The organism is Rhodococcoides corynebacterioides NBRC 14404, from assembly GCF_001894765.1.
Classification (GTDB): Bacteria; Actinomycetota; Actinomycetes; order Mycobacteriales; family Mycobacteriaceae; genus Rhodococcoides; species Rhodococcoides corynebacterioides.
Genome location: NZ_BCWV01000003.1, coordinates 403,701 through 458,636 on the forward strand (window position 1 = coordinate 403,701; position 54,936 = coordinate 458,636).

General features: G+C 70.8%; 63 protein-coding genes and 4 tRNA genes (1 of these 67 cut by a window edge). 22 read left to right on the top strand and 45 right to left on the bottom strand.

The features are described from left to right. The first annotated feature begins 55 nt into the window (after positions 1-55). Positions 56-1,240 (top strand): acyl-CoA dehydrogenase family protein, encoded by a 1,185-nt coding sequence (locus RC2_RS07105; protein ID WP_245811011.1) that lies wholly within the window; start codon positions 56-58, stop codon positions 1,238-1,240. A gap of 93 nt (positions 1,241-1,333) precedes the next feature. On the opposite strand, the gene rplL is transcribed toward RC2_RS07105, so the two are convergent. Both rplL and rplJ read right to left on the bottom strand, forming a co-directional pair. Then, on the bottom strand, positions 1,334-1,723 hold the full coding sequence (gene rplL / locus RC2_RS07110) for a 50S ribosomal protein L7/L12 (protein WP_068099504.1): 390 nt from the start codon (positions 1,721-1,723) through the stop codon (positions 1,334-1,336). Positions 1,724-1,847: 124 nt separating this feature from the next. Then, on the bottom strand, positions 1,848-2,417 hold the full coding sequence (gene rplJ / locus RC2_RS07115) for a 50S ribosomal protein L10 (RefSeq protein ID WP_068146035.1): 570 nt from the start codon (positions 2,415-2,417) through the stop codon (positions 1,848-1,850). A 347-nt stretch (positions 2,418-2,764) separates the two neighbouring features. On the opposite strand from rplJ, the gene RC2_RS07120 reads away from it, so the two are divergent. The 3 genes from RC2_RS07120 to RC2_RS07130 are packed head-to-tail and all read left to right on the top strand — an operon-like array spanning position 2,765 to position 6,055. Then, positions 2,765-2,962 (top strand): hypothetical protein, encoded by a 198-nt coding sequence (locus tag RC2_RS07120; protein ID WP_068146033.1) that lies wholly within the window; start codon positions 2,765-2,767, stop codon positions 2,960-2,962. 49 nt (positions 2,963-3,011) lie between these two features. Continuing rightward, positions 3,012-5,084, top strand: coding sequence for a CocE/NonD family hydrolase (locus RC2_RS07125; RefSeq protein ID WP_245811012.1), 2,073 nt, complete (start codon positions 3,012-3,014; stop codon positions 5,082-5,084). An 8-nt stretch (positions 5,085-5,092) separates the two neighbouring features. Then, on the top strand, positions 5,093-6,055 hold the full coding sequence (locus RC2_RS07130) for an alpha/beta fold hydrolase (RefSeq protein ID WP_068146030.1): 963 nt from the start codon (positions 5,093-5,095) through the stop codon (positions 6,053-6,055). A 169-nt stretch (positions 6,056-6,224) separates the two neighbouring features. Here the strand turns inward: RC2_RS07130 and rplA are convergent, their stop codons facing one another. From rplA to RC2_RS07185, 11 genes are all read right to left on the bottom strand, one after another. Next, positions 6,225-6,944 (bottom strand): 50S ribosomal protein L1, encoded by a 720-nt coding sequence (gene rplA / locus RC2_RS07135; protein ID WP_068146027.1) that lies wholly within the window; start codon positions 6,942-6,944, stop codon positions 6,225-6,227. A gap of 73 nt (positions 6,945-7,017) precedes the next feature. Beyond that, positions 7,018-7,452 (bottom strand): 50S ribosomal protein L11, encoded by a 435-nt coding sequence (gene rplK, locus RC2_RS07140; protein ID WP_068146024.1) that lies wholly within the window; start codon positions 7,450-7,452, stop codon positions 7,018-7,020. Between the two features lie 75 nt (positions 7,453-7,527). Continuing rightward, on the bottom strand, positions 7,528-8,379 hold the full coding sequence (gene nusG / locus RC2_RS07145) for a transcription termination/antitermination protein NusG (RefSeq protein WP_068146022.1): 852 nt from the start codon (positions 8,377-8,379) through the stop codon (positions 7,528-7,530). Between the two features lie 58 nt (positions 8,380-8,437). Further along, a complete protein-coding gene (gene secE, locus RC2_RS07150; RefSeq protein WP_068146020.1) occupies positions 8,438-8,890 on the bottom strand; it encodes a preprotein translocase subunit SecE in 453 nt (150 codons plus the stop codon). Positions 8,891-9,002: 112 nt separating this feature from the next. Then, a tRNA-Trp gene (locus RC2_RS07155) sits at positions 9,003-9,078 on the bottom strand. Positions 9,079-9,181: 103 nt separating this feature from the next. Further along, positions 9,182-9,610: a (3R)-hydroxyacyl-ACP dehydratase subunit HadB gene (hadB, locus tag RC2_RS07160; protein ID WP_068146121.1), complete on the bottom strand. Its 429-nt coding sequence runs from the start codon at positions 9,608-9,610 to the stop codon at positions 9,182-9,184. 37 nt (positions 9,611-9,647) lie between these two features. Then, on the bottom strand, positions 9,648-10,187 hold the full coding sequence (hadA, locus tag RC2_RS07165; protein WP_068146018.1) for a (3R)-hydroxyacyl-ACP dehydratase subunit HadA: 540 nt from the start codon (positions 10,185-10,187) through the stop codon (positions 9,648-9,650). A 90-nt stretch (positions 10,188-10,277) separates the two neighbouring features. Next, a complete protein-coding gene (rpmG, locus tag RC2_RS07170; protein ID WP_068146014.1) occupies positions 10,278-10,445 on the bottom strand; it encodes a 50S ribosomal protein L33 in 168 nt (55 codons plus the stop codon). A 96-nt stretch (positions 10,446-10,541) separates the two neighbouring features. Then, positions 10,542-10,614 (bottom strand) — tRNA-Met (locus RC2_RS07175). Between the two features lie 35 nt (positions 10,615-10,649). After that, positions 10,650-10,722: transfer RNA gene (locus RC2_RS07180), tRNA-Thr, on the bottom strand. 192 nt (positions 10,723-10,914) lie between these two features. Further along, a tRNA-Tyr gene (locus RC2_RS07185) sits at positions 10,915-10,997 on the bottom strand. Positions 10,998-11,178: 181 nt separating this feature from the next. On the opposite strand from RC2_RS07185, the gene RC2_RS07190 reads away from it, so the two are divergent. Beyond that, entirely contained in the window at positions 11,179-11,670 is a 492-nt protein-coding gene (locus RC2_RS07190) for a YajQ family cyclic di-GMP-binding protein (protein WP_068146011.1), read from the top strand. A gap of 28 nt (positions 11,671-11,698) precedes the next feature. Here RC2_RS07190 and htpX read toward each other — a convergent pair whose 3' ends face one another. Both htpX and RC2_RS07200 read right to left on the bottom strand, forming a co-directional pair. Then, positions 11,699-12,565 (bottom strand): zinc metalloprotease HtpX, encoded by an 867-nt coding sequence (htpX, locus tag RC2_RS07195; RefSeq protein WP_068146008.1) that lies wholly within the window; start codon positions 12,563-12,565, stop codon positions 11,699-11,701. Between the two features lie 102 nt (positions 12,566-12,667). Next, positions 12,668-13,708 carry a polyprenyl synthetase family protein gene (locus RC2_RS07200; RefSeq protein WP_068146005.1) on the bottom strand — a complete coding sequence of 347 codons (1,041 nt, stop codon included), beginning with the start codon at positions 13,706-13,708 and terminating at the stop codon, positions 12,668-12,670. Positions 13,709-13,825: 117 nt separating this feature from the next. Between RC2_RS07200 and RC2_RS07205 the strand changes: the two genes are divergently transcribed. Continuing rightward, positions 13,826-15,064 (top strand): geranylgeranyl reductase family protein, encoded by a 1,239-nt coding sequence (locus tag RC2_RS07205; RefSeq protein ID WP_068146119.1) that lies wholly within the window; start codon positions 13,826-13,828, stop codon positions 15,062-15,064. A 12-nt stretch (positions 15,065-15,076) separates the two neighbouring features. Here RC2_RS07205 and RC2_RS07210 read toward each other — a convergent pair whose 3' ends face one another. The 3 genes from RC2_RS07210 to RC2_RS07220 all read right to left on the bottom strand — a co-directional run bounded on the left by RC2_RS07210 (position 15,077) and on the right by RC2_RS07220 (position 17,527). After that, entirely contained in the window at positions 15,077-15,775 is a 699-nt protein-coding gene (locus RC2_RS07210) for a demethylmenaquinone methyltransferase (protein ID WP_281250853.1), read from the bottom strand. A gap of 88 nt (positions 15,776-15,863) precedes the next feature. After that, positions 15,864-17,009: a glycosyltransferase family 4 protein gene (locus RC2_RS07215; protein WP_068146003.1), complete on the bottom strand. Its 1,146-nt coding sequence runs from the start codon at positions 17,007-17,009 to the stop codon at positions 15,864-15,866. Between the two features lie 98 nt (positions 17,010-17,107). After that, the gene (locus RC2_RS07220; protein WP_068146115.1) at positions 17,108-17,527 is read right to left on the bottom strand and encodes a DUF3592 domain-containing protein; all 420 of its coding nucleotides are present in this window, start codon (positions 17,525-17,527) and stop codon (positions 17,108-17,110) included. Positions 17,528-17,639: 112 nt separating this feature from the next. Here RC2_RS07220 and RC2_RS07225 point away from each other — a divergent pair, with 112 nt between their 5' ends. Further along, positions 17,640-18,140 (top strand): DUF2505 domain-containing protein, encoded by a 501-nt coding sequence (locus RC2_RS07225; protein ID WP_068146000.1) that lies wholly within the window; start codon positions 17,640-17,642, stop codon positions 18,138-18,140. On the opposite strand, the gene menD is transcribed toward RC2_RS07225, so the two are convergent. Then, positions 18,137-19,747, bottom strand: a complete 1,611-nt coding sequence (gene menD, locus RC2_RS07230) for a 2-succinyl-5-enolpyruvyl-6-hydroxy-3-cyclohexene-1-carboxylic-acid synthase (protein WP_068145997.1) — start codon at positions 19,745-19,747, stop codon at positions 18,137-18,139. The two genes, RC2_RS07225 and menD, sit on opposite strands and share 4 nt — an antisense overlap. A gap of 59 nt (positions 19,748-19,806) precedes the next feature. Here menD and RC2_RS07235 point away from each other — a divergent pair, with 59 nt between their 5' ends. Both RC2_RS07235 and RC2_RS07240 read left to right on the top strand, forming a co-directional pair. Further along, positions 19,807-20,403 carry a flavin reductase family protein gene (locus tag RC2_RS07235; protein WP_068145995.1) on the top strand — a complete coding sequence of 199 codons (597 nt, stop codon included), beginning with the start codon at positions 19,807-19,809 and terminating at the stop codon, positions 20,401-20,403. Beyond that, positions 20,400-21,452: an AbrB family transcriptional regulator gene (locus tag RC2_RS07240; RefSeq protein ID WP_068146111.1), complete on the top strand. Its 1,053-nt coding sequence runs from the start codon at positions 20,400-20,402 to the stop codon at positions 21,450-21,452. Before RC2_RS07235 ends, RC2_RS07240 begins: the two co-directional genes overlap by 4 nt. Positions 21,453-21,458: 6 nt before the next feature. Here RC2_RS07240 and RC2_RS07245 read toward each other — a convergent pair whose 3' ends face one another. The 3 genes from RC2_RS07245 to RC2_RS07255 are packed head-to-tail and all read right to left on the bottom strand — an operon-like array spanning position 21,459 to position 23,523. Continuing rightward, complete coding sequence (locus tag RC2_RS07245; protein WP_139277306.1) at positions 21,459-21,902, bottom strand: DUF6918 family protein; 444 nt, start codon at positions 21,900-21,902, stop codon at positions 21,459-21,461. 53 nt (positions 21,903-21,955) lie between these two features. Beyond that, positions 21,956-22,915, bottom strand: a complete 960-nt coding sequence (locus RC2_RS07250) for an o-succinylbenzoate synthase (protein WP_072681237.1) — start codon at positions 22,913-22,915, stop codon at positions 21,956-21,958. Then, a complete protein-coding gene (locus RC2_RS07255) occupies positions 22,915-23,523 on the bottom strand; it encodes a PaaI family thioesterase (RefSeq protein ID WP_068145990.1) in 609 nt (202 codons plus the stop codon). The genes RC2_RS07250 and RC2_RS07255 overlap by 1 nt, the downstream gene beginning before the upstream one ends. Positions 23,524-23,603: 80 nt before the next feature. Here RC2_RS07255 and RC2_RS07260 point away from each other — a divergent pair, with 80 nt between their 5' ends. The 4 genes from RC2_RS07260 (at position 23,604) to RC2_RS07275 (ending at position 27,396) form a co-directional block, all read left to right on the top strand. Beyond that, positions 23,604-24,512, top strand: a complete 909-nt coding sequence (locus RC2_RS07260; protein WP_068145988.1) for a 1,4-dihydroxy-2-naphthoyl-CoA synthase — start codon at positions 23,604-23,606, stop codon at positions 24,510-24,512. 4 nt (positions 24,513-24,516) lie between these two features. After that, positions 24,517-24,897, top strand: coding sequence for a VOC family protein (locus RC2_RS07265; RefSeq protein ID WP_068145985.1), 381 nt, complete (start codon positions 24,517-24,519; stop codon positions 24,895-24,897). After that, positions 24,887-26,098 (top strand): AMP-binding protein, encoded by a 1,212-nt coding sequence (locus RC2_RS07270; protein ID WP_068145982.1) that lies wholly within the window; start codon positions 24,887-24,889, stop codon positions 26,096-26,098. The genes RC2_RS07265 and RC2_RS07270 overlap by 11 nt, the downstream gene beginning before the upstream one ends. A 188-nt stretch (positions 26,099-26,286) precedes the next feature. After that, entirely contained in the window at positions 26,287-27,396 is a 1,110-nt protein-coding gene (locus tag RC2_RS07275) for a GAF domain-containing protein (RefSeq protein WP_068145979.1), read from the top strand. On the opposite strand, the gene RC2_RS07280 is transcribed toward RC2_RS07275, so the two are convergent. After that, positions 27,362-27,562, bottom strand: a complete 201-nt coding sequence (locus RC2_RS07280; protein WP_068145975.1) for a hypothetical protein — start codon at positions 27,560-27,562, stop codon at positions 27,362-27,364. The genes RC2_RS07275 and RC2_RS07280 overlap by 35 nt on opposite strands. A gap of 266 nt (positions 27,563-27,828) precedes the next feature. On the opposite strand from RC2_RS07280, the gene RC2_RS07285 reads away from it, so the two are divergent. The 4 genes from RC2_RS07285 to RC2_RS18635 are packed head-to-tail and all read left to right on the top strand — an operon-like array spanning position 27,829 to position 33,517. Beyond that, positions 27,829-28,704, top strand: coding sequence for a 1,4-dihydroxy-2-naphthoate polyprenyltransferase (locus RC2_RS07285; protein ID WP_068146104.1), 876 nt, complete (start codon positions 27,829-27,831; stop codon positions 28,702-28,704). Positions 28,705-28,743: 39 nt separating this feature from the next. Then, complete coding sequence (locus tag RC2_RS07290; RefSeq protein ID WP_068146102.1) at positions 28,744-29,127, top strand: phage holin family protein; 384 nt, start codon at positions 28,744-28,746, stop codon at positions 29,125-29,127. Between the two features lie 23 nt (positions 29,128-29,150). After that, positions 29,151-31,604 carry an aminopeptidase N gene (gene pepN / locus RC2_RS07295; protein WP_068145973.1) on the top strand — a complete coding sequence of 818 codons (2,454 nt, stop codon included), beginning with the start codon at positions 29,151-29,153 and terminating at the stop codon, positions 31,602-31,604. A gap of 53 nt (positions 31,605-31,657) precedes the next feature. Continuing rightward, positions 31,658-33,517 (top strand): HNH endonuclease signature motif containing protein, encoded by a 1,860-nt coding sequence (locus tag RC2_RS18635; protein ID WP_072681239.1) that lies wholly within the window; start codon positions 31,658-31,660, stop codon positions 33,515-33,517. Between the two features lie 32 nt (positions 33,518-33,549). On the opposite strand, the gene RC2_RS07305 is transcribed toward RC2_RS18635, so the two are convergent. Then, entirely contained in the window at positions 33,550-33,879 is a 330-nt protein-coding gene (locus tag RC2_RS07305; RefSeq protein ID WP_068145968.1) for a DUF4229 domain-containing protein, read from the bottom strand. Between the two features lie 168 nt (positions 33,880-34,047). Here RC2_RS07305 and RC2_RS07310 point away from each other — a divergent pair, with 168 nt between their 5' ends. Beyond that, a complete protein-coding gene (locus RC2_RS07310) occupies positions 34,048-34,257 on the top strand; it encodes a BldC family transcriptional regulator (RefSeq protein ID WP_068099475.1) in 210 nt (69 codons plus the stop codon). A 99-nt stretch (positions 34,258-34,356) separates the two neighbouring features. Continuing rightward, positions 34,357-34,560: a hypothetical protein gene (locus RC2_RS07315; RefSeq protein WP_068145965.1), complete on the top strand. Its 204-nt coding sequence runs from the start codon at positions 34,357-34,359 to the stop codon at positions 34,558-34,560. 54 nt (positions 34,561-34,614) lie between these two features. On the opposite strand, the gene RC2_RS07320 is transcribed toward RC2_RS07315, so the two are convergent. The 8 genes from RC2_RS07320 to RC2_RS07355 form a co-directional block, all read right to left on the bottom strand. Further along, positions 34,615-35,559 (bottom strand): MinD/ParA family ATP-binding protein, encoded by a 945-nt coding sequence (locus RC2_RS07320; protein ID WP_068145962.1) that lies wholly within the window; start codon positions 35,557-35,559, stop codon positions 34,615-34,617. Between the two features lie 61 nt (positions 35,560-35,620). Next, positions 35,621-36,622 carry a c-type cytochrome biogenesis protein CcsB gene (gene ccsB / locus RC2_RS07325; RefSeq protein ID WP_068145959.1) on the bottom strand — a complete coding sequence of 334 codons (1,002 nt, stop codon included), beginning with the start codon at positions 36,620-36,622 and terminating at the stop codon, positions 35,621-35,623. Positions 36,623-36,624: 2 nt separating this feature from the next. Further along, positions 36,625-38,277 (bottom strand): cytochrome c biogenesis protein ResB, encoded by a 1,653-nt coding sequence (gene resB, locus RC2_RS07330; RefSeq protein WP_068145955.1) that lies wholly within the window; start codon positions 38,275-38,277, stop codon positions 36,625-36,627. A 61-nt stretch (positions 38,278-38,338) separates the two neighbouring features. Next, positions 38,339-39,133 carry a cytochrome c biogenesis CcdA family protein gene (locus RC2_RS07335; protein WP_072681329.1) on the bottom strand — a complete coding sequence of 265 codons (795 nt, stop codon included), beginning with the start codon at positions 39,131-39,133 and terminating at the stop codon, positions 38,339-38,341. Between the two features lie 5 nt (positions 39,134-39,138). Then, positions 39,139-39,753, bottom strand: a complete 615-nt coding sequence (locus RC2_RS07340) for a TlpA family protein disulfide reductase (protein ID WP_068145952.1) — start codon at positions 39,751-39,753, stop codon at positions 39,139-39,141. Beyond that, entirely contained in the window at positions 39,750-40,367 is a 618-nt protein-coding gene (locus tag RC2_RS07345; RefSeq protein WP_245811038.1) for a histidine phosphatase family protein, read from the bottom strand. The genes RC2_RS07340 and RC2_RS07345 overlap by 4 nt, the downstream gene beginning before the upstream one ends. A gap of 77 nt (positions 40,368-40,444) precedes the next feature. Further along, a complete protein-coding gene (gene hemL / locus RC2_RS07350) occupies positions 40,445-41,788 on the bottom strand; it encodes a glutamate-1-semialdehyde 2,1-aminomutase (protein WP_371828678.1) in 1,344 nt (447 codons plus the stop codon). 47 nt (positions 41,789-41,835) lie between these two features. After that, on the bottom strand, positions 41,836-42,327 hold the full coding sequence (locus RC2_RS07355) for a GNAT family N-acetyltransferase (RefSeq protein WP_068145945.1): 492 nt from the start codon (positions 42,325-42,327) through the stop codon (positions 41,836-41,838). Between the two features lie 61 nt (positions 42,328-42,388). Here RC2_RS07355 and RC2_RS07360 point away from each other — a divergent pair, with 61 nt between their 5' ends. Further along, entirely contained in the window at positions 42,389-44,362 is a 1,974-nt protein-coding gene (locus RC2_RS07360; RefSeq protein WP_068145942.1) for an acyl-CoA dehydrogenase family protein, read from the top strand. A gap of 31 nt (positions 44,363-44,393) precedes the next feature. Here the strand turns inward: RC2_RS07360 and RC2_RS07365 are convergent, their stop codons facing one another. The 13 genes from RC2_RS07365 to RC2_RS07420 form a co-directional block, all read right to left on the bottom strand. Then, positions 44,394-44,669 (bottom strand): metal-sensitive transcriptional regulator, encoded by a 276-nt coding sequence (locus RC2_RS07365; protein ID WP_068099465.1) that lies wholly within the window; start codon positions 44,667-44,669, stop codon positions 44,394-44,396. 37 nt (positions 44,670-44,706) lie between these two features. Next, a complete protein-coding gene (locus RC2_RS07370) occupies positions 44,707-44,949 on the bottom strand; it encodes a hypothetical protein (protein ID WP_068145939.1) in 243 nt (80 codons plus the stop codon). After that, entirely contained in the window at positions 44,946-45,416 is a 471-nt protein-coding gene (gene mce1N, locus RC2_RS07375; protein WP_068145938.1) for a transport-regulating membrane protein Mce1N, read from the bottom strand. The genes RC2_RS07370 and mce1N overlap by 4 nt, the downstream gene beginning before the upstream one ends. Continuing rightward, entirely contained in the window at positions 45,413-45,904 is a 492-nt protein-coding gene (locus RC2_RS07380) for a hypothetical protein (protein WP_139277308.1), read from the bottom strand. Before RC2_RS07380 ends, mce1N begins: the two co-directional genes overlap by 4 nt. Before the next feature lie 25 nt (positions 45,905-45,929). After that, the gene (locus RC2_RS07385) at positions 45,930-46,127 is read right to left on the bottom strand and encodes a hypothetical protein (protein WP_068145935.1); all 198 of its coding nucleotides are present in this window, start codon (positions 46,125-46,127) and stop codon (positions 45,930-45,932) included. Positions 46,128-46,214: 87 nt separating this feature from the next. Further along, positions 46,215-46,349, bottom strand: a complete 135-nt coding sequence (locus RC2_RS19285) for a hypothetical protein (RefSeq protein ID WP_261767655.1) — start codon at positions 46,347-46,349, stop codon at positions 46,215-46,217. Between the two features lie 87 nt (positions 46,350-46,436). After that, entirely contained in the window at positions 46,437-47,069 is a 633-nt protein-coding gene (locus RC2_RS07390) for a DUF5336 domain-containing protein (protein ID WP_082895375.1), read from the bottom strand. Then, positions 47,066-48,046, bottom strand: coding sequence for a porphobilinogen synthase (hemB, locus tag RC2_RS07395; protein WP_068145933.1), 981 nt, complete (start codon positions 48,044-48,046; stop codon positions 47,066-47,068). Before hemB ends, RC2_RS07390 begins: the two co-directional genes overlap by 4 nt. 5 nt (positions 48,047-48,051) lie before the next feature. Continuing rightward, positions 48,052-49,617, bottom strand: coding sequence for a bifunctional uroporphyrinogen-III C-methyltransferase/uroporphyrinogen-III synthase (locus RC2_RS07400; RefSeq protein ID WP_068145930.1), 1,566 nt, complete (start codon positions 49,615-49,617; stop codon positions 48,052-48,054). A 165-nt stretch (positions 49,618-49,782) separates the two neighbouring features. Beyond that, positions 49,783-50,787 carry a hydroxymethylbilane synthase gene (gene hemC / locus RC2_RS07405; protein WP_068145928.1) on the bottom strand — a complete coding sequence of 335 codons (1,005 nt, stop codon included), beginning with the start codon at positions 50,785-50,787 and terminating at the stop codon, positions 49,783-49,785. Next, on the bottom strand, positions 50,784-52,172 hold the full coding sequence (locus RC2_RS07410; protein WP_068145925.1) for a glutamyl-tRNA reductase: 1,389 nt from the start codon (positions 52,170-52,172) through the stop codon (positions 50,784-50,786). The genes hemC and RC2_RS07410 overlap by 4 nt, the downstream gene beginning before the upstream one ends. Before the next feature lie 7 nt (positions 52,173-52,179). After that, the gene (locus tag RC2_RS07415; RefSeq protein ID WP_068145923.1) at positions 52,180-53,052 is read right to left on the bottom strand and encodes a redox-sensing transcriptional repressor Rex; all 873 of its coding nucleotides are present in this window, start codon (positions 53,050-53,052) and stop codon (positions 52,180-52,182) included. A gap of 195 nt (positions 53,053-53,247) precedes the next feature. Then, positions 53,248-53,520 (bottom strand): glutaredoxin family protein, encoded by a 273-nt coding sequence (locus RC2_RS07420; RefSeq protein ID WP_068145920.1) that lies wholly within the window; start codon positions 53,518-53,520, stop codon positions 53,248-53,250. 178 nt (positions 53,521-53,698) lie between these two features. Between RC2_RS07420 and RC2_RS07425 the strand changes: the two genes are divergently transcribed. Both RC2_RS07425 and RC2_RS07430 read left to right on the top strand, forming a co-directional pair. Next, positions 53,699-54,631: an HAD family hydrolase gene (locus tag RC2_RS07425; protein WP_082895387.1), complete on the top strand. Its 933-nt coding sequence runs from the start codon at positions 53,699-53,701 to the stop codon at positions 54,629-54,631. Positions 54,632-54,661: 30 nt separating this feature from the next. Beyond that, on the top strand, positions 54,662-54,936 hold the start of the coding sequence (locus tag RC2_RS07430; protein WP_068145917.1) for a phytoene desaturase family protein. The gene runs 1,216 nt beyond the window's last position; only the first 275 of its 1,491 coding nucleotides appear in the window; the start codon lies at positions 54,662-54,664; its stop codon lies off the right edge, out of view.

A 54,936-nucleotide genomic window follows, 5' to 3' on the forward strand; every position in this document is an offset into this window, starting at 1 on the left:
CCGGACGACGTAGCGGGAGGCCGCATTCCGGACATCTCCGACGAAAGGTCCCACAGTGTCCATCACTGCCGAGGAACGGTCCACTTCCACCACCGGACCCACTCACGAGCCCACCGCCTCCCGACTCGCGTCGCGCGAGCGCGCCACCCTGCGCCGTTATCTGCCGGCCCTGGCGGACTACCTCGAGGCGACGCCGCTCGCCGTCCTCGAGTCGCCGGGGCACGACGCGGTGGCGGTCTTCAAGGACGCCGGCGGCTGCGGTCTCATCGCCCCCGAGTCGCTCGGCGGACTGGGCGCGAGCGCCGTCGACGCCATGGACATCCATCGCGCCATCGGGGCGTCGTCGCCGTCACTGGCAGCCGCGGTGACCATGCACCACCTGTCGCTGGCCACCATCGTCGAGATCGCGAAGGCCGGGCCGGAGGAGGAACTCCCGCTCGTGGCCGGGCTCATCGAGCAGAAGGCCGTCATCGCCTCCGGTTTCGCCGAGGGGGTCGGTTCTACCCTCGTGCCGTCGGTCGACGCCTACTACGACGACGGCGACTACGTCATCAACGGCAGCAAGAAGCCCTGCAGCCTGTCGAAGTCCATGGACTTCCTCGCCGCCAGTGTCGCCACCCGCGAGAAGAAGGGGGGAAAGACGCGCAAGGCCGTCGCCCTCGTCCCGGCGACCATGCCCGGGGTGTCCGTGCGGCCGTTCTGGACGACCCCGATTCTCGCGGGCGCCGAGAGCGAGGAGGTGGTGCTCGAGGACGTTCGCATCCCGGTGGCGCTCACGATGATCGGTGCGCTCGACGATCCCGACGGGCAGCACGAGCTGACCGGGTTCCTGTGGTTCGGCATCCTGGCGTCCGCCGGCTACGTCGGGGCCGCGACGGCCCTGGTGGAGCGGCTCGTCGGCCACCCGAAGGTGAGCGACGGCGTCTACACCACCGCGGCGGCCGAACTCGAATCCGCCATGGCGGCACTCGAAGCGGTCGCCGCGGCCCTCGACCGCGGCGAGAAGGGTGCCGACATCTCGGCGCGACTGCTGTTCTGCCGCATCGCCCTCCGCGGCGCCCTGCGCCGGGCGGTCGACGCCGCCGTCACCGCACTGGGCGGCATCGCGTTCATCACCGACCCGGACATCGCGTACCTGCAGTCCGTGGTCTCGGCGTTCGCGTTCCACCCGCCGTCGATCCGGGAGACCGAGGCCTCGCTGGCCGCGTACCACCGCGGCGAGGCGTTCTCACTGGCCTGATTCCGGCCTGACCCTGGCCCGACCCCTCCGAACGCGAACAGCGGCCGCACCCCGAAAGGGATGCGGCCGCTGTCGGTTCGCGGGGAACTCAGATCACTTGAGGGAGATCTTCGCGCCGGCAGCCTCGAGCTTCTCCTTGGCGGCGTCGGCGGCAGCCTTGTCGACCTTCTCCAGGATCGCCTTCGGGGCGCTCTCGACGAGGTCCTTGGCTTCCTTCAGGCCCAGGCCGGAGACGACCTCGCGGACGACCTTGATGACCTGGATCTTCTTGTCGCCGGCCGAGTCGAGGACGACGTCGAACTCGTCCTGCTCCTCGGCAGCCTCGGCGCCACCGGCAGCCGGGGCACCGGCAGCGGCAACGGCGACCGGGGCAGCGGCGGTGACCTCGAAGGTCTCCTCGAATGCCTTCACGAACTCGCTGAGCTCGAGGAGGGTGAGCTCCTTGAACTGGTCGAGCAATTCTTCGGTGCTGAGCTTCGCCATTGGGGGCGTCCTTCCGTGATGCCCGCCGCCGTGAGCGACGGGAAGTTGCTGTCGCCGATCCGGGGACAGGGTGGTGGCGTGCGGGCGAACCCGCACAGGGGGTGCTGCAGTCCTTGCGGATCAGCTACTCGGCGGCTGCGGCTTCCGGCTCCGCGGCAGTGGCTGCCGGGGCGCCTTCCTCTGCGGCCCTCTTCTCCTGCAGCGCAGCCGCGAGACGCGCGACCTGCGAGGCGGGAGCGTTGAACAGTCCGGCAGCCTTCGACAGGTTGCCCTTCATCGCGCCGGCCAGCTTGGCCAGCAGAACCTCACGCGACTCGAGGTCCGCGATGCGGTTGACCTCGTCCACGGACAGCGCACGGCCGTCCATGTAGCCGCCCTTGATCACGAGCGCCTTGTTGTCCTTGGCGAACTGCTTGATCGCCTTGGCGGCGTCGACGGGCTCGCCCTCGATGAACGCGATCGCCGTCGGTCCGACGAACAGATCGTCGAGACCTTCGATGCCCGCATCCGCAGCGGCCCGCTTGACCAGGGTGTTCTTGGCGACGGAGTACGTGGCCCCGGCACCGAGCGCCCGACGCAGTTCGGTCAGACGAGTGACCGACAGACCACGGTATTCCGTGACCACGGCCGCCGTCGCGCCCTTGAACTGCTCGGAGATCTCCGACACCGCGGTGACCTTCTCTGCTTTCGCCATACTTCGCCTCCTCTCTTTCGCTCTCGTGTCGATCCCTCGGCGAGAGGCGAAGCCGGCCCGGAGACGAGAAACGCCCCGGACGCAGAAGCGTTCGGGGCGCACGACGGTGAGCGAACGACCTCTCTGAGGAGATCGACACGCTGCTCGGGCCTCGATCCTCCTGCGTGGGCCGCCGACTCGCGAGGGGTCGGACCTTCGATCACGCCCGGTGCGGGCGCGACGACCAACGGTCTTGGGTGGAACGGGTGAAGCATGTGGCTGCTTGCGCAGACCGGTCGAGTGTAGGCGGTGGCGCGCCGAGAAAGCAAAACGGTTACCGAGCCCCCGGTTCGGGAACAGAACCCACCATGGCCAACTATCGCGTACTCGACCCGACCGGTTCCGTCGTCGCCACCAAGGAGATCGCCGACTCGACCGACGCCCACAGCTGGTTCAAGGAGAGCAAGTCCGACGACGCCGAGCTCGGCTGGCGCCTCGAGGTCGAGCACGACGGCGAGTGGGCCTTCTTCAGCGACAGCGAGGGCACGCCCGAGGGCGGCAAGTAGACCGGCCCACCCCGATCGACACCACCGACGACCGCGCCGTTCGTGGCACATGCCCACGAACGGCGTCGTCGTGCTGTCCGCGGCGACGACGTTCGCGCGTTGCGACGACGTGCGCACCGCCCTCGAGGTTGACTCGTCCATCATGACCGCCGCCGAACGCACGACCGCCGCCGCGCACCCGCTGGTGCGTCCCGGCGCGCTCGGCCGTCCCCGGCGGGACCCGACCGGCGGCGAGGACGGTCGCGCCTGGGCCGACCTGGTCGAGTCCACCCCCGAGTTCCCCGACGTGCACATCCGCCGCGCCGTGCCGATCCCGGTGAGCGACGGAACCGTGCTCCGTGCCGTGGTGATCTCCCCCGCGGGCGACGACGGCCGTCGCGCGTCGTACCGCTTCCCCGTCGTCCTCAACGTCACGCCGTACAACTCGCTCCTGCTCGATCTGATCGACCGGCTGCTCGAGGCCCCCGTGTTGGGTCGGACCCTTCGGTCGGTCTCCGCGTCGATCGACTTCTCCGGCACCCCGCTCGAGGGCGTCACCGAGATCACGCGGGTGATCGCCGGCGGGGCCGCCGACCTCCTGACGATCAACCGCCATCTGGTGCGCAGCGGATACGTGCAGGTCATCGTCGACGCCCGTGGAACCGGCCAGTCCGCCGGCGTATGGGACACCCTGGGGCCGCGCGAGCAGCTCGACACCCTCGACGTGCTGCGCTGGGTTCGCGAGCAGGACTGGTGCGACGGGCACGTGGGCATGGCCGGCATCTCCTACTCCGCCATCAACTCCCTGCAGGCGGCGGGTGCGCAGGACGGACCCGACGCGGTGTTCGCGGTGGAGGGCTCCGAGGACATCGTCCGGGAGATCTTCGCGACGGGCGGGGCACCGTCGGTGTTCATCCCCCTCTGGCTGGCCACGGTGAACGCCCTCAAGTGGGCCCCCACCCCGCACCTCGGCACCGGGATTCCCCGCTGGCTGGTCGATCGACTGCGCAGCCCCGCCACGAACGTCGGGAACCTCGTGCGCGGCTTTCTCACCGGGTCGGACCCGCGGATCTACGACGACCCCAGCTTCGACACCATCGACCCCACCATCGAATCGATCGACGTCCCGACGTTCCTCTACGGCTGTTGGCACGACATCTTCGGTGGGGCGGCGCCGGACATGTACAACCGACTCACCCTCGAGCGCGGTCGCAAGCAGCTCCTCGTCGGGGACGGGTATCACGGCAATCCCGGCATCGGCTTCGGCGAGCCCGGCTTCCCGCCGCGTCTCGACGTGCTCGAACGCGCCTGGTTCGACCGGTGGCTGCGCGGCATCGACAACGGCATCGACCGCTACGGTCCCGTCACCCTCCGGCAGCAGGGTGGCGGGTGGGAGGCCCACGGCCGCTTCCCCGCGCCCAAGGCCGTCCCGCGTCGGCTGTATCTGACCGCCGACGCGTCGGGCACCGCCGGACACGCCCGCACCGACGGGTCGCTGACCTCCGAGCCCCCGTTCCGCTCCGCGTCGCTGCGGGTGGCACCCGGATGGCGGGCCACGATCTCCCGCGACACGACGCAGGTGCTCGCCGGCGTGCCCGCGGTGTTCGGCGGCGGCTTCACCTACGACAACCGGTTCGCCGAGCGCGACGCGCTCACGTTCACCACCCCGCCCTGCGGGGCCTCGGTGGTGCTGTCCGGGCCGGCGAACCTGCACGTCACCACGGTCGCGTTCGCGCGCGAGGCGTTCTGGGCGGTGATGGTGTGCGACGTCGACCCCGACGGGCGGTCGACGGTGCTCACCAACGGTGCGCTCCTCGCGACCCGGCGGGCGATCGACGACGACAAGAGCGTGCGGACCGACGACGGCGACTACCTCGTCGCACACCACCCGCTGACGCGCGAGTCGCTGCTGCCCGTGGTTCCCGGCGAGGTCACCGTGCTCGACATCGAACTACTCTCGACCGAGGCGGTCCTGCACCCCGGTCACCGCCTCCGGATCGATCTGTTCGCCGCCGACGCGCCGCGGTACGTCCCGATCCTGCCGGACCGCCTGCGGACCCGCTGGCGCGCCCAGGACGTCGTCGTCGATCCGGCGAACCCCAGTTTCGTCACGCTGCCGGTGCTCGGTGAGCCCGGCTGGTAGGAGGACACATGCACGAGGCACGCACGGGACAGCCCGACCGAGACGCACGGGAGGCCGACTCCGACCTCGAGATCCGGCGGGGCACCGCGCCCGTCGGTCGGGGCGTCGAGATCGCCTACGAGGACATGGGTGATGTGGACGCGCCGCCGGTCCTGCTCGTGATGGGCCTCGGGTGTCAGCTGCTGACGTGGTCGATGCCGTTCTGCCGCCGTCTGCTCGACGCCGGCCACCGCGTCATCCGGTTCGACAACCGCGACATCGGCCTGTCGACGAAGATGACCGGCGCGCGGGTGACCGGCAACGTGCTGCTGCGCCTCGTGCGCCACGAATTGGGACAGCCGAGCTCGGTGCCGTACACGATCGTCGACATGGCCGACGACACGATCGGGCTCATGGATCACCTGGGGCTCGACCGCGCGCACATCGTCGGCGCCTCGATGGGCGGCATGATCACGCAGGTCGCCGCCGGTGCGCATCCCGAGCGGTTCGAGAGCGTCACCATCATCTTCTCCAGCACCAACCAGCCGTTCCTGCGTCCGCCGGACCTGCGCGCGCTCGCGCCGCTGCTGAAGCCGCCGCCGAAGAACGCCACCCGCGAGCAGATCGTCGAGCACCAGGCGACGACGTTCCAGACGATCGGCGGCAAGCAGTACGCCACCACGTGGGAGGAGCGGATCGCCGACGCCACCGCCGCCTACGACCGCAGCTACCACCCCGCCGGCATCGTCCGGCAGTTCGCGGCCATCACCGGCACCGGCAGCCTGCTGCGGTACACCCGCCGCATCACCGCCCCGACCGCCGTGATCCACGGCACCGCCGACCCGCTGGTCCCGCCGATGTGCGGCAAGGCCGTGGCCAAGGCGATCCCCGGCGCCCGGCTCACCCTGCTCGACGGCATGGGCCACGACATCCCCAACGAGCTGCTCGACGAGGTCATCGGCGCCATCACCGACGTGATCGCGCGCGCCTGACGGCCCCGGCACCTGCCTCGGTGCACACGGGTCGCGCCGAACGCCGGGATCCCGCCGAGTCGTCGGACTTCTGCGCACTGGCGCAGGTACGGGCCGACTCCCGCGCACCCCGAACACGACGAAGGCCGGCACCCACACGGGGTGCCGGCCTTCGTCGTGTCCACGCTGATCAGGCGGTCGCGTCGTCCTCGAGGAGGTTGCGGGTCCGGTTCGGATCCACCGGGATGCCCGGTCCGGTGGTGGTCGAGACCGTGACCTTCTTGACGTACCGGCCCTTGGCCGACGACGGCTTCGCACGCAGGATCTCGTCGAGCGCCGCGCCGTAGTTCTCCACCAGCTTGGCATCGTCGAACGAGGCCTTGCCGATGACGAAGTGCAGGTTGGCCTGCTTGTCGACGCGGAAGTTGATCTTGCCGCCCTTGATGTCGTTGACGGCCTTGGTCACGTCGGTGGTGACGGTGCCCGTCTTCGGGTTCGGCATCAGGCCACGCGGTCCGAGAACGCGGGCGATGCGGCCGACCTTGGCCATCTGATCGGGGGTGGCGATCGCGGCGTCGAACTCGAGCCATCCGCCCTGGATGCGCTCGATCAGGTCCTCGGCTCCGACCTCGTCGGCTCCGGCTGCGGCGGCCTCGTCGGCCTTCGCGCCGGCCGCGAACACGATGACGCGGGCGGTCTTACCGGTGCCGTGGGGCAGGTTGACCGTGCCGCGAACCATCTGGTCCGCCTTGCGGGGGTCGACACCGAGGCGCACGGCGACCTCGACGGTGGCGTCGAACTTGCTCGACGCGGTGTCCTTGGCCAGCTTCGCCGCCGCGAGGGGCGAGTAGAGCTGGTCGGAATCGATCTTCGCTGCGGCGGCCTCGTAGGCCTTGCTGCGCTTTGCCATGGTGAATCCGTTCGTTCGTTCGGAGTGTGGTGACGAGCCTGGCCGGCTCTCCCACGGGACGTGCTGGGGGTGACTAGCCCTGGACCGTGATGCCCATCGAGCGAGCAGTGCCGGCGATGATCTTCGCGGCCTGATCGATGTCGTTGGCGTTGAGGTCTTCCTGCTTGGTCTTGGCGATCTCGCGCACCTGATCCATGGTCACCGTGGCGACCTTGGTCTTGTGCGGCTCGCCCGAACCCTTGGCGACGCCGGCTGCCTTGAGCAGCAGCTTGGCGGCAGGCGGGGTCTTCAGCTTGAAGTCGAAGGTCCGGTCCTCGTAGACCGAGATCTCCACCGGCACGACGTTGCCACGCTGCGACTCGGTCGCCGCGTTGTACGCCTTGCAGAACTCCATGATGTTGACGCCGTGCTGACCGAGGGCGGGGCCCACGGGCGGCGCCGGGTTGGCCTGGCCGGCCTGGATCTGGAGCTTGATGATCCCGGCCAGCTTCTTCTTCTTGGGGGGCATCTGTAATTCCTAGTTGTTGCGTGGTTCTCGGATGTCTTGCGGTACTGCCTGCAAGTAATGGGGGGGTGGGGCGAGCTAGATCTTCGCGACCTGCGTGAAGCCGAGCTCCACGGGCGTCTCGCGACCGAAGATCGACACCAGCACCTTGAGCTTCTGCTGCTCGGCGTTGACCTCGCTGATCGAGGCGGGCAGCGTCGCGAACGGGCCGTCCATGACGGTGACCGACTCGCCGACCTCGAAGTCGACCTCGATGATCGGCTTGGCCGAGGTCTCGCCCGCGGTGTCGCCACCGGCGGCCGGCGCTGCGGAGGCCTTCTTCTTGTCCTCCTGCGGCATGAGGAACTTGACGACCTCGTTGATCGTCAGCGGCGACGGGCGCGAGGTCGCGCCGACGAAGCCGGTGACACCGGGCGTGTTGCGCACGGCGCCCCACGACTCGTCGTTGAGCTCCATGCGCACCAGGATGTAGCCCGGCAGCACCTTGCGGTTGACCTGCTTGCGCTGGCCGTTCTTGATCTCGGTGACCTCTTCGGTGGGGACTTCCACCTGGAAGATGTAGTCGCCGACGTCGAGGTTCTGGACGCGGGTCTCGAGGTTGGCCTTCACCTTGTTCTCGTAGCCCGCGTAGGAGTGGATGACGTACCAGTCGCCGGGGGCACGGCGCAGCGCCGCCTTGAACTCGGCGACCGGGTCGACGGGCTCGGTGTCGATGTCCGCGGCGGGGGCCTCGTCATCGGCGGTCTCGTCACCGGCGGTCTCGCCGGCGGCGTTCTCGTCCTCGCCGGTGGCAGCGGCCACGTCGGCCGCGATGGCCTCGTCGGTCGCGCGGTCCTGCGCGGCCTGCTCCGCTTCGAGGCCCTGCTCGGTGGCCTCGACCTGAGCGTCGTAGGCGGCCACGTCGGTGGCGTCGTTGTGGGGCGTGCTCACGAAAGGCACTCGCTTCCTGTATTCGTTCTGTCGTGTCGGGGTGCGGCGGTGATCGGCGTCAGCCGAACAGCCACTGGACCCCTCGGATGAACGCCAGGTCCAGCCCACTGATGTAGGCCACCATGAACGTCACGAACACCAACACCACGGCGGTGTAGGTGACCATCTGCTTGCGGTTCGGCCAGATGACCTTGCGCAGCTCGGCGACGACCTCGCGGAGGAACCTCCGCAGTCGCGCGAAGATGTTCTGCTTCGGCGCCGCCTCCGCACGCTGACGGCCGGGAACCTGCGACGCGGTGGCGACGGACTTGCCCGCGGTCGTCTTCCCCGAACCGGCCGTCCCGTCGGCGGAGTCGGAATCCCGAGTGCGACGCGCGGCACGCTTGCCGGTGGGCCGCGCCGATGCCGAGGATGCCGAGGATCCCGCGGTGCCGGCGTCCGCGTCGCCGCCGGGCAGGTCGGTCGACCCGTCGGTGGCGGCGTCGTCGCGCGGCTCGCGCTGATCGCTCACGTGGTTCCTCTCGGTCGCGTCTGGGTCCGCGGCGCCCGCACGGGCGACGACGGTGGCCGACCCGCCGAATCGAGAACCCGAGTCGACTACCTCGGAGAAGACCGGCCGGTCGTGGCAGGGGCGACAGGACTTGAACCTGCAACCTACGGTTTTGGAGACCGTTGCTCTACCAATTGAGCTACGCCCCTTCGATCGCCCGTGGCGATCGCAGCCGGAGACGGACAGCGCACAGCGCCGCACGACCCCGAAGCACGAGTGTACTGCACCGTGGAACGGGGAACGAAATCGTCCCTAGCCGAGACGGACGGTGGCCGTGGCCCGCCCGAAGATCTTCTTGCCCTCGAACTTCGCCGTGATGGCGACGACGGCCGTGCGGGTCTCCTCGTCCATGGACTTGATCCGTCCGGTGAAGTCGACCTTGGCCGGTTCGGTCTCCTTGACGAGGACCGGCGAGGTGAAGCGCACGTTGTACTCGGTGATGGCACCCGGGTCACCGGACCAGTCGGTGACGAATCCCGCGCCGAGGCCCATGGTCAGCATGCCGTGTGCGACCACCTCGGGCAGGCCGGCGAGCGACCGCGCCACCGGGTCGGACCAGTGGATCGGGTTCGGGTCGCCGGACACCCCGGAGTAGTTGACCAGGTCGCCGCGCGTCAGCTCGTACGTCCGCTCCGGGAGGTCGTCGCCGACCGCCACGTCCTCGAACGCGCGGAGGCCGATCCGCGGCGCCACGGCGTCGATCGATCCGGTCGAATCGCTACTCACTGCGCATCACACCCTTCGCCATGGCCAGCGCCTCGGTGTCGGCACCGCCGCCGGTCTTCGCGACCAGCGTCGTGACGGTCGTCATGACGTCCCGATCGTCGGCGTCGGTCACGATGTTCTTGGTCACGATGATGTCGCTGCCGCCCATCTGACGGAACGACTCCAGGTACACGTCGACGGTCAGCCGGTCCCCGGCCACGATCGGACGGTGGAACTCGAGCCGCTGATCGGCCTGCATGATCTGGGAGAGGTCGTACCCGGTGATGACCTCGTCGAACATGGCCTTCTGCGCGATGATGCCGATCACGGAGATGAACGTGGCGGGCGCGACGAGATGGTCGTATCCCAGCTGCGCCGCGGCGTCCTCGGAGAGGTGCGCGGGGTGCAGGTTCTGCACGGCGCGGGAGTACTCGCGCACCTTCTCGCGACCGATCTCGTAGTGATCGGGCATGCGGTAGTGGTGCCCCACCATCGACGCGGTGTGGGCCGCCGGATCGACGACGGCAGTCGAGGCTGCGGTGGTGTCGGTCATGTCGAAGTTCCCCCCGGATGGACTGGTGGCTCCACGCACGACAGCGCTGCCCCTACCCCGGAAGGCAAGGACAGCGCCGGCAGACGAAGATCAGCGAGATTCGCGGTGCGACTGGTGGGTTCCGCAGTTGGGGCAGAACTTCTTGATCTCGAGGCGATCGGGATCGTTGCGCCGGTTCTTCTTGGTGATGTAGTTCCGGTGCTTGCACACCTCGCACGCCAAGGTGATCTTGGGCCGAACGTCGGTGGAGGAGGCCACGTCGATGCCTGCTTTCGGGTAGAGCGCGATACGGGCGCTGCGTCGGTCACGGATCGGACCTCGCTGCGCAGCGGCCGCGAAGTCCTTCGAGTCGAGTAGCGATGGCCGGACTTGAACCGGCGACACAACGATTATGAGTCGTTTGCTCTACCGACTGAGCTACACCGCCTCGGTGCCGGACGCCGGCCGGCGCACGGTCCCGCGAGCCCCCTAACGGAATCGAACCGTTGACCTTTTCCTTACCATGGAAACGCTCTACCGACTGAGCTAAGGGGGCAGGTCCGGCGCACGCTCACGCATGCGTCGAAGCCTCGACAGACAGTACACAAGGCCGGATCGACTCGCCAAATCGGCAGGTCGGGGCCGGTCCGGGCCGGTCCAGGCCGTGATCGAGCACCGATCGGGTGCTCGACCCGGCACACAGACGACTCGACCCCGACGAGCGATGCTCGCCGGGGTCGGGCCGGGGTGGCAGATGTAGGATTCGAACCTACGTAGGCATAAGCCGACGGATTTACAGTCCGCTCCCATTGGCCGCTCGGGCAATCTGCCGGGTGCGATCCGAGCACGGTGACCCGCTCTCGGTGCGACGACGAGACTACAACGACGGCACCCCCGAATGCCAAACCGCCTGCCCACCCGGCCGTCGGATACGGTCGAGCACGGTCGCGACCACACCACCGGGCACCGGTCGCGATCACACCGATCAGCGCGCGGAAGAGGGAGAGCACTCATGGCCGATTCGTCGTTCGACGTCGTCAGCAAGGTCGATCGCCAGGAAGTCGACAACGCGTTGAACCAGGCGGGCAAGGAGCTGTCCACGCGCTACGACTTCCGCGGGACCGGCGCCTCCATCGACTGGTCCGGCGAGGAGACGATCGTGCTCACCGCCGAAGCGGAGGAGCGCGTCAAGGCTGCGCTCGAGGTGTTCAAGGAGAAGCTGATCCGCCGCGACATCTCGCTCAAGGCGTTCGACGCCGGGGAGCCCGTGCAGTCCGGCAAGACCTACAAGATCACCGGCACCCTCGTGCAGGGCATCTCCACCGAGAACGCCAAGAAGATCTCCAAGAAGATCCGCGACGAGGGACCCAAGGGCGTCAAGGCGCAGGTACAGGGCGAGGAACTGCGGGTGTCGAGCAAGAAGCGCGACGATCTGCAGGCCGTCATCTCCCTGCTCAAGGGCGAGGACTTCGGCATCGCCCTGCAGTTCGTCAACTACCGGTAACGCCCGATGGCTACCGATACCCACCGACTCACCGGTACGGCCCCGCCATCCTCTCGAGCCGCGCGATCCGCTCCTCCATCGGCGGGTGCGTCGAGAAGAGCTTCCCCGCCCGGTCCCCCACGCGGAACGGGTTGGCGATCATCAGGTGCGACTGAGCGGTGAGCTTCGGCTCCGGCGGGAGCGGCGCCTGCTGCGTGCCGTACTGCAGCTTGCGTAGGGCCGACGCCAGCGCCAGCGGGTCGCCGGTGAGTTCCGCGCCCGACTGATCGGCCTGGAACTCCCGCGACCGGGAGACGGCGAGCTTGACCAGCGACGCGGCGATCGGGCCGAGCATCGACACCAGCAGCAGCGCCAGCGGGTTCGCACCCTGCCCGTTGCCGCGTCCGCCGAAGACGTTCGCGAAGAACGCGAAGTTGGCCAGACCGGACACGACGGCCGCCATGGCCCCCGCGACGGAGGAGATGAGGATGTCGCGGTTGTAGACGTGGCTCAGCTCGTGCCCGAGCACGGCCCGCAGTTCGCGCTGGTCGAGCAGGCCGAGGATGCCGCTGGTGACGCAGACCGCCGCGTTGCGCGGGTTCCGACCCGTCGCGAAGGCGTTGGGTGCATTGGTGGGGCTGATGTAGAGCCGTGGCATCGGCTGGTGAGCGGCCGTGGCCAGTTCACGGACCATCGCGTGAATCTGCGGGTATTCGACCTCGGTGATCGGCTGGGCGTGCATCGAGCGCAGCGCCAGCTTGTCGCTGTTGAAGTAGGCGTAGCCGTTCATGCCGACGGCGAGGAGCACCGCGACGATCAGCACGGTCGAGTTCTGGAACAGCGACCCGATGAACACGATGAGCGCCGACATCCCGACCATCAGGCCGAACGTCTTCATACCGTTCGCGAACTTCATCTCGAGCCGACCACCTTTCGCCGATGTCACGACGACAACGAGCGAAAGGACTCGCCGGGTTCCCGAACGGCCCGCCCGGTGCGCACCACCCGGTGCGCGCGGTCACCCGGTCCGGGCGACGGTGTATTCGACGAGATGACGCAACGCGTCGTTGGCCGGCCCGGCGGGCAGCGCGTCGAGCTCGGCATAGGCACGACGGGTGTACTCGGCGAGGGTCTCGCGGGCACGGGTCATGCCGGTCGACGACGACAGCAGGTCGAGCGCCTCGGTGACCTCGGCGTCGTCGGTGACCGGGCCGCGCAGCAGATGGCGCAGCCGGTCGCCCGCCGGCCCCTCCTCGCGCAGCGCGTACAGCACCGGCAGGGTGTGGACGCCCTCGCGCAGGTCGGTGCCGGGCGTCTTGCCCGATTCCGCCGACGCGGAGGAGATGTCGATGATGTCGTCGGCGATCTGGAACGCGGTGCCCACGGCGTCGCCGAGGCGTTCGAGCCGCTCGACGTGCTCGGAGTCTCCGCCGGAGAACGTACCGCCGAAGCGACCGCTGGTCGCGATGAGCGAGCCGGTCTTCTCCCACACCGTCCGCAGGTAGTGCTCGACGGGATCCTGGTCCTCCCGGCGTCCGATGGTCTCCCGCATCTGCCCGGTGACCAGCGCGGCGAACGTCTCCGCGATCACGCGCACGGCCTGCGGGCCGAGAGTGGACACCAGGCGCGAGGCGTGGGCGAAGAGATAGTCGCCCGCGAGGATCGCGACGCTGTTGCCCCAACGCGCGTTGGCGCTGTCGACGCCGCGGCGCATCCCGGCCTCGTCCATGACGTCGTCGTGATAGAGCGTCGCGAGATGAACCATCTCGAGGACCGTGGCAGCGGTCACGATGTCCGGACTCGACGGGTCGGGACCGAGCTGCCCGGTCAGCACCGTGAAGAGCGGGCGGAAACGCTTCCCACCGGCCTTCGCGAGATGCAGGGCGGCCTCGGTGAGGAAATCCTCGCCGTCGGACAGTTCTTCGACCAGCAGGTTCTCCACCGCAGTCATCGCCTCGCGCACCGTCGTCGCGAAGCCGGCGTCCCCCAGATCGACGCCCGCGACCACGGTGGTCTCCGCCGTACTCGCACCCGTGTCGGTCACCGTGCCCGCACCCATTCCCGTCGCCGAAGTCCTGTCCCGACCGCCGCCGACGCGGCGCCGTCCACCCCCAACCTAGCGGGTCTGGAAGATGGAACCATGACCGAGCAACCCGCCGAGCCTGTGACGTCCGCGATGACGACCCCCGACGAGCTGTCCGCGGACGTTCTGGTGGTGGGTGCGGGACCGGCCGGCAGCGCCGCCGCCGCGTGGGCCGCGCGGGCGGGACGCGACGTCGTGCTGGCCGATGCGGCGCGCTTCCCGCGGGACAAGACCTGCGGCGACGGCCTCACCCCGCGCGCCGTGGCCGAGCTCGACCGGCTCGGTCTCGGGGACTGGGTGCGCGGCCGGGCGCGCAACGTCGGACTGCGACTCACGGGGTTCGGACAGGAACACGAACTGCGGTGGCCGGGCGGGTCCCTCCCGGATGTCGGCAGCGCGGTGCCCCGCACCGAACTCGACGACCGCATTCGCCGGGTGGCGACGGACGACGGCGCCCGGATGGTCGAGGGCGCCAAGGCGGTCGGGGTCGAGCGCTCGGGCGATCGGGTGGCGGCGGTGACGTTCCGCACCGACGACGGAGACCTGCGGATCGCGTGCCGCACCCTCGTCGTCGCCGACGGCGTGCGCTCGCCGCTGGGCAAGCTGCTCGGTCGGCAGTGGCATCGCGACACGGCGTTCGGGGTGGCCGCGCGCGCGTACGTGGCCAGCGATCGGAGCGACGACGAGTGGATCACCTCGCACCTCGAACTGCGCGACGCCGACGGCGTGCTGCAGGCGGGGTACGGCTGGGTGTTCCCGTTGGGAACGGGCGAGATCAACCTGGGTGTCGGCACGTTGGCGACGGACCGTCGACCGGCCGGTGGCGCGTTGCGTCCCCTGCTGAATCTGTATGCCGCGCAACGGGAATCGGAGTGGGGACTGTCCGGCGGTCCGCAGCGGGTGCAGTCGGCGCTGCTCCCGATGGGCGGCGCGGTCTCCACCGTCGCGGGCCCCAACTGGGCTCTGATCGGCGACGCCGCCGCCTGTGTGAATCCGCTCAACGGCGAAGGCATCGACTACGGACTCGAGGGCGGGCGGCTCGTCGCCGACCTGCTCGACGAGCCGGACCTCACCGACGTGTGGCCCACCGTGCTGCGGGAGCACTACGGGCGCAGCTTCTCCGTCGCCCGGCGACTCGCCGGACTGCTGACGCTGCCCCGTTTCCTGCCCGCGACGGGCCCGATCGGGATGCGCTCGTCGGCGATCATGACCGTCGCCGTCCGGGTGATGGGAAATCTGATCACCGAGGAGGACCACGACGTGGTGGCCCGCGCGTGGCGCGCGGCGGGATCGGCGTCCCGACGACTCGACACCCGGGCGCCGTTCAGCTGACCGGCTCGCCGGTCAGGAATTCACCGCCCGGTGCAGCGTCACGATGCCGCCGGTCAGGTTCCGCCACGTGACGTCCGACCATCCGGCTTTCTCGAGCCGCCGAGCGAGCTCGGCCTGGTCCGGCCAGGCTCGGATCGACTCCGCGAGGTAGACGTACGCATCGGGGTTGCTGCTCACCGCGCGGGCGACCGCCGGGAGTGCCTTCATGAGGTACTCCATGTACAGCGTCCGGAACGCCGGGAACACGGGCGTGGAGAACTCGCACACGACCAGCCGACCACCCGGGCGGACGACGCGGCGGATCTCGCGCAACCCCGCCTCGTGGTCGGCGACGTTGCGCAGCCCGAACGAGATGGTGGCGGCGTCGAAGGCGTCGTCGGCGAACGGCAGGGCCATGGCGTCGCCGGCCACCATGGGCAGCTTCCGCGACAGTCCGGCGGTCAACATGCCCTTCGAGAAGTCGGCCGCCACGCACCACGCACCGGAGCGCCCCAGCTCGGCCGTCGAGACGCCCGTCCCGGCCGCCAGGTCCAGCACGGTCTCCCCCGGCCGCAGGTCCAGGGCCGCGCGGGTGGCGCGGCGCCACCCCCGGTCCTGCCCGAAGGACAGGACGGTGTTGGTGATGTCGTACCGCTTCGCGACCCCGTCGAACATGGACGCGACGTCCTGCGGTTTCTTGTCCAGTTGGGCTCTGGAGCCGTGTGCAGCCACGGCGTCGACACTACCGATGCTGTTGCCTGTGCGGCCCGCGCGTGGCGCGCGCTGTGCCTATGCGGCCCGCGCGCGGCGCGTGCTGTGCCTATGCGGCCCGCGCGCGGCGCGTGCCGGCGCCGCCGATGACGTCCTCGTAGTGCTCGAACAACCGCGTGCACAACGCCGGCCAGGTGCGGTGCAGCACCGAGGTCCGCGCGGACGCCGCGAAGCGAGCACGGGTGGTCGGATCGGCGAGCGCGCGGGCGGCGCTGGGCAGCAGCTCCGCGTAGCGGTCGACGGGAAGCAGGTAGCCGTTGCGGCAGTGGCTCACCAGGTCGCGCGGCCCGCCGGCATCGGGACCGATGACGGGCACCCCGCTGGCGAGCGCCTCCTGCACGGTCTGGCAGAACGTCTCGTGCTCACCGGGGTGGGCGAAGACGTCGAACGACGCGTAGGCGGCGGCGAGATCCCGGCCGCCGAGTTGGCCGAGGAAGACGGCCGTCGGCATGAGCGCCTCGAGCCGCGCCCGCTCGGGACCGTCGCCGACGACGACGACCGTGACGTCGTCCCGCGCGGCCAGTCCGGCGAGCCGCTCGACGTGCTTCTCCGGGGCGAGACGACCGACGAAGCCGACGATCTGCGACCCGTCACCGCCGGTCCAGGCGCGGCGCAGGTCGTCGCGACGGGCCGAGGGGGCGAACCGCAGGGTGTCGACCCCGCGACCCCACCGGTGCACGCGCGGGATGCCGTGCGCTGCGAGGGCGTCCATCGCCGACGTCGACGGGGCGAGCGTGCGGTCGCTCGCCTTGTGAATGCGTCGTGTCCACGCCCAGCAGGCCCGTGAGGTCAGACCCAGCCCGTAGCTCTCGGCGAAGCCGGCCACGTCGGTCTGATAGACGGCGACCGTGGGGATCTCCAGCCGCCGGGCCGCGGCGACGCCGCCCGCACCGAGGGAGAACGGCGACGCGAGATGGACGACGTCGGGAGCGAAGGTCCGCAGGGTGGTGAGCAGCGCCGGGGTCGGCACGCCCACGGGCAGCGAACTGACCTTGGGGACCATGACCGACGGCACGCGGACGACGGGCACGCCGTCGTGCTCCGTGGCCGCCGGAGCGACTCCGGCGGGGGTGTCCGGGGCGACGACGAGCGCGTCGTGGCCGGCGGCGTCGGCATGCTCGAGGACGCGCAGGATCGAGTTGGTGACACCGTTGACGTGGGGCAGGAACGATTCGGCGATCACGGCAATGCGCACGATCCCGACGGTCCCGCGCCGGGACGACGGGTCGGCAGAGCGACCGTGACGTACCGGCGAACGGAAGGCGAATCCTGCCCGGAATTAGGGCGTCCTCCTCAGACCTGCCGAGCGCGCCGCCGGAGGACCAGGATCAGCGGCCCCGCGATCGCCCAGGTGACCACGACGACCGACAGCGCCGGGATCACCGCCACGGACGCGTCCCGGCCCGCCACTCGCACCAGGTCCGGTTCGGACCGCGCGTACTCGACGTCGATGCGCTGCCCGGCCACCAGGTTCGTCGGGTAGAGCACGCCGAGACGGGGATTGTGCATCTCGCCGTCCGGGGTGACGAAGCTGACCGCGGACCGCAGCCGACCGGCCGAGAGCACCTCGGCCGTCGCGACCCCCTCGTCGGAGGAGATGGTGTGGTCGTTGCGCCACGCGGCGAGCACCAGCAGAACGGCCAGCACCGAGATCGCGGTGGCGAGGACCGTCAGGACGGTGACGGCGAGGGGGCGTCGTCGTCGGGCACCCACCGGCCCCGTCGCACCCACCGTCTCGCTCGTCACGGGCGTCAGCGTAGTGGCACGTCACCACCCCGGCGCACGGACAGGTCGGGCGGTGCGACGCCGGGTACCCTTCCGACGCATGGGGCGGAAATTCGAGTTCACCGAAGACTTCGACGTGACACTGGAGCAGGCGCACGCCGCGCTGACCGACGACGACCTGTGGGAGAAGCGGCGGCAGGACGCCGGAGATCGCGCCGAGGTGTCCGTCACCCGGCGTGACGACGGCGGCATCGAGGTGACCATGAGCGAGAACGTCGGCGCGCAGGTGCTCCCCGGTGTGGTGCAGAAGGTCGTGCGTGGCGGTCTGACGATCACCCGCAAGGACACGTGGGGTCCGCTCGAGAACGGCCGCGCGGGCGGCACGCTGGAAGGCGGCTCCACGGGCCTGCCGTCGAAGGTCCGGGGCGTGTTCGTCCTGGCCCCGCACGGCGCGGGCACCCGCCTCACGCTGAACGGCACCGCCGAGGTCAAGGTGCCGCTGGTGGGCGGCAAGATCGAGGGCCTGATCGTGGACATGATCGGCAAACTGGTGCACACCGAGTCGAAGCAGGCGCGGGAGTACCTGGCGCAGAAGAGCTAGCCGATCGCGCTCCGGATGTGGGCGTGCAGGTCACGGAGCCCGGAGCGATCGGTGGTCACCTCGAACACCCGCATGCCGTCGGCGTGCCCGGTGAGAGCCTTGGCCAGCTCGTCGGTGTCCACCCGGCGGTGCGGGATGCGATAAGCCGCGCAGAGAGCCGCGAGGTCCATCCCGTGCGGGGTGCCGAACACGCGCTCGAACACCCCCGCGTACTGCGGGTCGCCCTGTTCGAGCAGTTCGAAGATGCCGCCGCCGTCGTCGTTGGCGACGACGATCGTCAGGTCGCGCGGGCGCGGCTCACCGGGCCCGATGAGCAGGCCCGACGCGTCGTGCAGGAACGTGAGGTCGCCCATCAGCGCGATGGTGCGGCCGTCGTGGGCCAGCGCGGCGCCGACCGCGGTGGAGACGGTGCCGTCGATGCCGGCGACGCCGCGGTTGGAGATCACCCGCACGTCGTCGGCGGGGTAGCCGACGAGCGCCATGTCGCGGACCGGGTTCGAGGCGCCGAGCAGCACCAGGTCACCCGGGCGTCGGGCCGACGACACGGCTGCCGCGACGTGCAGGCCGGTCACCGAGTCGGCGCGGTCGAGGGTGGTCCGGACGGCCTCGTCGGCCGCCGCGGAGGCGTCGGCGCAGCGGCGGAGCCACGCCTGCGACGGCGCGCCGGTGACGACGGCGCGGGTGCCGGTGGCGACGACGTTGCCGGACACGTCGGGCCAGCGCGGTCCGGTGGTGAGGGCGACGACGTCGACGTCGGGATTCGCGAGCAACGCGGACACGGGGCGGTGCAGCGTGGGGCGGCCGGTGATGACCGCCTGGCGCGGCGCGAGAGCCGGCAAGGCGAGGGGGTTCACGGCCGGGCCGTGCAGCGGAGCCGTCGGCTCGGCCACGGTCGGCAGGTGCGCCAGCTCGGGGCGGTACGCGGCGCCGTGGCCGGAGATCACCACGGTGTCGGGCGTGAGGTCGAGGTCGACCGGAACGTCGAGGCTGGCGTACTGCGTGGTGGTCCAGGCGGCGCCGTCGGGGCGACCCGCCGGGGCCGGGGTGGTGTCGGAGAGATCGGGCACCAGAGGTTCGCGCAGCGGGATGTCGAAGTGCACGGGACCGGCGTTGCCGGAGCGGGTGCCGCGCGCGGCCGCGAGCACGCGACACACGGCGGAGCGCCACTGACTGTTGCGGTCCCCCTCCTCGGCCAGGCCGAGGCTGATGGTCGCCCGCACCTGGACGTCGAACAGCCCGAGCTGTTCGATGGTCTGGTTGGCGCCGGTGCCGAGCATCTCGTAGGGCCGGTTGGCGCTGAGGACCACGAGTGGCACGCGAGCGTAGTTCGCCTCGAGCACCGCGGGCCCGAGGTTGGCGACGGCGGTGCCCGACGTCATCACCACCGGCACCGGGTGACCGGCCGAGATCGCGAGCCCGATGGCCAGGAAGCCGGCCGTGCGCTCGTCGATCCGCAGGTGGAGTCGGACCCGACCGGCACGATCGGCCGCTTCGAGCGCGAACGCCAGCGGGGCGTTGCGGGACCCGGGGCACAGGACGACGTCACGGACGCCGCCACGGATCAACTCGTCGACGACGACGGTGGCCTGGGCAGTGGACGGGTTCACCGATCCAGGGTGACACACGGCAGCAGGCACACCGCCGGGAGAATGGCACCATCGTTAACGTGCGCCGAACCTTCACCCCGCAGACCGTGGACGAGACCACCTACTACAAGCTGCTGACCTCGACCGTCGTCCCCCGCCCGATCGCCTGGGTGTCGACGATCTCGGCGGACGGTGTGCCGAACCTCGCTCCGTACAGCTTCTTCACCGTGGCCAGCTCCGTTCCGCCGGTGGTGCAGTTCACCTCCATCGGCCGCAAGGACAGCCTCCGCAACATCGAGGCGACGGGCGAATTCGTGATCAACCTCGCGACGGAGGCGTTGTTCGAGGAGGTCAACGCGACGTCGGCGAACTACGAGTCCTCGATCAGCGAGTTCTCCGCCGTGGGGCTCGCGGAGGAACCGAGCGAGACGGTGCGTCCACCGCGCGTCGCGCAGTCGCCGGTGTCCATCGAGGCGACGCTGAACCGGGTGGTCGAGGTGGGCAACGCCTTCGTCGTCATGGGCGACGTCACCATGATCACGGTGCAGGCCGAGCACCTCGCCGACGACGACCTGCCCGCGTTCGACTCCCTCGCTCCGCTGAGTCGTCTGGGCCGTAACGAGTGGGGACTGCCGCCGGCGGTGCGGACCATCGATCGGCCGACGACGCCGCGATGAGGTTCTCCCCGGCGCTCGCCGGGAGGTGGGTCGCCCTCACGCTCGTCACGGTCGTGCTGACGGTTCTCGCCGAGCGGGTGGGCGTCCCCTCGGCGGCGCTGTTCGTCGGACTCGCCGTCGCGACGGTGTTCGCCCTGGCGCGGGTCGGCCCCACCAAGGTCCCGAGCCGGGCGAGCCAGGCCGCGCAGGCGGTGCTGGGCGTGGAGATCGGCACGCTGCTCGACCGGGACACCCTGGCCTCGCTCGGGTCGGACTGGGTTCCCGTGGTGCTGGTCTCGCTCGGCACCCTGCTGCTGTCCATCGGCGCCGGCGCCGCGCTCGGCCTGCACCGCGACCTGTCGGCGACGACGGGGGCGCTGGCTCTCGTGGCGGGCGGGGCGTCCGGCATGGTGGCCATCGCGCGCGACCTGGGCGGCGACGAGCGGGTGGTCGCGGTGGTGCAGTACCTGCGGGTGCTGCTGGTGACGGCGTCCCTGCCGTTCGTCGCCACGGTGGTGTTCCACGCCGACACCGGTCGCAGCGGCGGGCCCGAGACGTCGGGAGCGCCGCTGTGGGTGGACGCCGTCTTCATCCTCGGGTGCCTGGGCGTCGGCGTGCCCCTGGCGCGGCTGATCCGCCTGCCCGCGCCGGCACTGCTCGGTCCCCTGATCGTGGCCACCGTGGCCGATCTGGTCGGGTGGACCGGCGGTGCGGAGGTACCGACCCTGCTGCTCGCGGCCGTGTACATCGTGATCGGCTGGCAGGCGGGTCTGCGCTTCACCGTCGAGTCGTTCCGCTCGATCGGCCGCATCCTCCCGTGGGCCACGCTGTTGATCGTCGCCATCGCCGTCGGATGCGCGTTGCTCGGCCTCGTCCTGGTGGAGACGACGTCCGTCACCCCGTACGAGGCCTATCTCGCCACCACCCCGGGCGGCATCTACGCCGTGCTGGCGCTCGCCGCGGCCAGCGACGTGAACGTGACGTTCGTCGTCGCCGCGCAGGTGCTGAGGGTGTTCCTGATGCTGCTCATCGTGCCGCTGTTCACGCGGCGGCGACAGCGCGGCGAGTGAGGCTGCTCAGGCGTACTTCTGGACCAGCTCGCCCACGCGCGGGAGCGCCTCGGTGACGTGCTTCTTCGCCGACGGCCGCAGGGACGAGTAGACCTTCTCGATCGCCTTCCTGCTGGTGCCCGCGACGCGCTCGTCGGTGACCGACAGCAGCGCGTCGGACACGGCGTCACCGCGGCCGACGAGGTGGTCGCCGAATCGCCCGGACGATCCGGCGGCGGTGTACTCCTGCCAGAACGGGTCCAGCTTCGCGACGAAGCTCGGCCACAGCTTCGCGACGGCGTCGTCGATGATCCCGGGGCCGACCTTCTTCACGGCGCCGTACCCGCCCTTGACGGCGAGGCCGGACGCGCCCTTCTTGCCGGACACCTCCGCGTCGATCAGCGCCGCGACGTCGGCACGGACGGCGGGGGCGACGGACTCGTCGAGCAGGGTGGTCTGGAGGGAAGCCACGAGGGAACCTTTCGGGTCGATCGGGAACGGCGGTTCTGGGGACGGCGGCGACCCTACAACAGCCGGAGGCACCGTTCGGCGCGGGCGATCCACCAGCGTCGGCGGTCCTCGGGCGCGGCCAGTGCGGTGAGCGCAGCGGAGTCGGGAACGATTGTGTCGGCGCACAATCGGCCGTCGACCAGCTCCCGCGGCGGGGCCAGGTCGGCGGTGAACAGCGCGCCGGTGGCCAACCCGCACGCGGCGGTGGACTGCAGCGCAGCGGCGGCGGCGAGACCGGCGCTCATCCCCACGGCGGTGTCGAGCGCACTCGAGACGACCACCGGTACGCCGTACTCGGCCAGTCGGTCCGCGAGCGCCACGACTGCCCGCATCCCGCCCAGCGGCGGCACCTTGACCACGGCGACGTCGGCGGCGCCCGCCCGCACGACGCGCAGCGGGTCGTCGGCCCGGCGGATCGACTCGTCGGCGGCGACGGCGACGCCCGGCACCCGACGTCGCACCTCGGCCAGGTCCTCGACGCTCGCGCAGGGTTGTTCGGCGTACTCGAGGTCGCCCGTCTCGGTGAGGGCGTGCAGCGCCCGCTCGGCCTCGTCGACGGTCCAGCCACCGTTGGCGTCCACCCGCACGGTGGGGACGAGGGCGCGGACCGCCTCGACGCGTGCGACGTCGTCGGCGAGGCTCTGCCCCCGCTCGGCGACCTTCACCTTGGCGGTGCGGGCACCGGGAAAGCGGGCGAGGACGTCGGGGACGTCGGCCGCCGGTACGGCGGGCACGGTGGCGTTGACGTCGACCCACTCCCGGACGCGGTCGGGCGGACCGAGGGTGGCCGCCTCGAGACCGGCGGCGAGCCACAGGGCGGCCTCGGCGTCGTCGTACTCGGGGAAGGCGGCGAACTCGCCCCACCCGGCCGGGCCCTCGAACACCATCGCCTCCCGCACGGTGATGCCCCGGAATCGGGTGCGCATCGGCAGGGCGACGACGTGCGCGGACGCGAGGAGGTCGGCCGGGCGCATCAGGGCTGGCCGGGCAGCAGCGACACCATGAGGGAGTGGCACTCGGCGAGGACCGTCCCGTCGAGGTCGGTCAGCACCGCCTCGATGAACGCCTTGCGTCCCTCGACCTTGGTGACGTGCCCGCTCACCCGCAACTGCCGGTCGAGCGGCGTGACCGCGCGGTAGTCGATGTGCAGGAAGGCCGTGCGGCTGCGGGGGCGGCCGTAGGCGTGCTGGATCAGCCCGAAGAGATCGTCGAACAGCAGCGGCAGGGTGCCGCCGTGCGCGGCCGCGTTGCCCCCGAGGTGGTAGCGACGGAACACACCCGTGGACTGCACACCGTCGGGGCCGTATTTCTCGATGGTCCAGGGCAGGAGCAGCAGACTCCCCCGGCCCGGCAGCTCGAGCGACCGGCCGGCCGGGGAGGCGCCCTCCGGCACCACGTACGGCGCCATCGCGGCGGCGAGCTTCTCCGCCTGGTCCGCGGCGGCCGCCAGCTGCTCCTCGGGGAGGTCGGTCGAGACGGCGAGGTCCTGGATGGTGCGCAACGCCTCGAGCAGGCGCCCGAAGTCGGCGGGCGGATGCGCGGGCGTGAACCTCGGGAAGCCGCCGTGCGGCGTGTCGCTCATCGCCCGACGGTAACGCTGCACTCACCGGCCCGAGTCGTAGGGTGGGGACCGGCGCGGGCGCCGGGTCGTAGGGTTGGGGCGTGACCGAGACGCGCTCCCCGTTCCAGCCCGATCAGTGGACCGTCGTGCCCGGGTTCGAGGACCTGACCGACATCACCTACCACCGCCACGTGACCGACGGCACCGTGCGCATCGCGTTCGATCGCCCCGAGGTGCGCAACGCGTTCCGGCCCGGCACGGTGGACGAGCTGTACCGCACGCTCGATCACGCCCGCATGACCTCCGACGTCGGTGCGGTCCTGCTCACCGGCAACGGACCCAGCCCCAAGGACGGCGGGTGGGCCTTCTGCTCCGGTGGAGACCAGCGCATCCGCGGCCGCTCGGGGTACCAGTACGCGAGCGGTGAGACCGCGGAGACGGTGGACAAGGCGCGCGCCGGTCGCCTGCACATCCTCGAGGTGCAGCGGTTGATCCGCACCATGCCGAAGGTGGTCCTCTGCCTGGTCAACGGGTGGGCGGCCGGCGGCGGCCACAGCCTGCACGTGGTGTGCGACCTGACGCTCGCCAGCCGCGAGCACGCTCGCTTCAAGCAGACCGATGCGGACGTGGGCAGTTTCGACGGCGGGTACGGCAGCGCCTACCTGGCGAAGATGGTGGGACAGAAGTTCGCTCGCGAGATCTTCTTCCTCGGTGACACCTACAGCGCCGAGGACATGCACCGGATGGGCGCGGTGAACAAGGTCGTCGACCACGCCGAGCTGGAGACGGTGGCGATCGAGTGGGCCCGCACCATCAACGGCAAATCGCCTCAGGCGCAACGCATGCTGAAGTACGCGTTCAACCTGCAGGACGACGGACTGGTCGGCCAGCAACTGTTCGCCGGCGAGGCGACCCGTCTGGCCTACATGACCGACGAGGCCGTGGAGGGCCGGGACTCGTTCCTCGAGAAGCGCGACCCCGACTGGTCGCCCTACCCCTGGTACTTCTGACGCGATGGACGTCCTGGCGAGCCGCACGATCCTGCGCCCACGCGATCCCGACGTCACGACGGCGTTCTATCGAGATCGTCTGGGCCTCGGCATCTTTCGCGAGTATCCGGGCGGAACGGTGTTCTTCGCCGGGCAGGCGCTGATCGAGGTCGCGGGCCACGGCGAGCCGGACGCCGGGTCGAGCGCCACCATCCTGCTCCAGGTGCGGGACGTCCACGCCGCACGCGCCGAGCTCGTCGAGGCCGGTGTGGCGGTCGTGCGCGAACCCCGGACCGAGACCTGGGGACTGATCGAGATGTGGATCGCGGACCCGGACGGCACCCGCATCGTGTTGGTCGAGGTCCCGCCGAACCACCCGCAGCGCAAGGACTCCCGTGGCGAGTGACCTCGAGGTCCTGCGGATTCCCGCCGGCCCCGAGGCCGCCGCACTGCTCCCCCACCTGGCCCGCGTGCTCGACGGCCAGGCGCCCCCGGCGCTGCCCGTGCCCGCCGACGACCCGCGTGAGATCGAGCGCCTCACCGGCACCCTGGCGCCCGGCACCCCGATCGAGCACGACGCGGTCCTGGTCCTCGCCACCTCCGGATCCACCGGGGTGCCCAAGGGCGCGCTCCTCACCGCCGCCGCGCTGCGGGCGAGCGCCGCGGCGACGCACTCCCGACTCGGCGGCGTCGGGACCTGGCTGCTGGCCCTTCCCGCCCACCACGTCGCGGGCATGCAGGTGCTGCTCCGATCGGTGGCCGCCGGGACCGAGCCGGTGGTGCTCGACGTCCGCGACGGGTTCGATCCCACCGCCCTGCCCGCCGCGGTCGCGGCGATGAGCGGTCCGCGCCGGTACACCTCGCTGGTGCCCACCCAGCTGGTCAAGGCGTTGGCGGACCCAGACGCCACCGCCGCCCTGGCCTCCCTCGACGCAGTCCTCCTCGGCGGCGCCGCCACCCCCGCCCCGCTGCTGGCGCGGGCGACGGCGGCCGCGATCCCCGTCGTGCGCACGTACGGGATGTCCGAGACCTGCGGCGGCTGCGTCTACGACGGCGTCCCCCTCGACGGGGTGCGACTGCGCCTCGGTGATGAGGGTCGGCTGCGCCTCGGCGACGACGGTCGGCTGCGCCTCGGTGACGACGGCCGCGTGTCGCTCGGCGGACCGACACTGGCAGCGGGGTACCGCGGCATGCCCGACCATCCCGCGTTCGCCGAGCCCGGTTGGTTCCGGACCGACGACGTCGGGCGCATCGGCGAGGACGGGCGTCTCCGCATCCTCGGCCGGGTCGACGACGCCATCTCCACGGCCGGGCTGACCGTCGTTCCGCGGGTGGTGGAGGACGTCGTGACGGCGGTGCCCGGGGTGGCGGAATGCGTCGTGGTGGGTGTGCCGGACGAGCGGCTGGGCGCGCGCGTGGCAGCCCTGGTGGTCCTCGACGCCGGGGCGACGGTGACCGACGACGCCATCCGCGAGCACGTGGCGAGCGAGCTGGGCCGCGAGGCCGTGCCGCGCGTCGTCGTGCGGACGGCTGCGCTGCCGGTGCGGGGCCCCGGAAAGGTCGATCGTGCTGCGGCGTTGCGACGGGTGATCGACGAGGCGCGGTGACGGCGGCGGTCGACCGATGGTGTCGTCCGAACGGATGACAGCAGGTGGGAGCGACCCGCCACGGACGACTGCGATGTCGGTGCCGATGGGTACAGTGCGGTTTCACCCGTGTAACGGGGCGCCATTTCACCCGTGCCACGGGGCGCGATCCACCCGGGCCACGGAGCACGTTCTCGGAGGCGGTCGACATGACAGCAGCGCACGACTCGCGCGATCCCGCCGAGCATTCGACGCCGGCCACCGGGTGGATGGTGGTGGAGACCCTCGCTCGGACCGGGGACACCCGCGATGCCGCCGTCGTGGTCCGGGACGGACTGCCGAAGGACTGGACGTCCCTGCAGCGGGCTCTGCGGCCGAAGCGCGTCGCCGACGCGGCCCGCATTCTCGTGGGACGGGTCGTCGCCGACGGTCGAGAACGCACCGAGACCGTCCCCGTGCGCGACGGAGGCGTGGACCTGCGCCTGATCCCGGTGTGCGGGCCCAGCGGAGCGGTCCACGGGGTGCTGGTGCACGTCGGTCCCGCGGGCAGTGCGCCGTCGACACCGCCGCCACGGGCCGCCGCCTACGAATGGTCGGCGGTCGACCGGGTCTTCCGTTTCACGCCCGTGATGAGCATGTTCCTCCGAGAGGCCGACCGCGGGCGCCTCACCGGCACGGCCCCGGGTCTGTTCGAGGCGATCGACGACGCCGAGTCCGGGATGTATCTGTTGACCGCGCTGATCGACGCGCGGGACGGCGATCGCTGGGACGGGACCGTCGCCGCGCGGACGGAATCGGGACCGCTGCCGCTGCGCAACATCGTGCGGACCGCGCGCGTCGAGGTCGACGGCGAGATCGACGTCGTCTCCCGCGGCCTGGCCGTGGAACTACGGCCGGACCAGCTCTCGAGCCAGGGGCCGTCCGTCGAGGCGTTGGCTCTGCGCTCGCTGACCCGGTCGAACCCGACGTCCATCGCGCTGGTGGACGTGACGGCGGTCCGGGTGGTGCGGTGGCTGACCGAGCCCGTCGAGGGCGTGCAGTGGAAGGGCGAGGCGGATCGCCGGGACACCCCGCACCCCGACGACGTGCTGCGGCTGGTCGAGCAGTACCGCGTGATGGACAGCTGGGTCGACAACAGCACACTGATTCCGGACGTCCGCCTGCGACGCCGCGGCGGGGGCTGGGTGGTGGTCGATCTCCGGGCGACGCGCGTCCCCGGTCAGCGCTTCATCCTGGTGGAGTTCCAACCGACCGGCCTCTCCGACGAACCGGACCCGGTCCCGGTCACCGACCGCGGCTATCCCCGGCCCTTGCACTGAGTGCGGCGAAGCAGCGCTCGAGGTCCTCGGTGACGGCCCAGACCGACGGCAGATCACCGTCGAGCAGCAGCGCGCGCTGACGGACGGTGAGGGCGCGGATGGCCCCGTCGATCTCGGCCGGCGGCATGGTGGCGACCACATCGGCGACAGACGGCAGATTGCGCATGGTGAATCCTGATCGTGACGGCGAGAACGCGTGTCGGCGAACCGGACACCGGTCCCGCAGGGGATGACGCCACGTTCACGGCCGACGGACACAGGCCGTGAGTAACTCTCCTCCGGAGAGCGCCCGTACATCGTAAGTGTTCACGTCCCCGGCCGACAACACCGACCGCACAGTCGCATTCGGCGGCCGGTCGGCCACGGTCGCCTTCGGCCCGCCGTCCGTACCGGGACGCGCCCGGGTACCGGCCGTGAGGGATGATGCGCACCATGGCGACAGCAACGCAGTGGATCGAGGGGGCGAGGCCGCGCACGCTGCCGAACGCGATCGCGCCCGTGGTGGTGGCAGTAGGCGCTGCGGCCGCCATGGCCGACACGACCGTCACCTGGTGGAAGGCCCCGGTCGCCCTGCTGGTCGCCCTCGCTCTGATCGTCGGGGTGAACTACTCCAACGACTACTCCGACGGCATCCGCGGCACCGACGACGATCGCGTCGGCCCGTTGCGACTGGTCGGATCCGGCGCGGCCTCGCCCGGGTCGGTGCGCACGGCCGCGGTGGTCTGCTTCGCGATCGCCGCCGTCGCGGGGCTGGTGCTGGCGGTGACGACGGCATGGTGGCTCGTCGTGGTCGGCGCCGTCTGCATCGCGGGCGCGTGGTTCTACACCGGGGGTGCGAAACCGTACGGCTACAGCGGGTTCGGCGAGATCGCGGTGTTCGTGTTCTTCGGGCTCGTCGCGGTGTGCGGCACGCAGTTCGTCCTGACCGATCGGATCGACCTCACCGGCCTCGCCTGCGCGATCGCCGTGGGCTCGTTCTCCAGCGCCGTGCTGGTGGCCAACAACATTCGCGACATCCCCTCGGACACCGAGTCGGGGAAGGTCACCCTCGCCGTTCGCCTCGGTGATCCGCGCAGCCGGGGACTGCACGCCGCGCTGCTCGCGGTGCCGTTCGTGGTGAGCGTCGCGCTCGTCCTGCAGACTCCGTGGTCGCTGCTCGGACTCATCGCGTTCCCGCTCGCGTGGAAGGCCAACGCTCCGGTGCGGGCGCGGGCCCACGGGCTGGCGTTGATCCCCGCCCTCCGGGACACCGGCCTGGCCATGTTGGTGTGGTCCGTCGCGACGGCGGTCGGCCTGGTCCTCGGCTGAGCCGCCGCGGCGGTGGCCGGAGATGACACCATGGCTGCCATGGTGTTGTTGCTCCGCCTCGTCGTCACCGCATTCGCCGTCTGGCTCGCCGCCGCCTGGATCGACGGGATCGCCGTCGCGAGTTCCGGCCGCGGCCAGGGCTGGGATCTGGTGGTACTGCTCGGCATCGCCGCCGTGTTCACGCTGGTCAACGCCGTCGTCAAGCCGGTGATCCAGCTGCTGTCGCTCCCGCTGATCGTGCTGAGCCTCGGATTGTTCCTCCTGGTGATCAACGCGCTGATGCTCATGCTGACCGCGGCCGTCACCGACGTCACCGGGTACGGCCTCACCGTCGACGGGTTCGGCGCGGCCTTCTGGGGCGCGCTGCTGATCTCGATCGTGAACTGGGTGCTCGGCGGGCTGGTGCCGGACCGACGGCGCTGAGTTCGGGGTGCTTCCATGAGGGGATGAGCACCGCCAACCTCACCCGGTCCGAGACCGCACACCGCGCCCGCGTCGTCACCGTCTCGGCGTACGACGTCGCCCTCGATCTGAGCGGGGCACGCACCGAGCCGGAGTTCGGCGTCGTCGCCACGATCGAGCTCGCGGCGTCGTCACCCGAGACGTGGCTCGACTTCCTCGGCGCGGGCGTCGACCGCGTGGAGATCGACAGACGCGAAACGGAGGTCGAGTACGACGGCGCCCGCATCGCCCTGCGCGGCCTCACCGGCGCGAGCACGGTGCGCGTTCACGCGCGCGGCCGCTACAGCCGCACGGGCGAGGGTCTGCACCGATTCGTCGATCCCGCGGACGGCGAGACCTACCTGTACACCCAGTACGAGCCGGCCGACGCGCGTCGGGTGTTCCCGTGCTTCGAGCAGCCGAACCTCAAGGCGCCGTTCACGTTCCGCGTCACCGCCCCGGCCGAGTGGCTGGTGCTGTCGAACGAGCGCCTCGACCGGACGGACGGCGACACCCGCGTCTTCGCGCCGACGCGGCCGATCTCGACGTACATCACCGCCGTCGTCGCCGGGCCGTACCACCGCGTCGAGGGCCGGTCCGTGCAGCACGATCTCGTCATCGATCTCGGGGTGCACTGCCGGAAGTCGTTGGCGCCGTTCCTCGATGCGGAGGCCGTCCTGGACGTGACGCGAGCGGGACTCGACTTCTTCCACGACGTCTTCGACTACGAGTACCCCTTCGGCAAGTACGACCAGGTGTTCGTCCCGGAGTACAACCTGGGCGCCATGGAGAACCCCGGGTGCGTCACCTTCACCGAGTCCTACGTCTTCCGCAGCCCCGCCACCCGGTCGCAGTACGCCCGCCGCGCCAACACGATCCTGCACGAGATGGCGCACATGTGGTTCGGCGATCTGGTGACCATGCAGTGGTGGGACGACCTGTGGCTCAAGGAGTCGTTCGCCGACTACATGGGGTCGTACGCCTCCGTCGCCGCCACCGAGTTCACCGACGCGTGGGTCGCGTTCGCCCAGCGCCGCAAGGCGTGGGCGTACTCGCAGGACCAGCTGCCCACGACGCATCCGATCGTCGCCGACATCGTCGACCTCGACGCGGCCAAGCTGAACTTCGACGGCATCACGTACGCGAAGGGCGCGAGCGTCCTCAAACAGCTCGCCGCGTTCGTCGGGGAGGACGACTTCCTGGGCGGTGCCCGCCTGTACTTCCGTCGCCATGCCTACGGCAACACCACACTGGCCGACCTGCTCGCGGCACTGCAGGACAGCTCGCTGCGCGATCTCGGGCCGTGGGCGGACGCCTGGCTGCAGACGACCGGGCCGAGCACGCTGACGGTGGACCGCGCCCGCGGCGTGATCGTGCAGACGGACCCGCGGCCGCAACGTCTCGACGTGGCCGTGCTGACGCCGGACGCCGACGGCGACCTGGTCGACCGCGCGCCGCAGGAGGTGCACCTGGCCGGCGCCGAGACGCCCGTCGACCTCACCCGCGCCGTCGACGGCACCGTGGTGCTGCTCAACGACGGCGACCACACGTACGCGAAGATGCGGCTCGACGACGCGTCGCTGGCCGTCGTCGAGACCTCGCTCGATCGCGTTCCCGACGACCTGCGGCGCAGCCTGATCTGGTCCGCCGTCTGGAACGCCACCCGCGACGCGGAGTACCCGGCGTCGCGCTTCGTCGACCTCGCGTGCCGGTTCGTGCCGAGCGAGCCGCACGAAGGCATCCTGGGATCCGTCCTGGCGGACACTGCCGTGGCCGTCGAGCGGTATGTCGCGGACCGCGATCGGGCGCGGGCGGTGTGGGCGGACACCGCGTACGAGCAGTTGCTCGGCGCGGAGGCAGGATCGGACCACCAGCTCGAGTGGTTTCGGGCGTGGTCGGCCGCGGTCGTGCACGTCGATCGGACGGACCGTGTGCGGGATCTGCTGACCGGTCGGACGCGGATCGACGGCATCGCGCTGGACGCCGAGCAGCGGTGGGCCCTGTGGTTCGCCCTTGCCGCGCGCGGTGACGCCACGACGGCCGAACTGGACGACGTCCTGAGCACCGACCGCACCGGAGCCGGCGAGGTGGCGCACACCGCCGCCACGGCCGCGCTCCCCGACGCCGCAGCGCGGGTGTGGACCGCACTGACGGAGGAGTCGCCGAGCAACGAGAAGGTCGGCGCGCTCGTCCGCGGCTTCACCGCCGGTGAGCGGGCGCGCACCGAGGGGTACGACGGGCGGTACTACGCCATGCTCGACGACGTCTGGCGGGAGCGCACCATCGAGATCGCGCGGCGACTGGTGGTCGGCCTGTTCCCGCAGGCCGAGAGCACCGACGACGCCGATCGATGGCTGAGCGAGCACCCCGATTCCCCCGCCGCGTTGCGACGGCAGGTGATCGAGCAGCGCGACCATCTCGCCCGGGCGCTGCGGGCGCGGGCGGCGGACGCGGAGTAGTTCGTGCGTGCGTGTCATGGATCGTGTCGGTGGGTCTCGGTACAATCGAACACATGAGCGATCGGGGGGTCGGCGCGGTGAACTCCGCGCAGGTGGGGGGCGTTGCCTGGGCTGCGCGTGACCATGCCGCGATGGGCCTGCCCGTCTCGTTCGACCTCCCCGTCGATGGGCACCTCGACGCCCTGGCCGACCTCGCTGCAGGGGCGGCGTACCTGGAGTGGCGTCGCTATCAGCATGTCGCTGCCCTGCACACCGACCTGGTGCTCGCCGAGGAGGACCGGGACGAACGGGCGGTCGATGCGTTCGCCCAGTGCGCCGCCCGCATCGCCACCGCCCTGTCGGTCTCCCAGTACGTCGCCGAACGGATCCTCGACAACGCCGTCGCCCTCCGGGATCGTCTCCCGCGGGTGTTCGAGTGCCTGCGGGACGGGGTGGTCTCGCCCAGTTACATCCGCACCATCGTCTCCCGCACGGAGTTGATCCACGGCCGGTCGTATCAGGGACTGGTGGACGCCGACATCGCCGCCGCCCTGCGTAAGCCGGGGTCGTGGTCCACGGGTCGGGTGCGGGATCTGTGCGATCAGATGGTCTACCGCCGCGACCCCGACGCCGTCCGCGAACGCCGCGACGACGCGCTGAAGGGGCGGTGCTTCTTCACCGAAGCCGGACTCGACGGGATGGCGACCGTGGGAGCGACGATGTCCGCCGAACAGGCTGCCATCGTCGCCCGCGTCGTCGAACGCCTCGCCGCCCAAGTATGCCGACACGACAGCCGCACCAAAACAGCACGGGCATCGGATGCGCTGTTCGCCCTCGTCGAGCACGCCCCGTTCGGGTGCGACTGCGCCCGCCCCGACTGTGCCTTCACCGTGGTCGATGCGGACGAGGTCGCAGCGAACGCAGCACGCATCGTCATCCATGTGGTCACCGACACCACCACCCTCACCGGACCCGTCCCCGCCGCTGCGAACGACACCACCGCTGGCACGAACACCGCCGCCGAGGTTGCGCCGCCGGCAGCGCAGTCACTGACTCGAGACGTGGACACGACCGCGACTGCCGCAGTGGGAGTCTCGGCCGATCAGGTCGTGGTCGAGGAGCAGTCAGCCGATAGCGTTGCCGCCGAAACAATCTCGACCGACGAGGCTGCGGTCGAGGGCGTTCCGGCCGAAGCGGCGACGGATGAGGATGCGGTCGAGGCTGCAGCGGTCGAGGCTCCGGACGTCGAGCCCGAACTGGTGGACGGTGTCGGCTACATCGCCGGACTCGGCATCGTCTCCGGCGCCCACGTCCGCGACCTCGCCGCCGACCCTGCCACCCTCATCCGCCCCCTCGGCGACGGCACCGACACCCCACTCCCGGCCACCCAACCCGCCGACCCCTACCGACCCTCCGCGGCACTGAACACCTACATCCGCGCCCGAGACCAGTACTGCACCTGGCCCGGCTGCACCCGACCCGCGTGGGACGGCGACCTCGACCACATCACCGAATACGACCACCACAACCCCGAGCGAGGCGGGCAAACCACCGCGACCGGGCTCGGCGCGAAATGCCGATTCCACCACCTACTGAAAACGTTCGGCGACTTCGTCGACGACCAATACCCCGACCCCGACCACCCCGGCCGCATCATCCGGACATTCACCATCCCGGAGGGCCGCACCGTCCTCGGACCCGCCTACACCGGCCACGACACCCACCCCGGACTCGACATGATCGTCTTCGGCGACCCACCCGGCGCCGGCAAGAAAAAGCCATCGACATCGGGCGAATCAGAACCCACTCGCCCCGCCCCACGCACCGAGCAGAAACACGCCCGCCGACGCCAGGAACGCAACCGCAACCGACTCCGCAACAACCTCAACGGCGTCGCCCCACCCAAAGCCGAGGACACACCACCGCCGTTCTGACAGGCGCAGGACGCCGAGGCGAGCGGCGGCGATCAGCCCTGCTCGCCCCGGAGCCGAGCGTGGAGATCGGCGCGAGCCCGACGACGGTCGTCGTCGACGGCGGCGATGTCGAGATTGACCTTGCGGCGCAGGTTCTTGAACAGGACCAGCGAGAGCGGGAACGCGACCACGAGCGCGAACACGAGCGCCACGATGAGCGGGAAATCGACGCCGACGAGGGCGGCCACGCCGAGAATCACGGCCGTCACCACCGCGACGAGTCCGAGCCGGGCGACGGTGTACAGGGCCAGGTCACGGGCCAGGCGGCTCTTCGGCGATCCCGCGGCGGGGGGTGACGATTCGGGCTGTTCGGGCGCGGTCATGGACCCAGATTACCGGTCGCACCCGGGTGCCCGAGTGATCCGATTTGTCTATTACCTCCCCTTTACCAACACGAGAACAGTCGAGTACCCGGGGGTTCCGGTGTCACCATGGCGTCGACACCACGGGCACGACGCCCGCGGCACGCGACGCACGAAGGAGCGACCACGATGAGCGCACCGGCCTACTTCCCCACCCAGGAGAACCTGCTGACCCCCGGCCAGGTGGCGGCGCTCTTCCACGTCGATCCCAAGACCGTCACGCGGTGGGCGCACGCCGGCCGCCTCGGCTCGCTGCGCACCCCGGGTGGCCACCGCCGTTTTCGCGAGTCCGAGGTCATGAACCTGCTGACCTCGCTCACCACCGAGGCGCACGCCTGACCCTCGTCTCCACCTCGGCGTGAATTCTCAGGATCTCGAGAGGTTCACGCGGATGCCACTCGGCCGTCACGCGACTACCCTCGGTCGTGGAGGTGCGTGATGATCTACGTGTTGGCTCTGATCGGGCTCGTGGTCGTGGCCGTGCTCCTGTGGAAGTCGTTCGGCCCCGAGACGGCCGCACCCAGAGGACGCGTGACCGGACCGGACGACGACCCCGAATTCCTGTGGCGCATGGGGCGTGACGCCGCCCGTGAGCGTCGCCGGTCCACCGATCGTCCGGAGGCCGGTCCCGACTCGGACTGACCCGGCCCGGACCGACCCGGACCGACTGGGACCGACCCGGACGATGCCGTCGCCCTAGCGGGTGGTCGCGGGGAACCCTGCGGCCACCGCAGCGGCCGTCTCGAGCAGGGCGACGCGCGTCGCGGGCGCGAGAACCTCCAGGTCGACGACCGATCCCTCCGCGAGGTGGGAGTCGAAGGGCAGCACCCGGACGGCTCGACACCGCTGACCGAAGTGGTCGACGATGCTCGACACGTCCACCGTCCTGCTTCCCGGCCGAGCCATGTCCACCACGGTGACCGCCTGCTCCACCAGCGGCCCGTAGCCGTGCGCGTCCAGCCAGTCGAGGGTGGCCGACGCGCTGCGTGCACCGTCCACCGAACCCGACGCGACCAGCACGATCGAGTCCGCGTGATGGAGGACGCCGCGCATCGCACTGTGCAGGAGTCCGGTCCCGCAGTCGGTCACCACGATGTTGTAGAAGCGTTCGAGGACGCTCAGCACGCTCTCGTAGTCTCGCGCGTCGAACGCTTCCGACAGCGTCGGGTCCGTCGACGAGGCGAGCACCTCCAGTCGATGCGCGTTCTGCGACGTGAAGGCGCGCACGCCGCTGTAGGACTCGATGGAGTGGGTGTACTGCAGCAGATCCCGTACGGTCCGGTCGGTCTCGACGGGAACCCGCGTGGACAACGTTCCGCTGTCGGGATTGGCGTCGACCGCGATGACCCGGTCGCCCCGTACCGACGCGAACGTCGACCCCAGCGCCGCCGCCACCGTCGTCTTGCCGACGCCCCCCTTCAGGGACAGCACCGCCACCCGGTGACACCCGCGCAGCGTGCTGTCCACCTGACGTTCCAGAGCGAGCCGACGCTGCTCACGCGCACTGTTGCCGACGTTGACGCGGCCGCCCGTGGCGTCGTACAGCGTGCGTCGCCACCCGGCGGTCGGCGGCGGCGCCACCGGTCGCAGGAGCCGCGACGTCGTCAGCTCGTGGGCCTGTCCAGTCGGTCCGTCGGTCACTCGGTTTCCTCCCCCGCCGCTCCGGTCCGCTCCACCCCCCGCGGGAGTCCGGGTCGGTTCGTCAGGTCAGGCCGGCGTAGGAGTGCAGGCCCGACACCACCATGTTGATGATGAACAGATTGAACAGCATCGCCACGAAACCGGCCACGTTGATCCACGCAGCACGGGTGTTGCGCCACCCGGACGTCGCGCGAGCATGCAGGTACGCGGCGTACACCACCCAGGCGATGAAGGACACCGTCTCCTTGGGGTCCCAGCCCCAGAAGCGTCCCCACGCCGCCTCGGCCCAGATCGCGCCGAGGATCACGCCGGCACCGAACAGCGGGAACCCGATGATGGTGGTCTTGTAGGCCAAGCGGTCGAGCGTCTGCGCCGCGGGCAGACGGCGAGCGAATCGCGCCAACGCACCGGTAGCCCCGGCGGACTCGGTACCGGCGGAGTCGGTCCCGGCGAACCGCATCTTCAGCAGGAACAGCAACGACGCCACACCGGCGACCAGGAAGATGCCGCTGCCCACCGAGACGATGGTGACGTGGATCGGCAGCCAGTAGGAGCGCAGCGCGGGAACCACGGGCGCCGCGTCCGCGTAGAGCACGGTCGCCGCGAGAAACATCAGGATCATCACGGGGACGACGACGAACACCTGGGTGTGGCGTTGCCCGCGCAGCGCGATCAACCCGGTGACGACGGCGGCAGCGCACGCCATGGTGACGAACTCGTACATGTTGCCCAGCGGGAACCGGTCGGTCGCGAGCCCACGCAGCACGATCGACGCCACCGTGAGAATCAGGCCGAGGACGACGAGGGCGTGGCCCATGCCGCCGTACTTCTCGGACTTCGGGCGCGACGGAGTGGGCTCGATGCGGCCGGGCACCGTCGGCGCGATGGGTGCGGCGGGCCGTGCGGTGCCACCGGCCGCGACCAGCTCGCGCTTGCGGTCGTCGGCGGCGACGGTCCGAGTCGCGAACTGCGCCATCAGGAACACCGAGGCGAGAACGAACACTCCGAACGCGGACCGGAACGACCAGTCGCTGAACTGCGCCAGCGTGTCGTCGATCGGCATGACTACTCCTTCTTGGCGGTGGGTGAGGGCGAGTCGGCATCGAGCAGGCGGTCGGCGAGACGGTCGAACTCGTCGCCCCACCCGGCCTGATCGGTGCGTGCCAATCCACCCAGCTCTACTACGGTACGTCGTGGATCGTCGGCCGGGTAGACGCGCACCCAGATCCGGCGACGCTTGATCACCAGGGACACCACCAGACCGGCCATCATGGTCAGCGCGGTCACCAGCACCCAGGTCTGCGCCGGGTCGTGGCTGACCTGGAGGTTGACGAACTGCTCGGCGCCGTCGAAGCGCACCTGCGTGCCGTCGGCGAGGGTGGTCGACTCGCCCGGCGTGAGATTCACCCGGTCCTGCTTGACCAGCCGTCCCTGCTCGACCAGCACCTGGCTGAGCGAGAACAACGACTGCGGGTTGCCGGTGTCGAGACCGGTGTCGCCCTTGTAGATGTCGACGGCCACGGCCGGGTCGTTCGGCGCCGGGAAGCTCGACGACAGCAGCGTGCCGTGGAAGGACGCCGTGGGGGCGAACAGCCCCTCGATGGCGATCTGGTTTTTCCGCCGCTCCGCACTGTCGGGGTAGAGCCCGCCGGGCGGATCGAATCGATGCACGCCGGAGGACAGGAACGTGGTGCCGTCGGTCGGCTCCCACTGCACGGTCTCGGTGCGCGTCTCGCCGTTCGGGAACGTCACGGTGAACGTGGGGGCGTAGCCGTGGCCCTGCAGGTAGACGCGGTCACCGGCGACGCGCAGCGGATGGTTGACCTGCAGGACCTCGTCCCGCCAGGTGTCGGTGACCAGGTCCGCCCCGGACTGGTACTCGATGTTGGACGTGAACTGCTCGGCCTGCCCGTTCTCCAGGTAATCCGCACGGAAGTCCTTCACCCGCACGCACAGCGGGGTGAGTCCGGTGCCGTCGATGAGGTTGCCGGCACGGAACGAGTCGAACTGCGCGGGCGAGGTGGTGCAGATGCCGGGCCCGTCGTTGGCGATGACGACGACGTTGCCCTCGTAGCTGAACAACTTGCCCGCGGCGATCGCCACGAGCAGACCCACCAACGACAGATGGAAGACCAGGTTGCCCGCCTCGCGCAGGTACCCCTTCTCCGTCGACAGCGTCAGCGCCCCCGTCGGTCTCGTCGGTCCCGCTGCCTCCTCACGGCGGGCCGTGCGCCAGCCACGCATGCGCTCGGCGACGCGGTCGAGTACCTCCGCCGGGGTGCCGTCGACCTCGACGGTGCGGTGGTGCGGGAGACGGGCGAGGTTCCGCGGCGTGGCGACGGGCGGGGTGCGCAGCGCCCGCGCGTGCTCGACGCAGCGCGGCAGGATGCAGCCGACGAGGGAGACGAACAGCAGCACGTAGACGGCCGTGAACCAGAAGCTGCCGAACACGTCGAACAGCTCGACCCGGTCCATGAGCGGCCCGAGGGTCGGCCGATCGGCGATGTACTGATCGACCTTGCCGGCGTTGAGGCTGCGCTGCGGCAACAACGCACCGGGGATCGCGGCGAGCGCCAGGAGGAACAGCAGCACCAGCGCGGTGCGCATGGACGTCAACCCGCGCCAGGCGTTGCGGACCCCGGCCACCGCGCGGCCGCCGACGGACTGCCGCGGCGGGCGCGGCTCGGCCGCCGGACGGGACTCGGTGTCTGTACTCATCTCGACTTCTCGACTGTGGTGGGTGGCTCGGTTGGGCTCGGTTGGGCTCGGATGGGCGGGCTCAGATGGGCAGGGTGGTGCCGGTGACGACGCCGTCGCGAACCCAGCCGACGAAGACGTCCCACGCCCCCGTCACCAGGGCGACGCCGACGGCGACCAGCGTGACGCCGCCGATGATCTGGACCGTGCGGGCGTGACGGCGCAGCCACCCGACGCCGCGCAGGGCGCTGACGGAGCCGAACGCGAGGATCACGAACGGCAACCCCAGGCCCAGGCAGTACGCCACGATGAGCACGACGCCGCGCGCGGCGGTGGACCCCTCGGTGCCCGCGGTGAGAGAGATGACGCCCGCGAGCGTCGGGCCCAGGCACGGGGTCCACCCGAGCGCGAACACCCCGCCGAGCAGCGGCGCGCCGGCGATGCTGCCGATCCGGCGCGGCTCGAGTCGCGTGTCGCGCTGCAGCGCGGGGATCAGCCCGAGGAACACCAGGCCCATGGCGATGGTGACCACGCCGCCGATACGTTGCAGCAGTTCACGATTGACCGCGAGCGCCGAGATCAGACCGAACACCGACGCCGTGGCCAGGACGAACACCACGGTGAACCCCAGGACGAACAGGCCCGCCGCGCCGGCCACGCGGGCGCGGCTGCGCACCGCCGTGGTCGTCGACCGCGCTTCGGAGGCGGTCACGGCGGGGGCGTCCGCGCCGACGATGCCGGCGAGGTAGGACAGGTAGCCCGGCACCAACGGGACGACGCAGGGCGAGGCGAACGAGACCAGCCCGGCGAGCAGGCAGGCACCCAGCGCGAGCAGCAGCGGCCCGGAGGCCGCGGCGGTCTGGAACGCCTCACCCATGCCGATCACTCACTCCCGTCGGCCGGTTCCGCGGCGATGCGCTCCACGACGGGCTGCAGGTCGCTTGCGAGCAGTTCCGTCAGGAAGATCGCGGCGACGCGGTGCTCCCGGTCGAGAACGATGGTGGTGGGGACGACGGTGGTCGGGTAGTTCGCACCGAGTGCGAGGAGGCTGCGGAAGCTGGGGTCGTAGATCGACGGGTACCCGACGGCGTTGTCGACGACGAAGTCCTGCGCCTTGTCCTTCTGCAGGTCACGAACGTTGATGCCGAGGAACTGCACGCCCTGATCGCGGGTGGCCTCGTAGACCTGCTCGAGGTCGCCGGCCTCTCCGCGGCACGGTCCGCACCACTGACCCCAGATGTTGATCACGACGACCTGATCGGGGAAGTCGGAGAGAGCGGTGGTCTTGCCCTCCTCCATCAGGTCCGGGCCCTTCAGGTCCCCGACGGTGCCCCGGTCGGCCGGGGGGTCGTAGAAGATCGAGGTCTGTCCGCCCGGCGAGACGAACTCGAAGGTGCCGCCCTGCGCCACGGCGTCGCTGCCGGTGGCGCAGCCGGTGGCGCCGACCGCGACCACCGCGGCCGCGAGCACCGGAACGAGTGCGCGGAGCGGTCTCATGCGCCGGTCTGCCGAGGATCGGACCCGCCCGCCGGCTCCGAGTAGACGATGTCGACCAGGGTGTCGCCCTCGTAGATCAGCGACGTCAGGGAGGCCAGCCCGCACTGGCGGTGGCGCGGGTCGTGCCACAGCCGGTCGCCCTGGAGGAAACGGCGCAGCGTCCACACCGGCAACTGGTGGCTCACGCACACCGCCTCGTGTCCGACGGCGGCGACGCGCGCCGCGTTGACGGCGGCCAACATCCGATGCGCGATCTGCAGGTACGGCTCGCCCCACGACGGCGTGAACGGGTCGCGGAGCTTCCACCAGTGCCGCGGGCGGCGCAGGGCACCGTCGCCCACCGCCACCTTCAGTCCCTCGAACTCGTTCCCGGCCTCGATGAGGTTCTCGTCGGTCTCGATGGTGAGCCCGAACGCCGACGCGAGGGGCGCGGCCGTCTCCTGCGCGCGCTGCAGCGGCGACGCGACCACGTGGGTGACGTCGTGACCGGCGAGCGCGTCGGCGACCTTCCGGGCCTGGGCCTGCCCGTTCTGCGACAGCCGGAAGTTCGGCAGGCGGCCGTAGAGGATGCCGCCGGGGTTGTGGACCTCGCCGTGCCGCAGCACGTGGACGATGGTCCGCGTGTCGGCGTGCGGGTGGACTCCGGCGGTGTCGGGGACAGGGTTGCTCGAGGCAGAGGCTGTGGGGTCGGTCACGATGTCGGCTCCGTTGCGTGGGCCGCCGCTCGCGCGGCGTGCGGGGCGGCGTCGGCGATGATGTCGAACGCGCGGTCGTCGAGGGCGGCCGAGACGAACCACGCCTCGAACGCGCTGGGCGGCGGGTACACCCCACGCGCGAGCAGCGCGTGGAAGAAGGCCGGGAACCGCCAGGTCTGCGCGGCCTTGGCGCCCGCGTAGTCGATCACCTCGTCCTCGGTGAAGAAGACGCTCACCATGTTGGCGGCGTACTGCACGCGGTGCGGGACACCCTCCGCGGTGAGCGCATCGCCGAGAATCGCGCCGAGGCGCGTGGCGTTGGCGTCGAGGGCGGCGTAGACACCCGCGTCGGCGTGCCGCAACGTGGTCAGTCCGGCGGCGACGGCCACGGGGTTCCCCGACAGCGTGCCCGCCTGGTAGACCGGGCCCGCCGGCGCGAGGTAGCTCATGACGTCGGCACGCCCACCGAACGCGGCGGCGGGCAACCCGCCGCTCATCACCTTGCCGAACGTGTACAGGTCACCGGCGACGCCGTCGACACCGAACCAGCCCGACGCGCTGACCCGGAAGCCCGTCATCACCTCGTCGACGATCAGCAGCGCGCCGCCGTCCGTCGTCACGCGCTTCAGTCCCTCGTTGAAGCCGGGCCGCGGTGCGATGGCACCCATGTTGCCCGCGGCGGCCTCGGTGATGACGCAGGCGATCTCGCCGGGGTACTCGGCGAAGACCCGCTCGACGGCCGCGAGGTCGTTGTAGGGGACGACGATCGTGTCGGCGGCCTGCGCCCCGGTCACGCCCGGCGTCGTCGGCAGACCGAGGGTCGCGACACCCGATCCGGCGTCGGCGAGCAGCGCGTCGACGTGGCCGTGATAGCAACCGGCGAACTTCACGATCTTGGTGCGGCCGGTGAATCCGCGCGCCAGCCGCACCGCGCTCATGGTCGCCTCTGTGCCCGAATTCACCAGACGAACCTCGTCCACGGGGTCGACGCGACGCACGATCTCCTCGGCCAGCTCGATCTCGCCGAGGGTCGGCGCGCCGAAGGACAGGCCCGTCGACGCCGCCTTCTGCACGGCCTCGACGACGGCCGGATGCGCGTGCCCGAGGATCATCGGACCCCACGAGGAGATGAGGTCGACGTACTCGATGCCGTCGGCGTCGCGGAGGGTGTATCCGCTGGCCTCGGCCATGAACCGGGGGGTTCCGCCGACCGAGTGGAAGGCCCGGACGGGCGAGTTGACGCCACCCGGGATCACGGCGGACGCGCGCGTGAAGAGTGCGGCGGATCGGGCGGTGGACTGGTCGCTGTCGGGTCCGCTCGAAGTGCTCACGTCCTCCAGTGTTTCACAAGGAACGGAGTGCTCCCCCGGCCGAACGAGCGGTCTACTCACTCGAGTAGTAGTTGCATCCAGGTCAGATCGAGCCAGCGGTCGAACTTGATCCCCACCTGCGGCATCACCCCCACGACCGCGAAGCCGAACTTCTCGTGCAGCGCGATCGACGTGGTGTTGGTCGACTCGATTCCCGCGACCATCGCGTGCAGCCCGTCGGCTCGGGCGCGCGCGATCAACTCGGCCATCAACGCGGTCGCGACGCCCCGGCGCAGGAAGCCGTCCGCGACGTACACCGAGTTCTCCACGGTGAGCCGGTAGCCGGACTTCGGTCGGTACTGCCCGTAGGAGGCGTAGCCGGCGACCCGGCCGTCGATCTCGGCGGTGAGCACCGCCATCCCCGCGTCGCGACGCCCGGCGAGCCACGCCTCCCGCTCGGCGAGGTCGACGAGCTCCTCGTCCCAGATGGCCGTCGTGTCCGCGATGGCGGCGTTGTGAACGAGCAGGATCTCGGGCAGGTCGGCCCGGACGGTGTCACGAATCAGCACCCGGCGAAGGCTAGTGCGCGGACTCACTCGCAGGGCGCCGAAGTTTTGGTTACCGTCGAGTATGACCACCACCGAATCCGCCGACACACTGGCGAAGCACCTGCGTAGGACGCTCGACGGCCGCTGGCGCGACGTGCGCGAGCAGACCCGTGAGCAACTGTCCCGGCACGAGTTCGCGCCGCACTACACGCCCAACACCGCGATCGCCCGCACGAAGGCGACCGAGCAGCTCCGCATCCTCGCCGCGGCGGGTGCGGCGGAGTCGGGATTCGCGAAATCGGTCGGTGGCACCGGTGACATCGGTGCCGCGGTGACCATGATCGAGATGCTCGCGATGTCGGACCTGTCGCTGATGGTCAAGGCGGGCGTGCAGTGGGGCCTGTTCGGCGGCGCCATCGAGAACCTCGGGACGCAGCGCCACCACGACGAGTTCATCAAGCCGCTGATCGATCTCGAGACGTTCGGCTGCTTCGCCATGACCGAGACCGGTCACGGCAGCGACGTCCAGTCCATCGGCACCACCGCCACCTACGACCGGGACACGAAGGAATTCGTGATCCACACCCCGGACAAGTCCTGTCGCAAGGACTACATCGGCGGCGCGGCCGAGGCGGCCAAGTACGCCACCGTGTTCGCCCAGCTGATCACCGCCGGCCCCGGCGAGGAGCCGGAGAGCAAGGGCGTGCACTGCTTCGTGGTGCAGATCCGCGACGAGAACTTCGGCACGGACATGCCCGGTGTCACCACGTACGACATCGGCTACAAGGGCGGCCTCCCCGGCGTGGACAACGGACGCATCGCGTTCGACCACGTCCGCATCCCGCGGACCGCCATGCTGAACAAGATCGCCGACGTCGCCGAGGACGGCACCTACTCCTCGGACATCGACAACCCCAACCGACGGTTCTTCACCATGCTCGGCACCCTCATCCGTGGGCGCATCACGGTCGGCGGTTCGGCGGGTGCCGCCGCTCGTGTCGCGCTCACCATCGCCACGCAGTACGCGTTGCAGCGCAAGCAGTTCAGCGCGCCGGGTACCGACGAGGAAGTCACGATCATGGACTACCTCGTGCACCAGCGACGCCTGCTGCCGCTGATCGCGAAGTCGTACGCGCTGCAGTTCGCCCAGAACGAGCTGGTGTCGAAGATGCACGACATCCAGAGCGCCGAGGATCCCGACGCGGACGAGCAGCGCGAACTCGAGGGCCGCGCCGCCGGCCTCAAGGCCGCCAACACCTGGCACGCCACCCGTGCGATCCAGGAATCGCGCGAGGCCTGCGGCGGCGCCGGCTACCTCGCCGAGAACCGCCTCATCGCGCTCAAGGCCGACTCCGACGTCTTCACCACGTTCGAGGGCGACAACGTGGTGCTGACCCAGCTCGTCGCCAAGGAACTCCTCACCGCGTACGCCCACGAGGTGCGGTCCTTCGGCGCCGCCGACTGGATGCGCTTCGCCGCCGAGACGGTCGGGGACGTGGTGAAGAAGCGCACCGCGGCCGCGCCGATCATCCAGACCCTCGTCGACAGCCGACAGGACAACGAGGAGGAGGGGTCGCTGTTCAACCGCGGCACCCAGATCTCGATGTTCGAGGACCGCGAGGAGTACCTCATCTCCACCGCGGCCCGGCGGCTCAACGGACTGTCGAAGAAGATGAGCCAGTTCGAGGCGTTCAACATGGTGCAGGACCACATCCTGCACGCCGCCACCGCGCACGTGGATCGCGTGATCCTCGAGGCGTTCGTGGCCGGCATCGACAACTGCGAGAACGACGACGCCAAGGAACTGCTCGGCCAGGTGTGCGACCTCTACGCGCTGTCGGTGCTCGACGCCGACAAGGCGTGGTTCATCGAGCACCGGTACATCTCCACCGAACGGTCGAAGGCCATCACCCGCGGCATCAACGAGCGCTGCCGCACCCTGCGTCCGCACGCGCAGACGCTGATCGACGGATTCGGCATCCCGGAGAACCTTCTCGGCGCCGCCATGCTCGCCGACGACGAGCCGGGTGAGGTGAAGGAGTCCGTCAAGGCCTGATCGTGACGGCCTGATCGTGACGGCGTGATCGTCAGGAGCGCACGAGCCTCGCGATGGCATCGGACGCTTCCTTGACCTTCGCCTCCGCCTCGGGCCCACCCTCGCGGGCCGCGTCCACGACGCAGCCCGCGAGGTGGGCGTCGAGAAGTTTCAACGACACCGACTGCAACGCCTTGGTCACCGCGGAGACCTGAGTGAGGACGTCGATGCAGTAGCGGTCGTCCGCCACCATCCGCGAGATGCCGGCCACCTGGCCCTCGATGCGGCGCAGTCGCTTGAGGAGATCGTCCTGATCGAAGCTGCTCATGCGCCCACGGTACCCCCTGGGGGTATTCGAGGTCGGGCTACGCGCGGCGACGCAGGCGCAGCAGCAGATGGACCCCGACCGCCGCGAAGACGACGGCACCGGCCACCCACGGGCCGGAGACCTGCGTGAGGGTCCATTCGAACGTCGTCGACCCGCCTGCGTCGGCGGGCAGTCGGACCGTCTCCGCGGTGGGGGTCGAGGTCACCCCGCGCTGCCACAGCAGCAGAGACGCCACGAAGGCGACCACGGCCAGGACGGCGTGGACGGCGGATCGGGTCACGGTTGCACCATGCGATCGAGGTGCTCCCGCAACGTCTCGTCGTCCTTCGCCCACGCCTGCACCAGGCCCTGGCCGCGCAGGCGCAACCCCACCGCCGTCCGCCCCCGGGGCACGCCACTGAGCTCGCCCAGCACGCGTGCGCTCTGCCACTTCTCGAGGGTGTTGCCGTTGGCGGCGTAGTCGGGCTCCGGATACACCTCCGCGATGTCCGCGACGGCGACGTTCTCGGTGCCCTGCGTCAGTTCGTCGGCGGTGAGGATCACCGTCACGTGCCGGCGAGCGGCGACGATCTGGATCGCCGTGAACCCCATGAGGACGACGGCGATCACCGCGAGGGCGACCCAGTGCACCACCGGGCCCGTGGTCAGCTCGACGACGAGGGCGAGGAGGCAGAAGAGCGGCCCCCAGGCCAGCGCGCGCCATCGCGCTCCCCACTCCACGAACAGCGCGTCGTCGGGGGCGGTCACGATGCGTCGGCCTCTCCCGCGGTGGGCGCGAACCAGGCGGCGGCGCCCGGCCGGTAGACGAGCAGGGACGCGACGAGGAACGTCAGGGCACCGACGGTGGCCAGGAGCGGGACGACGGCGAAGCCGATGAGCACCGAGCCCAGCAGGAACAGCGCCGCGAGGGCGGACAGCACCATCAGGGCGCGGCGGAACCGCACGTCGCCACGACGACACGTGGGTCCGGCGAGAAAGCCGACCCCGGCCCCGACCACCACGAACAGCACGCCGACGGTCCGCAGGATCGTCGCCAGACCGTCGGCGTCGGATGCGGTTCCGCCACCCTCGAGGATCTGCTCACGCAGCGTCGAGACCGGGAAGGTGAGGGACAGGAGGCCGAGCAGCAACACCGCGACGGCACCGACGATCCACGCGACGAGCGCGACGGTCACGAGGGTGGGGCGGCCGGTCGGGGCGGCTGCGGAATCGGCGGCATCAGCGGGCTCGGTCACGCCCACCATCCTGCCGAACGGCGCCTCACCCCAGAACGGCAGGCAGGAACACGACGGCGGCCATGAGCACGCCGGTCACCGCGATCACCAGGAGCAGCCACAGTTCACGGCGCCCGCTGCGGCAGGGCACGGTGTGCATGCGGTCGGTGTGCACACGGTCGGGGTGCACACGCTGCAGGCGGTCCGGGTGCGTCCGCTCGGAATTCCCGGTGTTCGCGGTCAACGTGGTTCCTCCCCCGGTTCGAGCTCGTGTGACACCTGTCACGGTACACCGGGCAGGACACGGGGCAAAACCATCGTCGACCGGGGATCAGGCGGCCGAGAAACCGCTCGCCACCACCAGAACGACCACCACCACGGCGGACGACAGCAGGAGGAGCGCGAAGATCTCCGCGGCCCACCGACGCCGTTCTCCGGGTTCCCGTCCGTACTCGAGTTGCGCCATTGCTACCTCCGCCGATGCCGGGTCCGACCCGACGTCAGCGTAGCGCCACTGGTGTAACTCGCGTCACATCCGTCGCAGGCGTGTCGCCTACCCGCGGCGGCGAGCGAAGAATGCCGTCGACTCGCGCCGGTGCATGAGATACACCGCTCCCGCGGCCGCGACGGCCTGCAGGATGCCGAGAATCGTCGTCACGACGGCGACCGCTCCGGACACGCCGCCGAGACCGAACAGGGACGGCAGCGTCGTCACCACGACCACCACGCCGATACCGGTCAGCACCGCGCGCGCCCATGGCCTGCCGGCACGCATCTTCCGCACCGTCAGCCAGACCAGCGCGGTGATCGCCGCCGCGAACAACAGCGCGAAGCCCATCGCCACGGTGAGGACGGTGTCCGCGGTCTCCGGCGGCAGGGCGAGCGACGGGTCCTGCGCGGTGAGGTCGGTCATGAGCGCGTCGACGAACGTGGCGCGGTCGGACCAGATGGACCACAGTCCGACGAGCATCGACGCGACGCCGAGTCCGATCACCGCGATCCACAGGTGTCGCGCGGTCTCGATGTCGACGGGCGCCGGGTCGTCGTGCGGGGGCGGCACGGGCTGCATCGCACTCGGCGGCAGACCCTCCGGGTGCCAGTTGCCCTGCGCCTGCCGGTTCCCGTCCGGCTGCGGGTTTCCTTCGGGATGCCAGGGCGGCGGGCCGAAGCGTGGATCGTCGGTCATCGCGCCAGCCGTTCCGCCACCTCGGTGGCCCAGTAGGTGAGGACGATGTCGGCGCCTGCGCGGCGAATGCCCAGGATCGACTCGTCGATGGCGGCCTCCCGGTCGATCCAGCCCCGCTCGGCGGCGGCGGTGATCATCGCGTACTCCCCCGAGATCTGGTAGGCCGCCACGGGAACGGGCGACGCGTCCGCGACCTCGCGGAGCACGTCGAGGTAGCTCATCGCCGGCTTCACCATGACCATGTCGGCACCCTCGGCGATGTCGAGGTCCACCTCGCGCAGCGACTCCCGGCGGTTGGCGGCGTCCTGCTGATAGGTGCGCCGGTCGCCTCGCAGCGTGGAGCCGACGGCCTCACGGAACGGTCCGTAGAACGCGGACGCGTACTTCGCGGTGTAGGCCAACTGGCTCACGTCGGCGAACCCGGCGGTGTCGAGACCCTGACGGATCGCGCCGATCTGACCGTCCATCATGCCGCTCGGCCCCAGCACGTGCGCGCCCGATTCGGCCTGCGCCACGGCCATGTCGACGTACCGCACGAGCGTCGCGTCGTTGTCGACGCTGCCGTCGGCGGCGAGGACACCGCAGTGGCCGTGGTCGGTGAACTCGTCGAGACAGGTGTCCGCCATGAGGACGGTCTCGTCCCCGAATTCGTCGCGCAGGCGCCGCAATCCGCGGTTGAGGATGCCGTCGGGGTCGGAGGCCTGCGTGCCCTCGCCGTCCCTGTCCTCGGGCTTCGGCACGCCGAAGAGCATCAGACCGCCGACGCCCGCGCGCACCGCCCGCTCGCCGGCCGCCGCCAACGAGTCCAGCGTGTGCTGGTGGACACCGGGCATCGACGAGATCTCGCGCGGCGCGTCGAGACCGTCGGCGACGAACATCGGCAACACCAGATGCCGTGGCTCGAGCGACGTCTCGGCCACGAGCCGCCGCACCGCGGGGGTGCGGCGGAGACGACGGGGGCGATCGACCGGGAACATGGGGGTCAGCGCCGCCGCGACTTCTTGCGCGGGGGAGGCAGCGCACCCTCGGCGCGCAACCGCGCCGCGTGTTCGGCCAGCGCCTCGACCAGCGGACCGATCTGCGCCGTCTCCGGCTGCACATCGACGCGCAGTCCGAACTCGACGGCCGTCTCGGCGGTCTTCGGTCCGATGCAGGCGACCAGCGTGCGGGCGTGCGGCTTGCCGGCGATGCCGACGAGGTTGCGCACCGTCGAACTCGAGGTGAAGCACACCGCGTCGAAGCCGCCGGTCTTGATCATCTCGCGGGTCTCCGCGGCGGGCGGTGCCGCGCGGACGGTGCGGTAGGCGGTGACGTCGTCGATCTCCCAGCCGCGCTCGCGCAGGCCCTCCGCCAGCGTCTCCGTGGCGATGTCCGCACGCGGCAACAGGACTCGGTTGACCGGATCGAAGACCTCGTCGTACGGCGGGAAGTCCTCGAGCAGCCCGAGCGAGCTCTGCTCACCGGAGGGCACCAGCTCGGGATTGATCCCGAACGAGCGGACCTTGTCCGCCGTGGCCTCGCCGACGCAGGCGATCTTGACACCCGAGAACGCGCGGGCGTCGAGACCGAACTCGGCGAACTTCTCCCACACGGCGCGCACGGCGTTGGTGGAGGTGAACACGACCCACTGGTAGCGGCCGTCGACCAGTCCCTTGACCGAGCGCTCCATCTGCGCCGGGCTCCGGGGCGGCTCGACGGCGATGGTGGGCACCTCGATGGGGATGGCGCCGTGGGTGACCAGTCGATCGCTCATCTCCGCGGCCTGATCCTTGGTCCGCGGGACCAGCACCGTCCAGCCGTACAGCGCGCGAGACTCCCACCAGGACATCTTGTTCCGCTGCGCGACCACCTTGCCGACGGTCACCACCAGCGAGCCGACCAGGTCCGACCCGGCGTCGTTGAGGGTGGCCAGCGTCGCCTCGACGGTGCGCTGCTGACGCGTCGTGCCGCGCACGGTGATCGCCACCGGAGTCTGCGGAGCGAGGCCGTGTTCGACCAGCGCACTGGCGGTCTCGGCGAGGTGACCGGCGGTGGCGTGCAGCACCAGCGGACCCGGTGCGGCGGCCAGCGACGCCCAGTTGACGTCGCCGCGCACGTCGGCCTCGGTGTGCTCGGAGCCCAGCGCCATACCGGCGTAGCTCGGAACGGCGGAGCCGGCGGGCAGGCCGGGTACGACCTCGAACTGCACCGACGTCCGGGCGACGGCGGTGACCTCCGCGATCACCGAGTCGGTGGTCAGCGGATCGCCGGACACCAGGCGCACCACGTCGTGGCCGTTCTTCGCTTCGGCCACCAGGGTTTTCGCGACCTCGGCCGGTTCACCGAGGGCCGGGCGGACGTCCACCCCGGTGTCCCCGTTCTCGTCGGCCGGACGGCGCACGGCCGACCCGACCGAGGCGACGACACCCTGATCGACGTCGGGGTCGGTGAACGCCAGCTCGGCGACGGCGAGCGCCTCACGGGCTCGCACGGTCAGCAGCACCGGGTCGCCGGGGCCGGATCCCACGAACAGGATCCGACCCGGGGTGTTCTTGCGGACTCGGCTCATCGTTGGTTCTCCAGTGCGTTGTTGCGGTAGCTGATCCGAATTTCGGTGGCGGGACCCCGTTTCGGGATCAGCCGCGCGGTGGCGATCGTGTCACGGGTCGCGGGACACCCTCGTCTCGCTCGGCGACGCGGTCCGTGACCGGCCATCGTGCGCAGGGCGCGGGGTTCAGGCATCGCCGCCCCCGGTGGTCGTGCTCGCCGCCGTCGGCGACGAGGCGGGTTCGGTGACCTCGACGAGGTCACGCGCCCCGAGGTCCAACAACTCTCGGGCCACGGACCGGCCCAGCTTCTCGGCGTCCGCCACGGCCCCGACGGCCGATGCGCGCACCACGTCCGAGCCGTCGACGGCCGCCGCGCAGCCGCGGACGGACAGCTCCTCGATCACCCGGCCGTCGTCGTCGAGCGAGTCGACCACCTCGGCGATGGCGCCCACCGGCGCGGTGCAGCCGGCTTCGAGTTCGGCGAGCAGCGCCCGCTCCGCGGTCACGGTGGCCCGGGCGGCGGTGTCGTCGAGCCGGGCGAGCACCGCGGCGAGATCGGAGTCGTCGCTGCGACATTCGACCGCGAGGGCACCCTGGGCCGGCGCGGGCAGGAACTGCACGGGCTCGAGCGCCTCGGTGACCACGTCGAGTCGGTCGATGCGCGCGAGTCCGGCGCGGGCGACGACGACGGCGTCGAGATCGCCGGAGGTGACCTTGCCGATGCGGGTGTCGAGATTGCCGCGCAACGGCCGGACGTCGAGACCCAGTCCGAGAGCACGCAACTGCGCGATGCGACGCGGCGCGGACGTGCCGACGGTGGCTCCCGGCGGCAGCGCGCCCAGCACGAGGCCGTCCCGAGCGACGAGGGCGTCACGCGGGTCCTCGCGCTGCGGGATCGCGGCCACGGTGAAGCGCGGATCCTGCGCCGTCGGCAGATCCTTGTACGAGTGGACGGCGACGTCGATGGTGTTGTCCGCCAGCGCTTCTCGCAGCGCGGCGGTGAAGACGCCGACGCCGATCTGCTGGACCGGCGCGGCCGACTTGTCACCGGCGGTGGCCACGATCACCAGCTCGGTCTCGACCCCGGCAGCGGTGATGGCCGCGCGCACGGTCTCGGCCTGGGTGGTCGCCAGCAGGCTTCCGCGGGTGCCGACGCGGATCACCCGCTTCTCCAGAGCGGCGGCGGTCATTCGGTCACCTCGCGGGAGACGGTGAAGTCGTCGGCCAGGGCGGCACCGGGGTTGTCGGTGTCGACGGCGGCGACCTCCATCGGCGACGCCACGGCCTGGACGGTGGACGGCGAGAGTTCGAACAGCTCCCGCAGCGCCTCGGCGTAGGAGTCCCCACCGGGAGTCGTCGCGAGCTGCTTGACCCGCACCGTGGGCGCGTGGAGCAGCTTGTCGACGACGCGGCGGACGGTACGCGCCACCTCGTCGCGCTGAGGGTCGGCCAGGCCGGGCAGGCGGGAGTCGAGACGCATGAGTTCGGCCTCGACCACCTCGGCCGCGCGCTGGCGGAGGGCGGTCACGGTGGGGGTGACCTCGGCGAGGCGCTGACCGGACAGGTAGGCGGCGAGCTCGCGGGCGACGATGTCGCGGGCGGCGCGCTCGTCGGACGCGGCGGCGCCCGCGGCCGGATCGTGCTGGAGCGTGGCCATGTCGAGCACCGTCACCCCGGGCAGACCGGCGACGGCGGGCTCGACGTCCCGCGGCAGGCCGAGATCGCAGATGACCAGGGGGCGGGCGGCGGTATCGCGGCGCGCGAGGGCGCGGTGCACGTCGGCGATGGTGACGACGGCGCCCACCGCACCGGTACAGGTGACGAGGACGTCGGCCTCGGTGACGGCGTCGGCGAGGTCGTCCAGCGTGACGGCGACGGCCTCGACCCCGGCCTCGGCGGCCGTCTCCGCGAGCCGCGCTCCGCGCGAGGCGGTGCGGTTGGCCACGGTCACGGCCCCGATGCCGCCGCGGACCAGGTGCGCGACGGACAGTCCGCCCATCGCGCCCGCTCCGAGCACCACGGCGCGACGACCGGCGAGCGACCCGAGGACATCGGCGGCCCGGTCGAGTGCGACCGACACCACGGAGGCGCCGGCCTTGTCGATGCCGGTCTCCGAGTGCACCTTCTTGCCCACGCGCAGCGCCTGCTGGGCCAGCTCGTGCAGGGTGCGACCCGAGGCCTGCTGCGCGTCCGACGCCGCGTAGGCGGCGCGGATCTGTCCGAGGATCTGCTGCTCGCCGACGACCATCGAGTCCAGGCCACCGGCGACCGCGAACAGGTGCTCGGCCGCGGCCTCGCTGTACCGCACGTAGGCGTGCTTGGTCAGCTCGGCGAGGTCCAGGCCGGAGTGCTCCGACAAGAGGGCGCCGAGATCGGTCAGGGCGCCGTGGAAGGCGTCGACCACCGCGTAGACCTCCACGCGGTTGCAGGTCGAGACGATCATGACCTCGGAGACGTGCGAGGACGCCATGATCCGATCGGTGAGCTTCGGGCGGTCGGTGTCGCCGACGGCGACACGTTCGAGCACCGACACGGGAGCGCTGCGATGCGAGATCCCGAGGAGGAGAACACTCACGGAAAGATCACCGATCCGTTCTGCTGTGCGCCCCGACCGGAACACGGTCGGGATCGACTGGAGTGGCTGTGTCGCCTGGAGTGGTCAGGACGGTCGCGGCGTCCCGGCAGGTCGATCGGACCGGTCGAGGGCGCTGGGCCTTGTGGGCGTTGGCGAACGAGAGGATCTGCAACTCGACGGCGAGGTCGACCCGACGCAGATCGACGTGCGGTGGGGTGACCGGGTCGATCGAGGCGAACGAGAGGATGCAGTCGATCCCGGCGTCGACGAGTGCGTCGACGGCGGACTGGGCGGCGGCATCGGGAGTGGCGACGACGCCGACGGTCGCTCCGAGATCGGCGGCCGCGGAGGCGAGGTCGCGGGCGTGCCGCACCGTCAGCTCTCGACAGCCGTCCGCCGCGGTACCGACGGACACGGTGGTGCCCACCACGTCCGGGGCGACGTCGAACAGTCCGACGAGGGTGAACCCGCGGCGCGCGAAGCCCTCGTATCCGATCAGCGCGGACCCGAGGTTCCCGAGCCCGACGAGCACCACTCGGTGACCGCGGTCGAGACCCAGGGCCAGCTCGATGCGGGCGCGCAGACGCGCGACGTCGTAGCCGACGCCCCGGACACCCATGGGTCCGAGGAAGGAGAGGTCCTTGCGCAACGTCGCGGAACCGACCCCGGACGCGACGGCGAGATCCTCGCTCGACACCACCAGGATGCGACGCTCGGCGACCGCAGCGAGTACCCGGAGATAGTCGGCCAGACGGGTGACCGTAGCCTTGGGGATCGAGGGAGTGCGAGTGGCGACGGGAGCGTCGTGCTGCTGACGGCGGACACCGCTCGCGGTCGCCCGCGCGGTCTCGGCGCCGGGTTGCCGGCGGTCAGCGGTCACGTCGATGACTCCTCGCACGGTGTTCGAGCAGGCCGGTGGGCACGAGCGATCCCCGTGGTCACCGCTCGCGCCGGGAGGTCACCGACCCCTTGACTCGATAACCACGGTAACCGCTCGTGAACGTATGAACAAAGTCGCCGAGCCGTGTGCTACGATCCCGCGCCTCCTGCGCACCCCCACGTCCGCCGGGACGGGTCAGCCCGCGTCGGGCGCCCCCAGATCGCGGCGCAGCCGGGCCACGTCCACCTCCCAGTAGCTGTGCTCACGGCCGTCGAGCAGCACCACCGGCAGCCGGTCTCCGTACTCCGCCCGCAGGTCAGGGTCCCGCTGCGCTGCCTCGTCGACGTCGACGGAGTCCAGCGCGACGTCCAGCTCCGCACAGAGCGGACGCAGCACCGCCATCGCCCCGTCGCACGCGCCGCACCCCGCGCGTGTCAGCAATGTCACCGTGTGTCGACCGTCCGTCATGGGCCCATTCTCTCGTGACGGGGTACGCCGCGACTAGGCTGGTCACGTCCCGCGGCGGCGACCGGTCGTGGACGGGTTCGACGAGGGGGAGGTGCGCATGGCCGATCAGGACGAGCCCGAGATTCTCGACGACTCCCGCGACCGTCGCCGGGTCGATCCCGCCGGCGCGCGCGATCGTATGGCCCGCCGTATCCGCAACCCCTTCGGTCCGACGGCCGCGCAGATCCGCGCCACCCTCGCCGGCGAGGCGAGTGCGGACGCCGCCATCGCACTGCAGGCCGAGGCCAGGGACAGCGCCGAGGCCCACGGCGACGGAGACGGGGACGGTCCGAGTCCGGTCCCCCGCGACCTCACGGCGGCGGCCTTCTTCGACGTCGACAACACGATGGTGCAGGGCGCGTCGATCATCCACTTCGCTCGCGGCCTCGCGGCGCGCAAGTACATCACCACCAAGGACATCACCCAGTTCGCGTGGCAGCAGGTGAAGTTCCGCGTGAGCGGCAAGGAGAACCTGGGCGACGTCGACACCGGCCGCGCCAAGGCGCTGTCCTTCGTCGAGGGCCGGTCGACCGCCGAGATCGTGCGGCTCGGCGAGGAGATCTACGACGAGATCATCGCCGACCGCATCTGGGCCGGCACCCGAGCGCTCGCCCAGATGCATCTCGACGCGGGTCAGCAGGTATGGCTCGTGACGGCGACGCCGGTGGAGTTGGCGTCGATCATCGCGTCCCGGCTCGGCTTCACCGGAGCGCTCGGCACGGTCGCCGAGAGCGAGAACGGCGTGTTCACCGGCCGCCTCGTCGGGGACATCCTGCACGGACGCGGCAAGGCGCACGCCGTCCGGACGCTCGCCGTGCGGGAAGGCCTCGATCTGCGGCGGTGCACCGCGTACTCCGATTCGTACAACGACGTCCCGATGCTCTCGTTGGTCGGCACGGCCGTCGCCGTCAATCCCGACGCCGACCTGCGCGAGCTGGCGAAGAACCGCGGCTGGGAGGTGCGGGACTTCCGCACCGGACGCAAGGCCGCCAAGATCGGCGTGCCGACCGCGCTGGCGCTCGGTGCCGTCGGCGGCGGCGTCGCCGCGGTGCTGGGGCGCAAACAGACGTGAGGCGCGTGCTGCCGTGACGCGCATGCTGCCGTGACCCGCGCCGTCGTCGTCGGCGCGGGAGTGGGCGGTCTGGCCGCCGCCGCGCGCCTGTCCCACGGCGGGTACGACGTCACCGTGCTGGAACAGTCCGCCGACCTCGGCGGCAAGCTCGGGATCGTCCGCCGGGACGGCTTCGTCTTCGACACCGGGCCGTCGCTGGTCACCATGCCGCACGTGCTGCGGGCCGTGTTCGACGACACCGGCGGTCCCGCCGACCTGCCGCTGGATCGACTGCCGGTCGCGTGTCGCTATCGATTCGCCGACGG

Excerpts from the sequence above, each read along its gene's own strand:
- rplL (WP_068099504.1), bottom strand. The coding sequence starts at position 1,723 with ATGGCGAAGCTCAGCACCGAAGAATTGCTCGACCAGTTCAAGGAGCTC.
- rplJ (WP_068146035.1), bottom strand. The coding sequence starts at position 2,417 with ATGGCGAAAGCAGAGAAGGTCACCGCGGTGTCGGAGATCTCCGAGCAG.
- RC2_RS07120 (WP_068146033.1), top strand. The coding sequence starts at position 2,765 with ATGGCCAACTATCGCGTACTCGACCCGACCGGTTCCGTCGTCGCCACC.
- RC2_RS07125 (WP_245811012.1), top strand. The coding sequence starts at position 3,012 with ATGCCCACGAACGGCGTCGTCGTGCTGTCCGCGGCGACGACGTTCGCG.
- RC2_RS07130 (WP_068146030.1), top strand. The coding sequence starts at position 5,093 with ATGCACGAGGCACGCACGGGACAGCCCGACCGAGACGCACGGGAGGCC.
- rplA (WP_068146027.1), bottom strand. The coding sequence starts at position 6,944 with ATGGCAAAGCGCAGCAAGGCCTACGAGGCCGCCGCAGCGAAGATCGAT.
- rplK (WP_068146024.1), bottom strand. The coding sequence starts at position 7,452 with ATGCCCCCCAAGAAGAAGAAGCTGGCCGGGATCATCAAGCTCCAGATC.
- hadA (WP_068146018.1), bottom strand. The coding sequence starts at position 10,187 with ATGACCGACACCACCGCAGCCTCGACTGCCGTCGTCGATCCGGCGGCC.
- RC2_RS07190 (WP_068146011.1), top strand. The coding sequence starts at position 11,179 with ATGGCCGATTCGTCGTTCGACGTCGTCAGCAAGGTCGATCGCCAGGAA.
- htpX (WP_068146008.1), bottom strand. The coding sequence starts at position 12,565 with ATGAAGTTCGCGAACGGTATGAAGACGTTCGGCCTGATGGTCGGGATG.
- RC2_RS07200 (WP_068146005.1), bottom strand. The coding sequence starts at position 13,708 with ATGGGTGCGGGCACGGTGACCGACACGGGTGCGAGTACGGCGGAGACC.
- RC2_RS07205 (WP_068146119.1), top strand. The coding sequence starts at position 13,826 with ATGACGACCCCCGACGAGCTGTCCGCGGACGTTCTGGTGGTGGGTGCG.
- RC2_RS07225 (WP_068146000.1), top strand. The coding sequence starts at position 17,640 with ATGGGGCGGAAATTCGAGTTCACCGAAGACTTCGACGTGACACTGGAG.
- RC2_RS07240 (WP_068146111.1), top strand. The coding sequence starts at position 20,400 with ATGAGGTTCTCCCCGGCGCTCGCCGGGAGGTGGGTCGCCCTCACGCTC.
- RC2_RS07250 (WP_072681237.1), bottom strand. The coding sequence starts at position 22,915 with ATGCGCCCGGCCGACCTCCTCGCGTCCGCGCACGTCGTCGCCCTGCCG.
- RC2_RS07255 (WP_068145990.1), bottom strand. The coding sequence starts at position 23,523 with ATGAGCGACACGCCGCACGGCGGCTTCCCGAGGTTCACGCCCGCGCAT.
- RC2_RS07265 (WP_068145985.1), top strand. The coding sequence starts at position 24,517 with ATGGACGTCCTGGCGAGCCGCACGATCCTGCGCCCACGCGATCCCGAC.
- RC2_RS07275 (WP_068145979.1), top strand. The coding sequence starts at position 26,287 with ATGACAGCAGCGCACGACTCGCGCGATCCCGCCGAGCATTCGACGCCG.
- RC2_RS07280 (WP_068145975.1), bottom strand. The coding sequence starts at position 27,562 with ATGCGCAATCTGCCGTCTGTCGCCGATGTGGTCGCCACCATGCCGCCG.
- RC2_RS07285 (WP_068146104.1), top strand. The coding sequence starts at position 27,829 with ATGGCGACAGCAACGCAGTGGATCGAGGGGGCGAGGCCGCGCACGCTG.
- RC2_RS07290 (WP_068146102.1), top strand. The coding sequence starts at position 28,744 with ATGGTGTTGTTGCTCCGCCTCGTCGTCACCGCATTCGCCGTCTGGCTC.
- pepN (WP_068145973.1), top strand. The coding sequence starts at position 29,151 with ATGAGCACCGCCAACCTCACCCGGTCCGAGACCGCACACCGCGCCCGC.
- RC2_RS18635 (WP_072681239.1), top strand. The coding sequence starts at position 31,658 with ATGAGCGATCGGGGGGTCGGCGCGGTGAACTCCGCGCAGGTGGGGGGC.
- RC2_RS07305 (WP_068145968.1), bottom strand. The coding sequence starts at position 33,879 with ATGACCGCGCCCGAACAGCCCGAATCGTCACCCCCCGCCGCGGGATCG.
- RC2_RS07310 (WP_068099475.1), top strand. The coding sequence starts at position 34,048 with ATGAGCGCACCGGCCTACTTCCCCACCCAGGAGAACCTGCTGACCCCC.
- RC2_RS07315 (WP_068145965.1), top strand. The coding sequence starts at position 34,357 with ATGATCTACGTGTTGGCTCTGATCGGGCTCGTGGTCGTGGCCGTGCTC.
- ccsB (WP_068145959.1), bottom strand. The coding sequence starts at position 36,622 with ATGCCGATCGACGACACGCTGGCGCAGTTCAGCGACTGGTCGTTCCGG.
- resB (WP_068145955.1), bottom strand. The coding sequence starts at position 38,277 with ATGAGTACAGACACCGAGTCCCGTCCGGCGGCCGAGCCGCGCCCGCCG.
- RC2_RS07335 (WP_072681329.1), bottom strand. The coding sequence starts at position 39,133 with ATGGGTGAGGCGTTCCAGACCGCCGCGGCCTCCGGGCCGCTGCTGCTC.
- RC2_RS07340 (WP_068145952.1), bottom strand. The coding sequence starts at position 39,753 with ATGAGACCGCTCCGCGCACTCGTTCCGGTGCTCGCGGCCGCGGTGGTC.
- RC2_RS07360 (WP_068145942.1), top strand. The coding sequence starts at position 42,389 with ATGACCACCACCGAATCCGCCGACACACTGGCGAAGCACCTGCGTAGG.
- RC2_RS07365 (WP_068099465.1), bottom strand. The coding sequence starts at position 44,669 with ATGAGCAGCTTCGATCAGGACGATCTCCTCAAGCGACTGCGCCGCATC.
- RC2_RS19285 (WP_261767655.1), bottom strand. The coding sequence starts at position 46,349 with ATGGCGCAACTCGAGTACGGACGGGAACCCGGAGAACGGCGTCGGTGG.
- RC2_RS07390 (WP_082895375.1), bottom strand. The coding sequence starts at position 47,069 with ATGACCGACGATCCACGCTTCGGCCCGCCGCCCTGGCATCCCGAAGGA.
- hemB (WP_068145933.1), bottom strand. The coding sequence starts at position 48,046 with ATGTTCCCGGTCGATCGCCCCCGTCGTCTCCGCCGCACCCCCGCGGTG.
- RC2_RS07400 (WP_068145930.1), bottom strand. The coding sequence starts at position 49,617 with ATGAGCCGAGTCCGCAAGAACACCCCGGGTCGGATCCTGTTCGTGGGA.
- hemC (WP_068145928.1), bottom strand. The coding sequence starts at position 50,787 with ATGACCGCCGCCGCTCTGGAGAAGCGGGTGATCCGCGTCGGCACCCGC.
- RC2_RS07420 (WP_068145920.1), bottom strand. The coding sequence starts at position 53,520 with ATGACGGACGGTCGACACACGGTGACATTGCTGACACGCGCGGGGTGC.
- RC2_RS07425 (WP_082895387.1), top strand. The coding sequence starts at position 53,699 with ATGGCCCGCCGTATCCGCAACCCCTTCGGTCCGACGGCCGCGCAGATC.